A 57,671-nucleotide genomic window follows, 5' to 3' on the forward strand; every position below is an offset into this window, starting at 1 on the left:
GATAGTCAAATTCTTCATATGGCTCGTTATTTTAAAGAACAAGAAATTCAGCTTCGTTTCATTGAGTTTATGGATGTGGGCAGTACGAACGGATGGAATTTTGAACAAGTGATTACGAAGGAACAATTAATAGAGAAGATTAATCGCGTATATCCGATTGAACCTGTTACGTCTCGTTATTTTGGAGAAGTTGCGAAATTGTATCGATATGTAGGGAGCGATGCAGAAGTTGGATTTATTACTTCAGTATCTGAGTCATTTTGTTCTTCTTGTACGAGAGCTCGTATTTCGGCAGACGGCAAGTTTTTTACGTGTCTATTTGGAACGAAAGGAACGGATTTGCGAACGCTTCTTAGAGAAAATATTTCGGATGCCTCACTACTAAAAATTCTCCAACATACATGGCGATATAGAACAGATCGATATTCAGATGAAAGAACGGCGGAAAGTACAAATAAACGTCAAAAAGTTGAAATGTCTTACATTGGTGGATAGCGAAAGGAGGATTCCTTATGCAAGAGCGATATTCAAGGCAAGTGTTGTTTTCTAGAATTGGTGAAATGGGACAAAGGAAAATAAGAAAGAAACATGTGCTCTTAATTGGTGCAGGTGCACTAGGGGCTGCGAATGCAGAAGCACTCGCTAGGATGGGAATTGGGAAATTGACAATTGCCGATCGTGACTATGTCGAATGGAGTAATTTACAGCGGCAACAGTTATATACAGAAGAAGATGCAAAGCAATGCAAACCAAAAGCAATTGCAGCAGCAGGACATGTAAGAAAGATTAATTCTGAAGTGGAAATTGTACCAGTTGTAATGGATGTCACAATGCAAGAAATAGAAGAGTTAACAAAAGAAGTGGATCTCATTATAGATGCCACTGACAACTTCGATACGCGCCTACTTATAAATGATATTTCACAAAAAGAAAATATACCTTGGATATACGGTGGATGCGTTGGAAGTTACGGTGTAACGTATACAGTTCTGCCAGGAAAAACACCATGTTTTCGCTGTTTGATGGATCATCCTATGGGCGGTGCCACATGCGATACAGCCGGAATCATTCAGCCAACTGTACAGATGGTTGTTACGCATCAAGTTACAGAGGCGATGAAAATATTGGTGGATGATTATGAGTCGCTAAGAGGAACGATGTTATCATTTGATATTTGGAACAATCAATATCTCTCGTTAAAAGTAAATAGACAGAAGAAAAATACATGTCCATCGTGTGGAAATACTCGTACGTATCCAAGTTTAACATTTGAATCACAGGTGAAAACGGAGGTGCTATGCGGACGGAATACAGTTCAAATCCGTCCAGGAATAAAGAGAGTTCTAAATTTAAACGAAATCCAAAAAAGATTACAAAAAATTGTACATGTCCAAAAAACGCCGTACTTACTATCATTTCTAATTGATGAATATCGTTTCGTTTTATTTACAGACGGTAGGGCATTTATTCATGGGACAAATGATGTGAAAATAGCAAAACGATTATACGCAAAATATATAGGATGAACAGAGAGCGTTTCTCCTTATTAAAACGAGGTGAAAAAGAATGTTAGATAAACGTATACCAATTCCAGTAGCAGAAGCGGTTGAGCGTGTAATGAAATATGCCTACCAAGGTGAAATAGAAAAGGTTTCTCTTATAGAAAGCTACGGTAGAACGCTTGGAGAAGATGTTATTGCAGATCATGATGTTCCGCATTTTGATCGCTCTCCGTACGACGGATTTGCGATTCGAGCGGAAGACACAAAAGAAGCTAGTAACAGTAATCCCATTCAGTTTGAAGTGATTGGCGAAATTGGAGCAGGTTTTGTTTTTACAGAAGGAGTGGAACCATTTCAAGCTGTCCGTATTATGACAGGTGCGGCAATTCCTGCGGGGTGTAATGCAGTAGTCATGTTGGAGCTAACGGAAGAATTTGAAGAAAACGAAAAGACTTATATGAAATTGAAACGCTCCTTTGTTGCTGGGGATAACATTTCTTTTAAAGGAGAAGATGTAAAACAAAATAGCATTCTGGTGAAAAAAGGGACTGTTATGAATCCTGGAGTAGCAGCACTTCTTGCTACGTTTGGTTATAGTTCCGTACACGTTGTAAAACAGCCGGTTATTGGAATTGTAACGACGGGTAGCGAACTGCTTGAAGTACATGAAAAATTAAAGCCAGGGAAGATTCGAAATAGTAACTCCTATATGATAGCTGCTCAAATTGAACGAGCAGGCGGAGTTGTACAGTATTATGGACAATTCGCTGACAATTTTGAGACGTGCTATAACACTGTAAAAAAAGCGATAAAAGAAGTCGATATTTTAATTACAACTGGTGGCGTTTCGGTAGGAGACTATGACTATTTACCTGCTATTTATGAGAGATTACAAGCTAATGTACTTTTCAATAAAATTGCGATGCGACCAGGAAGTGTGACAACTGTAGCTGAGTTAGAGGGAAAACTATTATTTGGTTTATCTGGTAATCCTTCTGCTTGTTATGTCGGTTGTGAATTATATGTTAGGCCAGTCATTCGAACATACTTGCATAGAAAAGATTCGCACGTATTTCGTGCAGAGGCAATTTTACAAAAAGACTTTCCAAAAGCAAACCCATTCACTCGTTTTGTGAGAGGAAAAGTGGAAATTGTAAATGGAAAATTGCAAGCGACACCAGTTGGTTTAGATAAATCTAGTGCAATTTCTTCACTTGCAGAAGCGAATGCATTTATCGTTTTGCCAGGGGGAACGAGAGGATTTAAAGCTGGAATTACTGTTTCGGTACTGTTATTAGAATCAAGAGCCGGAAGTGAATGGCCATGGAAAGAATCGCTTCGTTCATACAAATAATAGAAAAATAGGTTGCTAATTTATACAAAGATAAGAGGTGCGAAATGCCACATACGTATTATGAAGTAATTGATACACCTATTTCAATTGAAGAAGTGACAAACAAAGTAATTCGTCGTGAGTGTGGTGCGGTTACTACTTTTATTGGTACTGTTAGAGAATTTACGAAAGGTCGACGTACGCTTTATTTAGAGTATGTAGCTTATATAACAATGGCGGAAAAACAGCTTGAGAGAATTGGCACTGAAGTAGGAGAGAAGTGGCCGGGGACATATGTCGCTATTACACATCGCATTGGTACATTACAAATTTCAGATCTTGCTGTTGTCGTTGCTGTTTCTACACCACACCGGAAAGCGGCCTATGAGGCGAATGAATATATTATGGAGCGTATAAAACAAATTGTTCCAATTTGGAAGAAAGAGTTTTGGGAAGATGGTGAGTCATGGATAGGTGATCAGTTAGAGCGGGTAACATATGCAAATGGTGAGCCTAGAAAGGAGATGAGAATATGATTGAAGTGCTATTATTTGCACATTTACAGGAAGAAGTAAGTAAGTCGTCATTGCACATAGATTGTGAAAATATTACAGTTGCGAAGCTGAAGGAAGTACTCATTAAGAAATACAACGTATTGATTTCAAGTGAGATCATGGTCGCTATAAATGAAGAGTATGCAAATGAGAATGACATCATTCAAACTGGCGATGTCGTAGCAATGATTCCGCCAGTAAGTGGTGGTTGATTCTTTTCATCCTAATCATGTAAGAACGTGATTAGGATGGAGGGAATGAATATAACTACGTATACATAGGAGGGAACAGGATGAAAAGTCCTAATTTTCAATTAAGTTTACAAACTTCTAATCTAATTATCGGTTTTATGGTATGGGTTATTTTATCATCATTAATGCCCTATATTAAAGTGGATATCCCATTAACTGCGGGACAAATTTCTATGGTAACAGCAGTACCCGTTATTTTAGGTTCTGTTCTTCGCATTCCAATTGGCTATTGGACAAATCGTTTCGGAGCAAGAAAATTATTCTTTATTAGTTTTATTCTATTATTATTTCCTGTTTTTTATATTAGTGTTGCCAATTCTATGATGGATTTAATTATTGGTGGATTATTTGTAGGAATCGGTGGTGCTGTATTCTCTGTAGGAGTAACTTCTTTACCAAAATACTTTCCAAAAGAGAGTCACGGTTTTGTAAATGGTATTTACGGTGTCGGTAACGCTGGAACAGCAATTACTTCATTTTTAGCGCCTGTTATCGCAACTTCAGTTGGCTGGAGAACGACAGTACAATGTTATTTAGTTTTACTTGCAACGTTTGCACTTATGAACTTTTTATTAGGCGATCGTAAGGAGAAAAAGGTGAATACACCATTAATGGAACAAATAAAAGGTGTATATAAAAATGAGAAACTTTGGTTTTTATGTATCTTTTACTTTTTAACTTTCGGATCATTCGTCGCATTTACAGTGTACTTACCAAACTTTTTAGTATCTCACTTCGGATTAGAAAAAGTGGATGCAGGTATGCGGACAGCTGGGTTTATTGTACTCGCAACAATTATGCGTCCGGTTGGCGGATGGCTCGGTGACAAATTTAATCCATTTAAAATATTAATCTTTGTATTTATCGGTTTAACACTTTCAGGTATTATTTTATCATTTATGCCTAGTATGAATGTGTATACATTTGGTTGCTTGTTAGTTGCATTTTGTGCGGGGATTGGTAATGGTACAATCTTCAAACTCGTTCCAATGTACTTCTCTGAACAAGCTGGTATTGTAAACGGACTCGTTTCAGCTTTAGGCGGACTAGGAGGGTTCTTCCCGCCATTAATTTTAACATTATTATTCCAACTAACAGGTCATTATGCAATAGGATTTATGGCGTTATCAGAAGTCGCACTTGCTTGTTTAATTATTACAGTATGGATGTATAGTCAAGAAAAGCTGTTAGTGATGTTAAAGAATCATTAATAAAGAAAAAGAACCATCCTAAAGTAATCTAGGATGGTTCTTTTAGTAATAGACTTCGACATGTTTTATTGCTATCTTTTTTAGGGCCAGATTTTTTGGTAAGGCTAATAGATATTGTAAAAAAGTACACTTAAAATAAAGAATACAGTTTAGGTCGATAAGATAAAATTATGAATTTGTATAAATAATCCATAATTTTCTTTATGAGTCATGTTTGATATGTTAAAGAAAAGAGAGGGGAGGGAAATGAAATGAGAATTTTTGATGCACATTTTCATATTATTGATTTTAATTTTCCGATCATTGAGAACCAAGGATATTTTCCACCCAACTTTGTTGTAGAAGATTATCAGAATGAAACTCCTAATTTGAATGTAATTGGTGGAGCGATCGTATCTGGTTCTTTCCAAGGGTTTGATCAAGACTATTTATTAAAGGCACTAAAACAGTTGGGTTCAACATTTTGTGGCGTAACACAATTACCTTTTACAGTGACGGATGAAGAAATACTAAATTTAAATGAAAATGGGATAAAAGCATTACGATTTAATATTAAAAGAGGTGGTTCAGAAGATTTATCGAAGCTGGATTACTTTGCTAGAAGAGTTCATGATTTAGTAGGATGGCATAGTGAGCTTTATATGGATGCAAAAGAGTTACCCGAAATTGCATCCACTATAGAAAAATTACCAGCTATATCAATTGACCATTTAGGGTTATCAGAAGAAGGTTTACCACATTTATTAAAACTAGTTGATAAAGGGGTACATGTGAAAGCTACTGGTTTTGGTCGTGTCGAATTAGATGTTGAGAATGCCTTAAAGTCGATTTATGAAGTTAACCCAGATGCACTTATGTTTGGAACAGATTTACCATCTACAAGAGCGAAAAGACCTTTTGAGTATGGAGATATCAAATTGATTCACCAGCTATTTGATGAACAAGCTACCGATAACATCTTGTATACGAATGCTTTTAAATGGTATTTTGGGTAGCATCAGGGTCTACATTTGAATTAAATGTGTCCATATGTAGTAAAGCGTTTAATCCAACTAAAATATATTTAGAATGAGGTTTTACATGTTTATTTTTATTATATTAGACGTAATATTACCGATATTAATATTGATGCTAATTGGTGCAATCTTACAAAGGAAGTCCCAATTTAACTTAAAGCAGCTATCTACACTTATTACTTATTGCTTGATGCCAGCGGCTGTATTTGTGAATATATATGATATTCGTATAGAAATAGATTTGTTGCTCCAGATAATATACTATTTAATGCTTTATAGTCTGAGTCTGATCATAGTAAGTCATCTCATTTCAAAAATATTAAAGTTAGAAAAAGGAGAAAGTGCAGCTCTGAAAAATAGCATTTCGTTAATGAATTCCGGTAATTATGGATTACCAGTAAGTCAATTGATTTTCAGTCACAATCCAGTGGGGGTTTCCATTCAGATTTTCATTGTGATTTTCCAAAACCTTTTAACTTATTCATATGGGATTTATAACTTACTATCAGCAACAAAAACAATTGGAGGTATTATTCAATCATTTATAAGACTGCCTGTATTTCATGCGCTCGTACTAGGGATTCTCTTTCAATCGTTTACAATTCAAATACCTAATTCTATCTTTCTACCTCTTAATCAGCTTGCGAATAGTTTTGTTGCCATAGCACTCATATTGCTAGGAGCACAATTAGCCAACATTAAGCTTAATTTTTTCCATAGAGTCATAACATGGTCTTTAATTGGAAGGTTACTGATGGGGCCATTATTAGCACTTTCCATGATCTACCTCTTAAACATTGATGGAATTGTTGCACAATCATTATTTATTGCAAGTTCTTTTCCTACTTCAAGAAATACATCAACTATTGCTATGGAGTATCAAATAGAGCCTGAACTACATGCACAAATCGTTTTATTTTCAACACTTTTCAGCATTATTACAGTAACTGTCGTTATTTATTTGTCATATATTTTGTTTTGAATATACGTTTAAAACCGAATGGATTTGAGGCGGTAAATGATGGATGGAAATCCCATTGATATGAGAGGAAAACAGTCTTTGATATATTAGGTGTCGTTTACAATTGTACTATGTCTGATAATCAAGTGGCTTAATTCAAAAAAGAAACCAAAATAAAAAGAACAAACGCTTCTAAAAAACGTTTGTCCAAAGGTAATTACTATTTTAGCTAAGAAATAGATTATAATTTGTGAGTAAGAGAAAGCTTTTTTATAAGTTTAGGAAATATAGATGTTAGTTCTTGCTTCAAACGCTTCGTAAACGATGGATCTTTACCTGAAGTTGAAATCGTTACAACATATTCATTATTTCGTATGACACCAGGTGTGTGAAACGATGATTCTGTACCATCACTTACAACGTTAACCCACTGGAAATTGTGGGCGGCCTGTTTAACCATCAGATTTACAGCATGTTGATTTGTAGCTGCATAAATAAGGTGAGCATCTTTAATATCATCATTACTAAAAGTTTTTTGCTTCCAAGTAATATAAGGGAGTTCCTTCATTTCCGCGCAAATTTCTGGGCTAATAACGGTGACAAAAGCTCCTGTATCTTTTAATCCAGACGCTTTTCGATATGCGATTTTACCTCCACCAATAATAACGACCACTTTTTTATTTAAATTAAGCATAAGAGGGTACATGTTATACATACACACATTCCTCCATTCGTTCTAACAATGTTAATTTCATATATGTATCAAACTGAAGACAGTTACAAGTCGTAATGTGATCATATTTTTTCGTATGCAACTTAATTTTTTGAAGCAACAACCCGGTAAAGAGAAGATATGGCATGACGTATACGTGAGGCGCAGACGATGTTATCTTCTTGAGCTCAGCAGTAAAAGAGGGCGTTCCTTTCGTTAAAAAGGAGCACGATACTGGCATACCAAGTTTTCGTTCGGCAGCTGCTCCGACTTGTTGTAACTCACGTATCGGTTGTGGGTCACTACTGCCTCGTCCTACGAGTAAAATACTACTACCTTGCATTGGCATCGTTTCATGTATTCTTTTTACTACAAGTTCCACCATATGTGGATGCGTACTAAAAGGAGGTACAACTGAAAATTTGATTTGTGGATATTTCTTTTGTAGTTGCTCTATTTCAAAAGGAATATCACGTTTATAGTGAGCTGCTGCAAATAATAAGACAGGTACAATCATTATTTCAGTTGCGCCCTCTAGTATCGTTTCTGTAACGGCATCCGAAATAGTAGGTGTTGTTAGTTCTAGAAAAGCTATTTTTTGAATCCTTTCGTTACGTTCTTTCATAACAGATTGGATAAAGTGAATGAATTGTTCATTACCTTCTTGCAGGCGACTCCCGTGTCCCACATATACAATTCCTTTCATCGCAGCACCAAGTCTTTCTTCATAATCATGTTTTGTAATTGCTCATCTACATGATGAAAACCGACTTTATTCGCATAGTGTAAAGTTGGAACGTCGGTATATGAGAAGGGGAGAGTAAGAATATCGATAAAGTCAAGTCGTTTTATTTCTGATAAAAATGAATCAATAGAGGCACGCCCTTCAAACACAATGCTATCCCATGAGAATTCAGAAAGCATACGAGTATGGACTTCATCGAAGCGATGATCAATAGTATACGCATGAGTCATCATATAAGAACCGGCACCAATTTTTTCTTGTATAAAAGCAATTCGGTTAATATTTCGTCCTAAATAAACTGTTGTATTGGAAGAGAACTCTGCTTGTTTACTTAGTAGCCCATACTGCATAAGTTTTTTTTGAGTGGCAACGTTCATGTGTTGCAGCTCTGCCTGTAAGGAACGAATATCTTTTTGGTATTTACTACATGATTGCATCAAAATTTCTACACTTTCAGCTGAACAAAAAACAAGGCGATCAACGTTAAAAATTCCATTGATTTGTTCAAGGGTTAATGTATATACTTCCTTTTTGAAAGTTGGAATTTGATATATTTCTGCACCAGCTTCTTGTAACCTTTGCTTCATTACACTTGTTTTATTTGTTGAGGATGTAAATAAAACTTTTTTACCATGTAATGGTTTACGTTCTTTCCAAGCGATTTGATCTCGTAAGGAAACGACATCACCAACAATTGTCATAGAAGGATTAGAAATATTTTCGTTTTTGACGATAGAGACAATGGTAGATAGTGTCCCTGTAACAACGCGCTGTTTACCAGTTGTACCCCATTCAATGACTGCTACTGGCGTATCTTCTTTTTTTCCTGCTTGTCGTAAGTTTTCACAAATTGTAGGTAAGTTTTTTATACCCATGTAGTAGGCAATCGTATCGCTATTGTGAGATGAATTATATTTTCCATGATCGGTTAAAGGACCTTTTGCATGTCCGGTTAGTAAAGTAATGCTATTACTGTAGTTACGGTGGGTAAGGGGGATACCTGCATAGCTACTAGCGGCGATGCTAGATGTAATGCCTGGTACAATTTCATATGGAATATTTGCTGCTGCTAAAGTTTCTGCTTCTTCACCAACACGGCCAAAAATAGATGGATCTCCGCCTTTTAATCGAATAACAATTTTTCCCTCTTTTGCAAATTGAAGAAGGTATGCGTTAATCATTTCTTGTCGCATAATATGATTCTTTGGCATTTTTCCGCAATACATAAGTTCACATGTTTCTTTTGTATAGCGAAGAAAGGTAGGGTTTAATAAACGGTCATATAAAACGATATCTGCACGCTTTAAACAATCTATCGCTTTCTTTGTAATAAGCCCTTCATCACCTGGTCCTGCACCAACTAAATATACATATCCGTTCATAATTGCACCTCATCTATTTTTATTTAAAAGGAAGCCAGAGGAGGCTTCCTTTCGTAAATTACATGTATAAATAAATGTCACCATCAATAACTTCTACTTCGTATGTTTGAATACAGCCGTCATCAGGTTTTTGAACTTCACCTGTTAGTAATGAGATTTTCCAATCATGCAGCGGACAAAAGACGAATTCGCCAGACACAATTCCTTCTGCTAACGGTCCATTTTTATGAGGACAACGATTTTCTACAGCTCGAATATCACCATTTGAAAGGCGGAATAGGGCGATAGACATACCTTTCATTTGCACTTCTTTACCGATTTGAATAGGAAGGTCTTCCGCACGCATAACTTTTATTTTTTCTTTCGTTTGTATCATATAGATCACAGCTCCTTATTTCACAGTTTCTACTTCATACATCGCTTTTAATGACTTCGTTTCTAGCGCTTGTCCCCATGCTTCCGTATATGTACTACGAGCTGTTTGGAAACGTTCATTTAACGTACTAACCATATTTGTATCTTGTAGTATTTCCTTTATATGATCGAAGCCTAAACGTTCTGTCCAGTAGGCAGTACGCTCTCCGTAAATACCAGTTTCACGATAATATTGCATGTAAGCTGTAGCGATGCGAAGGACATCATCTTCAGTAGGGACAATCATGACAAAATCAGCTTCGCGTACTTCCGTACCACCATTTCCGCCAATATAAAGTTGGTATCCATTTTCGACACAAACAACGCCAAAATCTTTCGTTAATACTTCCGCACAGTTACGTGGACAGCCCGTTACACCCATCTTCATTTTATGAGGTGTATCTACCATTTCTAATGATTGTTCTAGTAACATACCAAGTCCTAATGAATCTTTCGTACCAAAACGGCAGAAGCGAGAACCAACACATGATTTTACATTACGAAGCGATTTTGAATACGCATATCCTGAAGTCATATGTAAGTCAGCCCATACGTTAGGTAAATCTTGTTTCTTAACGCCATATAAGCCGATTCGGCTCGCACCTGTAATTTTCACAAGTGGAACATCATATTTCTTCGCAACTTCAGCAATTTTCATTAAATCATCTGCTGTTGTAACGCCTCCGTACATACGTGGAATAACAGAGAATGTACCATCGTGCTGGATGTTACCATTCATTCTTTCATTCACAAAACGGGAGGCTTTATCATCTTCATATTCTTCTGGAATCGCCATACGTAAATAGTAGTTCAAAGCAGGACGACATTTCGAACAGCCATCTTCATGTACAAAACCAAGAACATTTCGTACTTCTTTTGGTGATTTTAAGCCTTTTTCATGAATTGCCGCTACGACTTCATCACGTGATAAAGGTGTACATCCGCACATACCAGCAGACTGGGCTGAGGCATCAAAAGCATCTCCGAGTGTATGAGATAAAACTTGTTCTACAAGCGGACGACATTTCCCACAAGACCCTGCGGCTTTCGTACAGCCTTTAACTTCTTCAAAAGTCGTTAACTCTTGTTCTAAAATGGCATGAACGATTGTACCTTTCGTAACACCATTACATCCACAAATTGTGTCATCCGCACTCATTGTAGCAACATCAAGTTCACTTTCTTCACCAGCTTTGTGAAGAAGGGACGCGGCTGTATATTCTTGTATATCTTCTTCTTTCTTTAACATGCTAAAGAGGCGTGTACCATCAGCTGTGTCACCATATAAAACGATACCAACGACTTTATTGTCACGAATTAATACTTTTTTATAGGAACGTTTGCATTCATTAAAGATGGATATTGCTTTCGTTTGATCATCTTCATAAATTTGGCCTGCAGAGAATAAATCACAACCAGCAACTTTTAATTGCGTACCGACGATACTGCCCGAATATCCATCAGTTTGTAAATTCGTTATATGTTTGGCTAATATTGTGCCTTGTTCATAAAGAGGGGCAACAAGTCCATATGCGATACCGTCATGTTCTGCACATTCGCCAACTGCATAAATGGACTCATCATTTGTTAGCATATAGTCATTGACTACAATGCCGCGATTGACAATTAAACCAGCATCTTTTGCTATTTTCGTATTTGGTCGTATTCCGACAGCCATTACGATTAAATCACAATCTACAACTTCACCATCTTCAAATTGAATGCCCTCAACATGATCTGTACCAAGAATTTTTACAGTTTTCTTTTCCATGAGAAACTGCATGCCTTGCGCTTCTAAATCTTCACGCAGAAGAGAAGCTGCTTTCGTATCTAGTTGTTGTTCCATTAAGCTAGGCATTAAATGAACAACATGTACGTCCATTCCTAAATCAATTAGACCTCTTGCGGCTTCTAAACCAAGTAATCCACCACCAATGACTACGGCTTTTTTCTTTTCTTTCGCAGTATCAATCATAAATTGTGTATCTTCAATAGTTCGAAATCCTGTTACACCAGGAAGAGTAGAGCCTTCAACGGGTAAAATAAAAGCACTAGAACCTGTTGCGATAATGAGTTTGTCATATGTAACAGTACGATTCTTTTCTGTAATAATAATTTTTTCTTCTCGGTTAATACTTTGAACTCTTTCATTTGTATACAAAGTTATTTCGTTTTCTTCATACCAACTGTATTCATTCATAATGATATCTTGCATATTTGTTTTGCCTTGTAATACATGAGAGAGCATAATACGGTTGTAGTTCGGATGCGGTTCATCTCCCAAAATAGTAATCTCATATGAATCACAATCATGTTTTAATATTTCTTCCATACAACGTATGCCAGCCATACCATTTCCGATCATAACTAAACGTTTTTTCATTTTCGTTTCCCCTTTTTATGTGAAATATTGAACAAAGGATTATATTTTTATTATAGAAAATCAAGAAAGGGGGAGATGTGATATTTATCACATTTTTATAATGATTCACAAATTGTTAAAATTCGGATTTATGTGAGGGTGATGTGGATAGGCTTCGCAAAATGAAAAAGCAGGACATCAGTATGTATACTCATGTCCTGCACTTTATTTACGCTCTCGTAATGGCACGTGGAAATAAAATATTATTTTCTAAATGAATGTGCTCAAATAAATCAGACTCTAACGCTTCAAGGCGATTGTAAACAAGTCGATAAGTGCCGCAAGCTCCTTCTGGAGGAGTAAAGTCATGTGTAACTTTACGAAGTTCTTTAATAATATTGCCAGCGTGGTTATGTTCATTTTCTAGTTCATCTACTACTTTACGTAACTTTGCATAGTTTTCATCAGTTGGATTTTTTTCAAATTCTAAAATTAATGGGAAATCTTCGGTTTCTTCTTTAATTAAATGCTGTTCTAATTCCATTTTAAGTTCATGAAATAGCTTATGAATTTTAGCTAAATGCGGCTGATTTGCTCCATGAACACGTAATACTTTCGTCACATAAGGACTTAACTGTGGTAACTCTTCATTTAAATAACGATGATGCTTATGAATTACATAATCAATCAATTCACGATAAGAAGCATTTTTCCAATCAATTTCAGATTCATTTAATCGTTTCGTATTATGATAAAGCGTATTTAACTCTGTAATTACTTCAGTAGCTGATAAATTTCTTTCATGAATTGCATCAATAAGTGGCTTATTACCACCACAACAAAAATCTATTCTATATGATTTAAAAAGATCACTAGCTTTCGGAAATTGTGTAACAATCTCACCGACAATAGAAGTTTCAGTAAATGTATGTTCCATATGAATGCCTCCATAAAGTTTAAATGTAATATCTAAATTAAGAATAGCGATAAATGAAAAACAATGTGGTGATTGAAATCACTTATTATGTGTCTGATTTGAGAATAGTAGGATTATTCTTCAACAGAGGACATTTTAGAAAAGATGGCGAAGAATTTTTTAAGTAGGAAATTATCCATAGGGAATTATTATGATTTAGATGGTATACAAATGTATCCTTTTCGGCAAGAAGACTCCATCTGATTTGTGTTACGGGTGAAACCCAACAATTCAGGTGGAGATGAATTGCCGTCAGTCAATAAGGCTGAACTCTTTTGTTTCGCTTATAACAATTTTCACGGGGGGAATGTTTGTTTCTTTTTGTCTTAAGATATGTCGAAAATAAGGAGGGAATATATCTTAAGATAACGAAATTGGATAATCATAATCCTTTTGTTACTTGCACCAAAAGGAATTAATAAGTTAATTCTTTAAGAAAGGTGGTGAAAACAATGGCTAAAAAGAAAGCAGTGAAAGTATTACGGAAACAAAAGAAAAGAGAAACGCTGCGACGTTTCACACAGAAGCAAAATATCGGACGAGCTTGCCTGACTGCACAAGAATTTCGTTTACTGCAACGCATGTCACATAGTTCAAAAGCGTTGCGAAATGTTGGATTGTATACGATGAAACAAAGTTACCTGAATAATAACAAGATAGCTACTGTAAAAGAAGTGGACACTTCCATGCAAACCGATATGAATTACTCGGGCGTTCAATCAAACTCTGTTCAAGCGATTCGTAGAGCCTTGTTTACAGAAGTGAAGAGCTTTTTTAAAGCATTGGAACAGTGGAAGAAAAATCCTGAGAAGTTCACAGGTCGTCCGAAGTTTCCAAATTATTCTCATTCCACCGACAAACGAATTATTGAAATCTATCAAGTTCCAAAAGTGGATGAGAACGGGTTTTGGATGATTCCGATGAGTGTTGCGTTCAGAAAAAAATTCGGTTCCATTAAAATACGTATGCCGAAAAACTTAAGAAATAAAAAAATCTCCTACATTGAGATTGTACCGAAGCAAAAAGGTCGGTTCTTTGAGGTGCATTATACATATGAAATGCACGTTTCTCAAATGAAGAAACAATCCATGACTACGAGTAACGCTTTGAGTTGCGATTTAGGTGTAGATAGATTAGTAAGTTGCGTAACCAATACAGGTGATGCCTTCTTAATTGATGGAAAAAAACTAAAATCCATAAATCAATACTTCAACAAAATGATAGGTAATCTAGGGCGGAAAAATATGGACAATGGAATTTCAAAACGTATTGTAACGAATAAAATGGCCGCACTTTGGCATAAACGAGAAAGACAAATAAACGGTTACATTGCACAAACGGTAGGCCTATTGTTCAAAAACGTGAAAGAATTCGATATAGATACGATTATTGTAGGGTATAACGCTGGTTGGAAACAAAACTCTCATATGGGGAAAAAGAGTAATCAAAAGTTTGTTCAAATCCCGTTCCATAAACTGATTGCAGCAATTGAGAATAAATGTATAAAAGAAGGCATCCGATTTTTCAAACAAGAAGAAAGCTATACTTCAAAAGCTAGTTTTCTTGATAAGGATCCGGTTCCAGTTTGGTTTAAGGATGATAAGACGCAGTATCGCTTTAGCGGCAAACGAATGACTCGTGGTCTGTATCAAAGTAAAGCAGGAACATGTATCCATGCTGATATTAATGGTGCGCTGAATACATTGAAAAAATCAGGAGTTGTAGAATTGGATGACAATCTCAAAGTGAAAACGCCGATTCTATTAGAAGTGCAAAAACGTAAGGCTTCTGCTTCGCGCATAGCTTAGTGGGTGTGTCAACCATCCATGTGTACCCGACTTGTCGGGGCTTGTAGCACACGCCAGATTCATCTGAGTGGTGGCTTCTTTCATAAGGAAGAACTGCCCTTTTTCGAAAGGGTGGTGCAAGTGGGAAAACGATAGTTCGTTGCCAGTACCAACCAAAAACATACTTGGGGTGTTACCATAAGGTGGCATGAATGCTAGAGCGTCAAACTGTATAGCGATAGATGAAAAGACCTAGTGTTCTAACTCAAGCCCCCACTGAAATGTTTTATCTCAGTGGGGGTAGTTGACAAAATTCCTATTAGCGCACTGAATGGCCAATGTATGGCAATATACAAGTACTCAAAGCATAATTGGGGTGGACCAAATAGAGAATTAAAAGAATGTGAAATAGAACTCATTAACTTTAATGAATATAGAGAATTAAAGCAATTAAATATCTGCACAAAAGAATATTACAGAGAGGAATATGAAAAGGGTAGAAGATTTGGGATGTTTCATTTAATTCCACATGTTCTTGTCAAAGGGAAAGTGGAGGTGAAAAATATTGAAATCATTAATTGGAGTATTGCTCCAGTTAATGGTTAATAGTACAAGTGTTTAAAAAATAAGATGCCATTTTGAATTGATATAGGGCTTAAAAGAATGGAAGAGTAATTAGATCTTATACGTAATAATAAAAAAGAAGCTTACTAGAAGCTTCTTTTTTATTGCTATTTTTCACATGCGACTCCATCGCCATCACGATCAAGATGTGAGGCATAACCTGGTTGTCCTTTATATAGGGGAGCTTTCCCAGCAGCTCTAACTGCAGCACAATTTTTGTAATATGCACTACTAGTATTTCCTGAAGCAGGTTGTGTTTGAGTTTGCTGTGTTTTTTGCTCTTCTTGTTGTTTCCGAGCTTGTTCATCAGCCTGGCGTTTTTGCTCTTCTTGTTGTTTACGAGCTTGCTCATCAGCTTGGCGTTTTTGCTCTTCTTGTTGTTTACGAGCTTGTTCATCAGCTTGGCGTTTTTGTTCCTCTTGTTGTTTACGAGCTTGCTCATCAGCTTGGCGTTTTTGTTCCTCTTGTTGTTTACGAGTTTGTTCATCAGCAAGACGTTTTTGTTCTTCTTGTTGTTTACGAGCTTGTTCATCAGCCTGGCGTTTTTCATCCTCTTGCTTACGAGCTTGTTCCTCGGCTTGACGCTTCTCATCTTCTTGCTTTTGAGCTTTTTCGTCTGCTTCTTTTTTTTCTAGTTCTTTTTTGTCGCTATCTTTTTGTTCTGTAGTGTTAGAAGCAACTTTTTTACTAGTTGCTGTCGTTTTTTCAGAAGTAGGATTTGAAATACTTGATAACGCACCAAAAATAACAAATAAAATAGCAGTGATAATAAATTGTTTTTTTGCTACACCTGTCTTTTTAATTACAGATAAGATTGCTAGTACAAGGAAGAAAATAAATAAAATGAAACTTAAAATAGTAAAAAATTCGATGACTGGATGTTCTGAATTTGTTGAGCCAGTTACCATCAATATAATCGAAATCATAAAAAGAATAACAGTAGGACGACCATACTGTGTTGCTTTTCCATTTTTCTTGAAAAATGAAATAATACATAAGATTAAAAGAATAAAAGCAATTAAAAATAAAGCTGCACCAATATTACTCAAAATCGCCATTTTTATACCTCCATTTGTAAGATTTTCATTATTGATTATATAGGAACTTACTGGATATTACACGATTTATATAAATTTAGAAAATTAATATTTTTAATAGACTTATAAACATTTATTTTGTATATAAGGAAAAATAGATATACTTCCTATTACGTTTTTAAAGAGAATTCATAAAGTATAGTATATCGATTGAAAGGAGGAGATTTGAATGGAATTTCAATTGTTAGTGAATTGTGTGTTACAAGAAGGTAATGCTTACTTTCTAGTAACGAAGGTAGACGATGTAATTACTTTGAAAGTACCGATTACAGCGGGAGTAGCAGGTTTATTCTTAGCTTTCGGTGTACCAAGATGTTCGTAATTTAACTCTCTACAGTAGAAAGAGGAGGACAAGCCTCTTTCTACTGTTACATAATCATTTTATGTAAACTAAAATGTTATTTTAGTAATAGCACATTTAAAATGGACATGCATATACTATAATGTTTTTTAAGTTATGAAAATTAAAGAGGTGCTATTATATATGAAAAGAAGGACATTTGATATTCCAGTTACATTACGAAGAGAGTGGTTTTTAATTGAATTGGCCCATTTAACGAAAAAATATGGAATTGAAATTGCAACTAGCAAAATGGAAGCTGCACCGTTTTTAAGAGATCAAGTTACGGAATCAAAAATAGGGTCAGGGCTCCAATACGATAAATATGATGATGAGTATATCATTGAAAATTAAAGGATAAGAGCAAAACAAATTTCTTTATAACAAAATATAAAATAAAGCAGATTCTAAATATGGAATCTGCTTTATTATGAAATACTTCTAATCAACTATCCTCTTTCGAGTGTTTTTCCTACATATTTTACTTGCGTTATTCCAAAAGATTCACGAAGAATGCGAGCATAATCTTTTGATTCTATTGGTCGTTTGTTTTTGGTGCCTTTAAAGGTTTCTGTATAATTTTTATTTGTTAATGATACGTGACCATAATCAGTTAATTTACAAGTGATAGCCCCTTTATTAAAAGGAGATTCTTTATGTTCTACAATGACTTTCTGAATGTTATTCACCTTTTTCTCATCTATTGGATCTAAAGTGAAGGCATAGCCTATTTTCCATTCATCTGAAGGTTCAGATTGCAAGAAATTTGTAGATTCCCCTTTAGCTCCTTTTCTCATTTCTAAAATGTGTGTACCTTTTCGGGTAATTCGTTTGCGAATTCGATATTCACCCGTTTGAGAAGAGATGACTTCTCTGTTAAAAGGGACTGGATGTAAAGGTAGATGAGAGGCAAAACCGGCGTCTATAACATAATCTTTATTATTATGATGTAATATGATAATGACATGACCATCATCAGGTTTCCATTTATTTTCATAAAGGTCATAAACAGTACCAGCTACTTTATATACTTGAAATCCACAATCCATTAAAAAGTAATACAATAAGGAGTTTAATTCATAACAAAGACCGCCTCGTTTTTGAATAAGTAACTTTTCTATTAAGTTATTTTTTGAGATGTCTTTAATAGTACCAGCCATAATATCGAGATTTTCATAGGGGAGAATCAATCCCATTTTTAAGAGAATTTCATCTAAATCATCAAATGTTATTTCTTTTGCAGGAATTTTTAATCGTTTAAAAAACTCCTTTTGTAAATCGGTCATCATAAAGCATTCTCCTTTCTTTTTACAGAATTTTCTTCTGCTCACCGATAGGTTAGTACTTCTAAAAGTTTAATTCAAGTCTGCGAAAATTATCATAATATATGTTTCTGAAAACCTTATTATCTATTTAGAAATTTCAGTTTAATCTTTCGTCGTAGGAAAGCCTTACAGCATAAGCTTCTATTCGTTTGTTTTGTATTAAATTAAATAAAAGTACATATCTTCATTCCTCTTTTTTTATAACTAGGTAGTAATAAAGTGTTATTTTTCTAAAGTTTTTTCAAGATTTGTATACTTTATATAGACAATGATGATTAAGAGATATTTGGATTTAGTACGGTTAACAATTATTGAGAAACTTTTTTATAGTGTTCTCTCAAAAGGAAGAGATAGAAACAAAGAGAATAACGTGTGTTAAGGAAGAAGGGGTACTAGTAATCTCTTGAGAATAGGAACAAGATTTTGTTTAAGTAAAAAGATTATCTAGTATTAAGAAAGAAGATAAAAAATTACAAAGAGCACCTTCTTTCAAAAAAAGTGGGGGGAGTAACATGCGATTGATGAGAAGATGTGTTGCCTTACTAATTGTATTTTTTATCATGGTTCCAATGATTAGCACAAATGTGCGAGCAGAAGTTGTAAAAGAGCTTAAAACAGGCTTTCCAGATCAAGAAGTCTTTACACCTGGAGAATGGTTTTTAGGTCAAAAACCTGCTAATTATGATGAAAGCAAGCCTCCAATTCTCTTTGTGCAAGGAAGGAATGGGAATGCTGATAGTTGGTATGGAAAGACAGTGTATCACGATATAAATGATATGTATGACTATGCTTTGAAAGCAGGCTATCAAACAGTATTTATACAATTATATGATGCTGCTGGGAAAGGATCAGCTAGTCAGTGGGATAACGGAAAATTGTTAGCACAAAAATTAGAAGAAATATATAATCATTTCGGTAAAAAAGTTAATATTGTAGCACATAGTAAAGGTGGTATCGATACACAAGCTGCATTAGTAGAATATGGGGCAAATCGATTTGTCGGAAATGTTATTACACTTGCGACGCCACATCATGGATCAAACTTAGCGGATTTATCATATAGTTGGTGGGCAGGATGGCTTGCTTCTATATTAGGTCAAAAAGATGATGGTACGTACTCATTACAAATGGGCGAAATGGCAAAATTTCGTTCAACGATTGATAATAATCCAGCAGCTAAATTAAACCGTTATTATACAGTTACGGGAACTAGTTGGGGCCCTGTATTCTCGGCGTTATCCATGGGCGGATTATATTTGTCATCATACGGTTCAAATGATGGACTAGTAAATGAATGGAGTGCTAAGCTGCCGTATGGAACTCATTTATTTACAGATTCCAGATTTGATCATGATAATATACGAAAAGGGTCAGCTGTTTTCTCGCGAATTGAACCATATTTACGTACATCAAATGTAGCCGTACCAGCTTTAGCAGCATCCAGCACTAGTTCAAATGAAAATATAGAACAATTAAATACAACTTCAAATCAAAACATTTTAGGAGGAGAATTGCCACAAAATCAGTGGATAGAGCAAACTGTTGCGGTTGATAAAAAGGCAGAAGGAATTGTTTCAATATTAACTGCTTCGTCGGATGTAGAAGTACAAATGATATCACCAAAAGGAAAAGTGTATACAAATAAGGATAGTGTTATAACTACTGGTGAAGATGAATCTTTCTTTGGTGGCGCGACAATTAAAATATTTAAATTTGATAAAATGGATGTAGGAGAATGGAAAGTTAAAATGATGGCGAAGCAGTCGAAAGATGCATATTTAATTGTAAGCGATTACAATAATGGCGCACCATTTGTTCTTCAAATGCCTACAAAAGTTAAAGTAAATAAACCTGAGTATAAACTGAAAAAATCACCTGTAGCACCTGAAATGAAGGGGGATCTTTCCATAACAGTAAGAGTCGTGAATAAAGAAGGGAAACTAGTCTCTGAATATAATGAATTACAAAATGTTAATAACAATACGTTTACTGGTGCTTTGAAGGATATAAAGCAACCAGGAGTATATAACGTTACGATGGATATAAAAGGGATGAATAAAGAAGGACAACCTTATAGTCGTACAATTGTTAAGTCAGTTTATGTGGAGGAGTAAGAAAGAATGAGAAAAAAGTACCGAACTTTTGTAGTAGTAAAGTTCGGTACTTTTTCATGTTTATTAGATTAACAAAAAGGTACAATGAGAATTTTTGAAGGCACAAAGGTTAAGTATTTGGTAGAGAATTCTTGAAATGCAGCAGGGATGCTTTTCATATTGTAGTAACACCTGCAAAAATAAAACCATTATCTTCGGTTGCAATAATGTGATTGTTTAAGTGAATTTATGTCTTTTAAATATTTGTATATATAAGGTTTGGAGTCGTTGACCTTTATTTACGTAGCACAGCAGGAAGAAGACAAAAAGTATCGAATGAATGTACATATGTAGTATTGTTTGCTTTTGGTGTGAATAGTAGTTAAAGATACGTTGAAATATTTTATACGGTAACAAAAGAGTAATTAAATAATAGAGGGAGCAACTTACATGGAAAATATATTAAAGGTATCTTCAAAATCAAGCCCCAATTCAGTCGCAGGTGCAATAGCAGGTGTACTAAGAACAAGTGGAAATGTAGAAATTCAAGCGATTGGAGCGGGTTCATTAAACCAAGCAATTAAAGCAATTGCAATCGCAAGAGGATTTGTTGCTCCAGGTGGTATTGACTTAGCCTTTGTTCCAGCATTTCAAGAGGTTACTATTAATGATCAAGAAAGAACGGCGATTAAATTGATTATAGGTCCTAGGAAGAAACGTTCTTAAAAAGAGTATTGATAAGTGGGATTTGAAAAAACTGATAGATAAAGTAATAAAAAGACCACTCTCATTTTGAAGTGGTCTTTTGTATTTTCGTATTTCATATTGTGGATACACCCCACATACTGAATTCGTAGTGATATTCAGTGCGTTCAATAACAATCCCGAATTCTAAATCATCCCCAACTAATACAAAATCTGCATATCCAGTTAGAAATCTTGATATGGTTGATAACTCTTCTAAATTCTCAAATACTTCACCAATGTTCAGTTTAACTGCTTCAAATTTACCACCCTTAGAGAAAAAGAGTCTCCCTTGATCAACTGGAAATTTAATGGTTTTAGCTGTTTCTTTTAACAGTACTATTGATAGTCTTCTGTTTTCTTCATAATTAGTGCTACCAAAGTTTTTTATGTTTGAAGTTTGTGTTAGCGTATTAAATAAGTCTTTACAAAATAAATCATTAGATTCTGGCTCCATAAATGAGTCCATAGAAACTGTAACAATATTAGAAAGTTCGTCTATCAGTTCTTTTCTACTACCAGTTCTTTTTGCTTTCATTTTTAGAATTTCAATTCGGCTTTTATTCATATTACTCAAAAATTTTCACACCTTTACTTGCGTGGTGGGTGAATAAAACCACTTACTTCGACAAAGTAATTATAGCATATGGGAGTAATCTTGGTGGGAATTAGAAAAGAAAATCTTGTTGAAATGACAGCTAAAATCGATTTGGGTATAAATGGAATATATGTTGTTGAAAATGGTCAGGTTCAGCTAATAGAACCACCCAAAAGTGGATTTGGTGAACAATCATTTGTATATCAAAGTGGAAAAGTAATTCGGATGGAAAAGCGGAAGACGAGATTAATTTAATACTATTTTAGAAAAGAAGATTTGAGAAAAAATCGAGATTTAAAGGAGTCTTGGAGTGCTAATTTTATGAGTTTTTTATTTTCAAAAAAGTATGTTTTAATTTGCGAGGATGACAGGACTGTGAAAAGGTCTATACGAATTGATATGAGGTAGAGGGTTTAATCATTTATTTTGATTGTAAAGCAATTGAATTAATTGGGAGAGTATGAAACACAAGGCCCAGACAAAGTTTAACTATAATCTTTATCTGGGTTTTGTCTATGTATTTGATATTATAGAGGGTGAAAATGCTATTAGAGAAAAAAGTCAATTTGTAATGTTAATAACTTATACTACCAACTGTATAATCATTACTGTAATCTATACTTGCAGAAACCTTCTTCTGTTTGTCACCAGATATATAGCCAGATACCTCAAGCCTACTACGAGAGATATCTGTAGAAAATTCTACTTTTGTCACTGTAATATCCCAATTTTTCTCCTTTTTAAAATACTCGATAGCGGATTGTGATGCTTTTTCTTTCATTTCATTTTGTTCTTTTTCACTATAAGGGTGGGTAGCCTTATAAATTTGATATATAGTGTACGAACCTAAACCTAAAGTAACCAATAACGTTATTAAAAGGAGTTTTTTCATTTCTAACCACCTCTATTTTTCATTCGGTTTTGAAGCCTGGACATCCCTGTTTAGGTGGTTAACTGAAATCACATAGCTCTCTTTTTTATGGTGAGGAAAGTTCTCTTACTTCGTAATCATTGGTAGAAGATACTACAACTGAAAAAGTTTTATTTTTATCATTAGAAATATATCCGTTAACAAAAAGTTTTAATCCGCCCAATTCACTTGAAAATTCAGTATCTGTAATAGTAACATCAATATTTTTTTCTTTCTTAAAATATTCTATCGTAGCTTTGTTTGCTTTATTTTTAATTTCTTGCTTTTCTTGGGGAGTCATTGACATTAAAGGATTTGCTGTATGTATGAATTTTATAGCTGCGCAAGAAGCCATACCGACAAGAATTACGCTGACAATTATTGTGATTTTTAGTGATTTTTTGATTGCAATTCACTTCCCACTATAATTATACTTATATTACCAAATGAATGGGATTAAGGAAAGAGGGAGAAAGGTTGACTACTACTAATTGTTATTTTTTTCGGTTTTCAATTTTGTGTATTCATTTAACCAAATATCTATTAGATTTCTTAATGTAATAGTTTCTATTTCAAGAGGGATTTCGATTTCATCTTCATCATACTTATTAAATATAACAGTTTTATCTCTTCGAACATCTGCCCTAAAAATATTCGCACTTATTTTTTCATAATCACTTTTTTCATTTAAAACTTTATCTACAGTTTCTGCTATCCAATCACCGAATTCAGATACCTCTACATTTAAAAAAGCTTCTAGAATATTGAATTCCTTTGGTAGTCTAATAACTAAACTTCCTGTACTAAGTAACTCAAATTTGTAATCCATATTATTTTCTCCCTTAAAAATTAAATTATCGACCTTGTCTTGGAAATGCAGAAATAATTTTACCGTTACCATCTAAAAACAAACGAATAGGTAGGCCATTCTATCTTCATCTTTTCGTTAACAATTTATGTAATTGTAAATAAAGCCTATGTGTATGTGAAGTAATATGAACAAAAGACCGCCTATTACGGGTGGTCAATTTTTACTAATTATTTTTTAATGCTTGTTTTATCGTTTTAACTGTTTGTTCAAGCCATTCTAATGGTGTTACTTCTAACCCATCAAAATATATTCCATCTGCAGAATACCGTATGTATTCATTTTTTTCTGTATTACTATAATCGCTTTGAATAAATTCAGTTAGAAAAATAACAGCATCTTGCAAATACTCTTTTGATACCTCTTCTAGTAATTCTTGGAGCGCTTCTTCATAGGAAGTATCTTGGTGAAAAGTACCCGCTAGAAATTGAAATACCTCATCATCTTCGAGATTATCGAAATTGTCTTCTAATAACATAATCTTCCTCCTATTATCAAGATGGATATCCAGTTAAAATAAAACTTCCATTTATATCCTTCTTCAGTACAATTTTTGCATTTGACATATCTTCAACTGTTGTAGAACCTCTTATTACACCTCGTCCAATTATTTCAGTACCATGATAACGTAAAATTAATTTATTATCTCTTGGACTATTTAACCAACTTTGAATGCGTACTTGATTACGAGGGTTATTCAAGACGGTAGTCGCTATTTTTTCAGCTGATGCCCTATCAGTAAAAGTAGATGCACCTGTTATTCTAGGATCACTTTGCATTCTTTGCAATAGTTCTTCATCCGTTTTTCCTACATGTCGTTCAAGTAAATGTCCACCCCTAGCTTCATGTGCGGCTAGTCCACCTCCTGGAGTAAGCGAACTGATATCACCGGATTTCACAGTAGTGGTATTTTCTCCTGTAGCAAACTGATAGGTCGATAGCTTTTCCTCAGCTGCTCTAAAATCAGGTGTATTAAATACAGAGCGTATATTATTTCCACCAGCGAAAGCAAACTCATTGTAATTACGAATGCAGCGTCTTGCAAGCTTTGATTAGCAGTTCGTGAAATCTCAGCTGATTTTGTGCCAGGGTTCAACATTGCAATTTTATCCACGCCTTTTGTTCCTACGAATAGTTGTCCAACAGCCAATATAGTATGACCAGCCGCGCTTCCATACCATTCTGCACTACTATACGAGTCACCATTGGTAACATCACGATTCCAAGAATCAGAAATTGCTTGTTTTATCGCATTGAACGTCTCGACTGGGTGAGAAACGGCTTCAATCTTGTTATTAAATGTGTCAATTGGATGGATAACTGCATCTGCAAGTCCTAATAATTCATCACCTATAGCGTCGCCCACTCCCTTTTTAAAGTGATAGGAAGGTATATTTTCCGTACGCAAGTTCAACAATGGGAACGGTAATAGCTATTTATCAAAATGATTATAATTCAAGATTTATCGTAGAAATTTATGTTAAAAGAATCGTTTTAAATTAGAATTCAAGCTAATACAGTTTAATTAAAAGGTTATTATTTGCTCACGAATAATATAAAAACATGTGAAAAAATATGAAATACCCTTTTGAAGTAGAATACAATATAATAAATAAAAAGCGTCACAAATGCTTGTATAACAGGCACTTGTGACGCTTTTATAGTTTTTCAGAACATAAAATAAACAACTCTAAAACTGCTCATTCTTCTCCCAAGATTCTACAATATAATGTGCAATCGTCGGGTTGAATCCTTTCCCAACTAAAAACATAATGGCAGCAACTTCTGTTAAAGCGTGTTTGTGTGATGTATGTTTCGCTTCATTTAAACCATAATCTACCCAAGGTTTTACGAAATCTAGTACAGGTTTCTTTAAAGGTAAAAACTGTGTACCGACAACTTGTTGAATCTGTTGTTGCGTTGGTTCTGTAATTGGTCCAGGTGGTAAGATTTGAGGCTGTGTAATATCCAGTGTTGGTCCAGGCGGTAAAATTTGTGGTTGTGTAATATCTAATGTTGGCGGTTTAGGTGGTGAGACACGTGCGTCGTAGCTTGGTTGATACATTTGTTGTTGTACTTGAGTTTGTTGTGACTGAGTTGGATATGGGTTTTGTTGAAATTGTTGTTCTTGAGTTTGTGGTGTTACATATGGATTTTGTGGATATTGAAGTTCCTGATTTTGCGGTGCTGCATATGGATTTTGAGGATATTCATAATTTGGACGTGTGTCGTATGAGTTTTGTTGAAATTGTTGTTCTTGAGTTTTCGGCGCTGTATATGGATTTTGTGGATATTGAAGTTCCTGATTTTGCGGTGTTGCGTATGGATTTTGTTCATATTGTTGCTCTTGTTCTTCATATTGTTCTGTGTATCTTTGGTCCTGTTGCTGAGGGTAAAAAGGTTGTTGTGGATAAGGCGGTTGATTATTATAGAACATATTTATTCCTCCTTCATGATGATGCCTACCACCTAGTGTATGGGCGGACAAGAAAATATGTGATGAAAAAATGCGGGCGTGTTACAATAAGTAACTGGGTGAAGATAAAATGACAAAACTAGAAAAGATAGAAAAAACAATTACTTTTGTAAAACATATTTTAGAAAAAGATGCGAGTGGGCATGATTGGTATCATATTGAGCGCGTACATAAACTGGCGATTTCTTTATCCGAGCAAGAAGGAGGAAATCGTTTTATAATTGAAATGGCAGCATTACTTCACGATGTGGCAGATGAGAAGTTAAATGAAAGTGAAGAAGCAGGAATGAAAAAAGTTTCTGATTGGTTAGAAGAGTTACATGTTGAAGAAGAGGAAAGTAAGCATGTTCTTCATATTATCGCCAATATGTCTTATAAAGGTGGTCATGGCGGTAAAGTGGAGTCAATTGAAGGGAAGATTGTTCAAGATGCAGATCGCTTAGACGCTCTTGGTGCAATTGGAATAGCTCGCACATTTGCGTATGGCGGGGCGAAAGGGAGACTAATGTATGATCCAACTATTCCTCCTCGTGAAGTGATGACGAAAGATGAATATAGAAAAAATAATGACCCATCTTTAAATCATTTTTATGAAAAACTTTTAAAACTAAAAGACTTAATGAATACGAATGCAGCAAAACAAGAGGCTGAAGTTCGTCATCGTTATATGGAACAGTTTATTGAACAATTTATGAAAGAGTGGAATGCACAAATATGAAAATGTTAACTGTGGAAAACTTATCAAAATCATATGGAGAGAAACCGTTATTTGATGGATTATCATTTAGTATTGCAGAAGGACAACGTGCCGGAATTATCGGTGTAAACGGTACTGGTAAATCAACTTTATTAAAAATTATTGCAGGGGCAGAAATTCCTGACACAGGTGATATGACTCATTCACGTGGGTATACAATTAGTTATTTATCACAGCAACCAGAGTTTGATGAACAATTAACAGTATTAGAACAAGTCTTCCATGGTGATACACCTTTAATTCGTCTTCTTCGTGATTATGAAAAGGCGCTATTACATATCGAAAAAGATCCAAGTAATGAAAAGGTACAGGAACAATTATTTGCAGTGCAACAACGTATGGACGCAATGAGTGCGTGGGAAGCAAATGCGAATGCAAAATCGTTATTAACGAAACTAGGAATTACGGATTTCACAGCAACTGTTGGAAATTTATCTGGTGGGCAGAAAAAACGTATTGCGATGGCGCAGTGTTTTATTGAAACACCGGATCTATTAATTTTAGATGAGCCTACGAACCATCTTGACCATGAGACAGTTGAGTGGTTAGAGGAATATTTAGCAAGGTACACAGGTGCGGTATTACTTGTAACCCATGATCGTTATTTCTTAGATCGTGTGACGAATCGTATTTTCGAATTAGATAATGGAAAATTGTATAGTTATGAAGGGAATTACAGTACGTTTTTAGAAGCGAAAGCACTTCGTGAAGAACAAGAACTTGCACAAGAATCAAAACGTCAAAACTTATATCGCCGTGAACTAGCGTGGATTCGCCGTGGTGCAAAAGCTCGTTCGACAAAGCAAAAGGCACGTATTCAACGATTTGAAGAGTTAAAAGGTCAAGAAGGTCCAGCTGCAAAACAGTCAGTTGATATTGCGCTTAGCGGTAGTCGCCTTGGAAAAAAAGTACTTGAGTTAAAAGATGTAACGAAAAAATTTGGCGATAAAACAGTATTAAACAACTTCAATCATATCGTGAAACCAGGCGATCGTATCGGAATTATTGGAGCGAATGGAAGCGGGAAATCTTCGCTATTAAATATGCTTGCAGGTAAAATATCTCCTGATAGTGGTGAAATTGAAGTTGGGCAAACAGTAAAAATCGCTTACTATACGCAAGAAAATGAAGAGATGAATTTAAATCAACGTATGATTGAATACATTAAAGAAATCGCGGAAGTCATTCATACGACAGACGGAAAAGTAATTGGTGCGTCTCAAATGTTAGAACGTTTCTTATTCCCACCACATTCACATGGTACACCGCTTGGCAAATTATCTGGTGGCGAGAGAAGACGTTTATACTTATTACGTATATTAATGGGAGAACCGAACGTACTATTACTCGATGAGCCTACGAATGATCTAGATACACAAACATTAACTGTATTAGAAGATTATTTAGAAGATTTCCCGGGTGTCGTTTTAACTGTATCGCATGATCGTTACTTCTTAGATAAAGTAGTAGATGAATTGTTCATCTTTACGGGAGAAGGAGAAGTACGTGAATTTTTAGGTAGTTATACGGATTACTTAGAAATGGAAAAAACGAGAGAACTTATTGAGAAAGCGGAAGTGCAGAAAGAGAAAAAAGTAGTAGAAGAAGCACCGAAACAACAACGTAAGCGTAAACTTTCATATAACGAGCAGCGCGAATGGGAAACTATTGAAGATACAATTGCGGAACTTGAAGAAAAGCTAGAATCAATTGGAGAAGAGCTTGCGAATGTTGGTTCTGATTTTACGAAAGCGCAAGAATTGTCTGAAGCACAACAAAAAACAGAAGAAGAGCTAGAAAAAACGATGGAAAGATGGAGTGAACTATCGGACATTGTTGAAGGATTAAAATAAAAACAAGCTGCATATATTGAAAAGTAAAGAGAAAAACTTTACACTATTGGTAGAACCTATTTTAGGAGGGAAAAAATGAGAACATCTAATCCAATGTTGAAAAAAGAGGCATTCCGTAAAGAAGGAGCAAGTGCTTCTGCGATGACTATTGGCGGAACAGTAGGCAAAACGTTTATTATGCTTATCTTGCTACTTGCAACGTCTGTCTATTCATACATACAGATGCTAGAGGGTACGATGAAGATGCCAGTATTAATTGGCGCTTTAATCGTTGCGGCAATCATCGCATTTGCGTCTATGTTCTTCCCGCGTATTTCACCGTTTGGTGCACCAATCTATGCGGCGGTAGAAGGGGTTGTATTAGGTAGTATTTCAGCTGTTTATACAATGAAGTTTGGCGATTCTATCGTTTTAAATGCTGTATTACTAACAATCTCAATTCTATTTGCAATGTTAGTGTTATATGCAACACGTGTAGTAAAAGTAACGGATAAATTCCGTACAGGCGTGATGGCAGCAACACTTGGAATTATGGTTATGTACTTAGTCGTATTTCTACTAAACATGTTTGGTGTAACGGTTCCGTACATTCATCAAGGTGGTACAATCGGTATTATTATTAGTGCAGTTGTTATCGTAGTTGCTGCATTAAACTTATTACTAGATTTCGATTTAATCGAAAATGGTGTACGTAGTCAAGCTCCGAAATATATGGAGTGGTACACTGCAATGGGACTAATGCTTACATTAGTTTGGTTATACTTAGAAATTCTTCGTTTCGTTTCTTACTTTACGAAAAATGACTAATAAAAAATCCTGCATTTTTCATGCAGGATTTTTTGTTTTTCAAAGATAAATTGATGATGTGGTATAATATGGATGTTAGTAACTTTAAATTGAAGGGGATGGAATATGGTGAAAGAGAAGAAAGGGATTATGAAAAAACTATTTTCTAAAAGTTTTTTCATAGAACTAGATGATGCTTTAACGTATCCATCGGGAGAAGTTATTACTTCAGCTATTGAAAGTTATGCAGCTGAATGTAATGAACAACTGAAATTTGAGAGTAAAGTAAAACCGATAACTTTTTACTTAGAAGAAGTATTGTATCGTGCGGAAATAAAGATGGCCCGTGGAGGATATTACATTTCATGCAGTGAAGTATAAATTTTGAAACCTTACATGTTTAAAATATGTAAGGTTTCTTTTTTTCTTTTATAGCATAAAAAATAATCTTTTTTACTTTAAAATATATTATTTTACGCTTTTTACCCTTCAAACATTTTTCTTTACAATGAAGAAAAATATGTGAGGTGGTATAACTTATGATGAATCGAGTTGTATTAATCGGTAGATTGACAAAGGAGCCAGAATTATACTACACAAAGCAAGGTGTCGCTTATGCACGAGTATGTGTTGCGGTGAATAGAGGTTTTCGAAATAGCTTAGGTGAGCCACAAGTAGATTTTATTAATTGCGTCGTATGGAGAAGGTCAGCTGAGAATGTAACTGAATATTGTAAGAAAGGTTCACTTGTTGGAATTACTGGACGTATTCATACGAGGAATTACGAGGATAATCAAGGAAAGAGAATATATATAACGGAAGTTGTGATTGAGAGCATTACATTTTTGGAGAGAAGGAGGGAGGGCGCATCGTAAGAAGAGGGCTTAGTAATATAGCCCTCTATCACTTTTGATTGATCCCTTCCCAAACAACATCTAATTGTTGGTTGAGTGTATTTTTCACGTTTATTTCATTAGCATGTAATAGTGAATGGGACATTAATGTATAAAAATAAGTACTCATAATAGTAGAAGTGATAATATGTATATCCCATTGACTGTTTAATTTTCCTGCCTCTTTCGCTTCTGTAATAATTGAAGACAAACCCTCTTGTAGCTGTTGTATACTTTTTAATTCATTTTCTACTAAGTAGTTTGACTTTATAATCTCAAAGACGGCATGCTTCATTAAATCACCATGTCCAGTAAATCGATCCAGTAAATCGCCTAAAACAAGTTTGATTCTTTCTTTTGGATGTTCCACATTTTCGTAAGTTTTTAAACTTTCCTTCCATAGCTCAATTTGAGAATCACCTAAAAATAATAATATGTTCTCCTTTTTCGGAAAGTAGTTGAAGAAAGTGCCCTTCGCTATCCCACATGCAGTAGTAATATCTTGAACCGTTACATTTTCGTACCCGCGTTCTTGGAAGAGTTGTACTGCTTTTAGGAATATAAGTTCTTTTAATTCTTTTTTTCTCGTTTCTCTCAGCATATAATCTACTCCTAACACAAACAATTATATATGTTTAATAGATAATCTCAAATAAAATCTTACTTCATGATTAAGTTTAATGTAATTGAAAGAAGGATAGAGAATGCTGTTTCTTATTTTTATTATAAATGAAAGTTGTATAGTTCATGTGCTTGCCTTTCAGAAATCCATTTTGGAATACGTTTCATTACTTCATTTCTTACTATAGTTAAAGGTTTACTTTCTATTTGCGCCATTTTTCCAACTGTCCACGCAGTGTTTGAGATTTTTTCAATTCTATCTCGTCGTTTTTGTTCATATTCTAAAAATGCTTGACGATAATGGGCATTATTTTTGATGCATTCCGCCAAAATAATCGCATCTTCAATTGCTTGGCAAGCACCTTGGCCTAAATTCGGAGTAAGTGCATGGGCAGCATCCCCAATAAAAACGATGCGTTTTTCAAAAAATTGATTCATTGGCATAATGTCTACAATATCACGATGAATCATATGAACGTCCGATGCATTATGCAAAATAGATGGTATGGGATTGTGGTAAGATTTGAAATGATTATATAAATCTGCTGTTGTGTAAGCTTTGTATTTTGGATCTCTAGCTTTCGCGTTTATGAGCGCATACCAGTATACTTCGTTGTTGGGAAGAGGGACGATACCAAATCTACCGTTCGTTCCCCAAGTTTCAATAAAGTCATTTGTTAAAGAAAGATTATTAGTAGGAGTTATGCCACGCCAACACGTATATCCTGCATAACGATAATTATCCCTTTGTGTTACTTGTTTTCGAACGACAGAATGAATACCATCGGCAGCAATCAGTATATTGCCAAATGCTTCACTACCATCTTGAAATACTATTTTTAAGGCGTCTTCCTCATTTCGTTCTATTTTTACACATTCTTTTCCCCATTCGACAGTATCTTCTTGTAGTTCAGAAAGTAGCAATTGATGTAAATCTTTTCTATGAATAGAGTACATTTTAGGATAACAAGCTGGGATAATCAATTTATTGAAAATAGTTCCTTTTTCGGATACAAGTTTAAAGCCGTTACTTTCGTTGCCGAATTTTTTTATTCTCTCAGAAATTCTGTATGGCTCAAGTGCTTGCATTGCATTTGGAGCAATGATAATACCCGCACCAGCAACAGTAGGCTCATTGTTTTTATCATATACTTTTACTTCTATTCCTATTTTTTGTAAGGAAATTGCTGCGCAAAGTCCAGCAATACCGCCACCAATAATTATGACATTGTTCATTTGTTATCACTCCACCTTTGAATGACTTTGTTCATAAAATGACCTCGGTCATTTTATGAGTTAAGGTTAATCCCTTTTTATGTAATTGTCAATTATACTTTTAACTATAGTTATGGAATGATTAGGTGAAAATAGAATGAATGAAACTTTCCAGCAATGTAGAAAAGTAAATAGTAAAATTAAGCATCCGAGTAGGAGTATAGCGTGATAACATGTTACAATACAGCTAAGAACATGCAATAAAGGAGAGTTATTTACGTGAAGATTAAAGCAATTGAACCGACGCCAAGTCCAAATACAATGAAAGTTATTTTGAATGAAGTATTACCATCAGGAGCACGTAATAATTATACAAATGAAAATAAAGAACAAGCGCCAATGCAAGTGCAAGAAATTTTGAAAATTGAAGGCATTAAAGGTGTATATCATGTAGCTGACTTTTTAGCAGTGGAGCGAAATGCAAAGTATGACTGGAAAGTTTTATTACAGCAAGTTCGTGCTGTTTTTGGTGAAGAAGTAGTAGAAGAAAGTGAAGAACAACAACTTGCTCATTTTGGAGAAGTGAAAGTATTTGTTCAAATGTTCTTTACTATTCCAATGCAAGTAAAGTTAACAGATGGCACGACGGAAGAACGTGTTGGTTTACCTGACCGTTTTAAAGAATCAATTATGAAAGTGCAAATGTCTGCACCAAACGTTGTAAAAGAACGTAAATGGGTGGAACAAAGTACACGTTACGGTAATTTTGAAGAAATCGGGAAAGAAGTAGTAGAAGAGATTGTTGCTGCTTATCCGGAAGAACGTGTAAATGAAACGGTTAAAGAATTATTAAATCAAGCAGGTGCTGTTGAAGTAACGATTCAAAAGCGTGAGCCATATAAAGTAACAGAAGAGATGATGAAAGATGCTGACTGGAAAAAACGTTTTGCAGCTTTAGAACAAATGGATCCTACTGAAGAAGATATTCCAGTGTTGAAGATGGCGTTAGATGATGAAAAAGTTTCGATTCGCCGTTTAGCAACAGCATATTTAGGTATGGTAAAAGGTGATGAAGTATTACCGTTATTATATAAAGCCTTATTAGATCGCTCTGTAAGTGTTCGTCGTACTGCAGGAGATTGTTTATCAGATGTAGGTGATCCGGCGGCGATGTTCGTTATGATTAAATCTCTGAAAGATCCAAGTAAATTAGTACGCTGGCGTGCAGCGATGTTCTTATTTGAACTTGGAGATGAAAGTGCAATTCCAGCATTAAAAGCAGCGCAAGATGATCCAGAGTTTGAAGTAGCAATGCAAGCACGTCTAGCGTTAGAGCGTATTGAAGGCGGAGAGGAAGCAAAAGGTTCTGTATGGAAACAAATGACGGAGTCTCGTAAAGGGGAATAATGTATGATTGTTTTCTATGATAGTTGGTGTCCGATGTGTACGGCGGTTGCAGAACGTACGAAAAAATTAGATAAAAAGGGTAAGATGAAATTTGTTTCATTTCGAGATGAAGATGTAGTTGAGAAGTATGAACTTTCTCAAGAATTACAAAGTAAGATGGAACAAAGACTGTATATTTTAAAAAATAATAAGTGGTATGACGGCATTCATAGCATACATGTATTAGCAAAGGCCGTTCCATCTTATTGGTTTGCAGTTCCTTTTATAAAGCTATCTATCGTACTTGGTTTTGGAAGTAAAGTATACGATTATATCGCTAACAATAGAAAACTTGTCCCAGTTGGACATTGCCGCGAAGGGATTTGTGAAATCCCTACAAAAAAATAAAATCATCGTTATCTTTCTTTTGCACCTATTAATAGAGCGTGATATGATGAGTTTGGAATGAAAGTTGAAGGAGAGATTACAAGATGTCAAATGCTTATGAAGAATACATGCGCCAAATGGTAATCCCAATGCGTCAAGAATTAGTGCGCTCTGGGTTTGAAGAGTTAACTACAGAAGAAGCTGTAACAGAATTTATGGAAAACGTAACAGGTACAACTTTAGTAGTTGTAAATTCTGTTTGTGGTTGTGCAGCTGGTTTAGCACGTCCATCAGCAGGTCAAGCGGTTGTTCGTGCTGAAAAACAACCTGATCATCTTGTAACTGTATTTGCAGGTCAAGATAAAGATGCTACTGCAAAAATGCGTGAATACTTCGGAGAAATTCCTCCATCTTCACCATCTATGGCATTGTTAAAAGGAAAAGAAGTTGTTCACTTCATTCACCGTCATGAAATTGAAGGTGCAACTATGGACGAAATTATTACGAACTTAGAACAAGCTTTCGAAAAGAATTGCTAAAGAAGGGGGAGAGTAAATCTCCCTCTTTTCTTTATATAGAGGTGAAACAATGATAGTAACAACAGCAGGAAGAACGAACAAAGAAATGACAGATTATGCAAACCGGGTAGCAGCAGAATTAAATACTTCTTTCGTTAAACGTAATGACATACCAGTACATAAACTGCATGAGCAGTATGAACAAGATGTACTTGTTGTAGGAAAAAATCGATTAGCTATTTATCCGAAAGGTACGGAAGAGTCATTTTTCTTTCATCCAAACTCAGCGATGTTTCGTGTGAAAAGATTAATGCGCGGAGAACACGACCCGTTTGTACAAGCCACGCAATTAGAGAGTGGAATGACAGTGTTAGATTGTACGCTCGGTATGGCATCAGATAGTATTGTAGCGAGTTATATTGTTGGGGAAAGCGGAAAAGTAACCGGACTTGAAGGCAATGAGTATATGGCTTATATTATGGAAAATGGTTTGAAAACATGGTCTTCATCTGTTTCTGAAATTGATGAATCAATGCAACGAATCGATGTGAAGCAAACAGAGCATTACGCGTTTTTAAAACAATGTGAAGACAATTGTTATGATGTTGTGTACCTTGATCCGATGTTTGAAGAAACTGTTATAGAATCAGATGGAATAAAAGGATTAAAACACTTCGCTTTGTATCATGATATTACTGATGAAACAATTGCGGAAGCGAAGCGTGTGGCGAGAAAGCGTGTCGTTCTGAAAGACCATTTCCGTAGTTCTAGATTTGAAAAACATAATTTTTACGTATACAAAAGAAAAAGTGCTAAGTTTCACTTTGGTGTAATTGACCCTTGCTAATTGTTTGAAAAGATGTATAATAAGCAATAATTAATTAAATATACTGTCTGTGATGAAGAGAGTAGTCTTTTTTAGAAGGAAAGCGAGCTAGGGATGGTGTGAGCCTAGTGCGGAAGAAAAAGATGAAGCGCACTTCGGAGATGCTTCTTGAACGAATAGTAGAGTAAGCCGAGGCCCCCTGTCCTCGTTATAAACGGGAAAGTGGTTCGTAATGAACAACAAGGGTGGTACCACGGGTTCAAACTCGTCTCTTTTTTAGAGACGAGTTTTTTGTGTTTAAAAAAATAAGGAGGTTGTAGTATGGATTATAAAACACAGTTTGCGGAAAGTTTATCTAATATTTTTACGAATGAATTAACGCAAAAGCAAATTCTAGATTTAATTGAAACACCGAAACAAGATGAATTTGGAGATGCTGCATTTCCATGTTTTTCACTTGCGAAGCAATATAAAAAATCACCAGCTCTTATCGCAAAGGAAGTTGCGGAGAAATTAAGCGATCCATTTTTTACGAAAGTAGAGGCTGTTGGTCCTTATGTAAATGTATTTTTTAATCGTGAAACGGTAAGTGATGCAGTATTAAAAACGATTTTAGCGGAGAAAGGAGAGTACGGTCAAAATCACTTTGGATGTGAAAAGACTGTAGTTATCGATTATTCGTCTCCTAATATTGCGAAACCTTTTTCAATGGGGCATTTACGTTCTACAATGATTGGAAATTCACTGAAACATATCGCTGAAAAATGTGGTTATGAAGTTGTAGGGATTAATTATATTGGGGATTGGGGAACACAGTTTGGAAAGTTAATTACGGCTTATAAAAAATGGGGAAATGAAGCAGTAGTGAAAGAGGATCCAATACGTGAATTATTTAAGTTATATGTTCAATTTCATGAAGAGGTAAAAGACGACGAAGAATTAGAAGAAGAAGGACGCGCTTGGTTTAAGAAATTAGAAGAAGGTGATGAAGAAGCTGTTGAGCTTTGGAATTGGTTCCGCCACGAATCCTTAAAAGAATTTTCTCGTATTTATGAACTTCTCGGTGTGGAATTTACTAATTTTCAAGGAGAAGCTTTTTATAATAACTTAATGGAAGACTTTATTGGGATTTTAGAGGAACATGATTTACTTGAAGAGTCAGAAGGTGCATTAGTCGTTAATTTAGAAGAAGAGGGCATGCCACCTTGCTTAATTAGAAAATCAGATGGTGCGACGATTTACGCAACGCGTGACTTAACGGCAGCGTTATATCGTCAAAACACATATGCGTTTGATAAAGCGTTATACGTAGTTGGCCCAGAACAAAGTTTACACTTCAATCAATTTTTCACTGTATTAAAAAAGCTCGGCTACACTTGGGTTGATGGCATGGAACATGTACCGTTTGGGTTCATTTTAAAAGATGGTAAGAAAATGTCCACACGTAAAGGAAGAGTTATTTTACTCGAAGAAGTACTTGAGGAAGCAATAGACCTTGCAAAACAAAATATTGAAGAGAAAAATCCAAACTTAAAACAAAAAGAAGAAGTAGCAAAACAAGTCGGTGTCGGGGCAGTTATTTTCCATGATTTAAAAAATGAGCGTATGCATAATATTGAATTCTCATTAGAAAATATGCTGAAATTTGAAGGGGAAACAGGACCTTACGTACAGTACACACATGCACGTGCTTGCTCTATTTTAAGAAAAGAAAGCGTAGAATTTGAAACGTGTACGTTTGCATTAAAAGATGATCATAGTTGGAATATCGTAAAATTACTAAACAAATTCCCGGAAGTAATTGAAGCAGCATGTAACAAAAATGAGCCATCGGTTATTTCGAAATACGTATTAGATGTAGCGCAATCGTTTAATAAATATTACGGGAATGTGCGTATATTAGAAGAGAGTGAAGAGAAAGACAGTAGACTCGCATTAGTGTATGCTGTGACAGTTGTATTAAAAGAGGGATTACGTTTACTTGGGGTGGATGCTCTTGAGGAGATGTAAAATAAATAGGTATACGTATCATAATAGATATGTATGCCTATTTATTTTTATAGAAAATATGTAAGTAACAGTTATATTTTATAAAGTCTAAAATTTTTTGGAATTGTTTCAGGTGTAGGAATGTCCACATAAGATGGAGAATTGTAATGTCATATAAAGGAGGCGTTAAACTTGGAAACGTACGATTGGAACAGTAAACTAGCGTATTTAAAGAATACGAGAGATCTATATTACAACGACGATTATGTAAGCTTTTTAGTAAATACAGTTTGGAGAATCACTAAGCCAGTACATATCGTTGATTACGGTTGTGGATATGGTTATTTAGGCTTAATATTAATGCCATTACTTCCAAAAGGATCAAAGTATACAGGCATTGATAGCGGGGGAACATTACTTGCTGAAGCGAGAGAATTGTTTCGTTTACTTCCATATGAGACAGAATTTCTTGAGGGAGATGCTACAGAAATTGAATTGAACGATACATACGATATAGCAATCTGTCATGCCTTCTTATTACATATGAGTTTACCAAAAACAATGCTACAAAAAATGATACATTCAGTTAAAAGTGGAGGGAAAATAATTTGTTTTGAGCCACATTGGATATCAAATATGTCTTCATACTTTTTAGATGGAGAGAATCAATCTGAAATTATTAGGTTAGGCACTTTGCAGAAGTTATTTGAAAATGACACGCAGAGAAGCGGAAGAGATGGAAATATTGGTATGAAAATACCGGCGTATTTAAGTGAATTAGGCGTGAAAAATATTGAGTGTCGAGTGAGCGATAAAGTGAATTTTTTAGATTCTAATATGCACCATAATGGTAAAGCGAAGTTGTATCATTCATTAAAGGAAGAGGGGATTGCGGGGAATCCAGGTGATAAACAGCAATTTATAGGACGTTTAATAGACAGAGGATTAACATATGATGATGCGCTAGCTCAATATGAAGCTGAACTACGATTTTTTAAAGCATTTCATATACATTCTTCTTTAGTATATGCTCCGAATATGAAAATTACATTTGGTGAAATAGTATGTTAATAGGTAGTAATACGATGAAACATGTCGCTTAATGTCGATAAATCGATATTCGACATACAATCGCTGATATATTTTGAAAATCGCCGATAAAATGAAAGAATCGCTGATATATTTAAATTATCGCCGATATAATTTCATGTACTGATTTCAACTATATAAAGATAAGGTCCGCATGTAACGTTATTCCATTTAATCAAACAAAATATGGAGAAAAACAATCATTTTTACTATATTTTGTTATAAATCCAAATAATATTAAATAATACTATCCATTATAGGAGATTTTAGTTGAATACATACAATATGATGTGTAAAATCTAAGCAAGTAGCAGTATAAATAAATATTCGAGGTGAATACATGCTAGATTTTAAGCAGTTAGATGCTTGTTTGAAAGACAAGAGATTTATAGAGGGATTACAGGAAATAAATAATGAAATTTCATATATAAAAGAAAAGAATACTTTATCTTATGTAAAGAATTGGCTTGCTAATATTCCTTCATATAAGGAGTTTGATATATTAATTCGTCTTACTGATGAAGGGCTTATGCACCAATACAGTTCATTCCTCATTCGCTACGCTTATAAAAAATTCCCAAATATGAGAACGCTCTCTTTATATTGTGATGAGTTAATTGATGAGCGGAAAATTCTTGAAGCAGAACAGTTGCTAAAAGACGCTTTAGAAGAGAGCAATAAAGAAGAAATAGATGCCGATTTTTTAGCGAAAACATATTTTACGTTAGTAAGATGTCTTTTAGAAATGAAACGAAATGAAGAAGCGCTAATCTATATGCAAAAAGCAGAGGAGTACAGTGAACGTGCCGTATTTGATAAATGGGGTTACGTCTATATGCATACAGGTGAATGGGAGAAAGCAGAAGAACAATTTATAGCCGGCATGCAGCATAAAGATTGTGAAGAGTTATCTACTTATTTATTAGCACAGTTATATGCAAATAAAGGGGAACAAAAACGTGCATTACAGCTAATTGATGATGCAATTGTAAAGTTCCCGCAAGTACCATATTTTCATTTTGAAAAGGTGAAATATTTATTAGATTTAGGGAAGTATGAAGAAGTGTTAGACGTAATAAATAACATAAATAATCAGCTTCCTTATCATGCGTATAAAGCTTACTTTGTGCATTTACGTGCAGAAGCGCTTTACAAAATGAATAAACTTGTAGATTTACAACAATTATTAAAAGAAGAAAAAAGTTTAAAAGAGTCTTTATATCATAATTTAGAAAAAAATCCGGGTGGCAAAAAGGTTCACTTACCGATAGTTCCCATTGTACAAAAGGATAACTATTGTGTGCCGACAAGTTTAGAAATGATGTTGCACTTATGGGGAGAAAAACGTACACAAGATGAAATAGCAGAGTTTATTTTTGATATGACAGGATCCAAGTTTTCAGATACTGTTTCTTATTTAGAAGAATTAGGTTATGAATATCGTTATTTTAAAGGGAATGTAGAAAATTATAAGAGACTGTTAGATCAGGGGATTCCCGTTTTATTAAGTATAGATATTGAGCATGCTTCACATGTGCAAGTGCTAGCTGGATATGATGATACGTTACAAGCATTTTATGTTCAAGATCCGAACTTTATCGAACCAGTTATTGTGGAATATAGGAAGTTACAAGAAAAATATCGTTATACAGGCTGCTTAGCGATTACGTTTGTTCCGAAAGAAAAAAAGGAACTACTATCATTTTTAAATGAAGAAGAACATCATTATTTTAAATCTATTTTTTCTTTAACAGATCATTTGGATGAACAAGATAAAGAGGGGATTCATGACTTAGTACAGTTTTTAAAAGGGAAGAGTGATAATCCGAATACATGGTTATATACGGTTAAGCATTTAGATGTTGAAGTAGATAAAGAATTTATTTTATATTGTATAAAAAAGTTAATGGAGAAATTTCCTAACTCAGATTTTGTTAAATTACATGGTGCACAGTGCTTTATTCGCCTGGAAGAGTTAGAAAAAGCTGGGCAAATGCTTGCGAGTGTTGAGAAGAAAAATAGTCGTGCCTTATATCATTTCATAAACGGAAGGTATGCTTTTGAGCAGGAAAGTTATATAGAAGCGATTTCAAGTTTTCGTTCCTCGTTACAATTAGACGCAGATCAGCCGATTGCTTGGAGTTTTCTCGCTTTATCATATATGTATATCGACCAATCTGAAAAGGCGTTGCAGTTTTCTCAAGTAGCTTTAGAGCGTAGTCCTGAAAGATTTACTTTAACGAATCACGGGTTAATATTAATAGATTTAGAAAGATATGAAGAAGCGTATGAAATCTTTAATGATTTGTTAAAAGAATATAAAAATGAGGCACATGTATGGTATGAGCGAGCGAGATGTGCGCATCATTTAGGGAAAGTATATTTAGCGATAAAAGGGCTTAAAATAGCAATTCATTTGGATAGTAATGCACCATACATTTATACGAAACTTGCAGAAATATACGAATCTGATTTGAAGGATGAAGAAAGTACGAAAGAAGTTTTATTAAAAGGTATTGAGAATTGTGATGATAAGGCACCTCTATACGTAAAACTCGGTGACTACCATTTTCAAAAGGATAGTCTGGAAGAAGCAGAAACATTGTATACTCGTGCTTTGGAAGAAAATCATGATGATGTATACTCTCACTTCGGACTTACGCAAGTTTATATGGCAAGAGAACAATATAAGGAAGCGAAAGAATATATTCTCAGTATTGAAAAACAAATTGAAAAGAGTCAAGATTTCCTTATGAACGCAGGAATGGTTTTATGGGATGCTGAGATTGAACTTGGTGGAAGTGAAGAAGGATTTAAAGTAGCATTGTCTAAGTTAGAGAGTGGTATAAAGCAGAGCGAATATAATGTAGCAAGTGCGTTAGATGAATATGTGAATCGAATGAAAGGAACAGTATTTGTACAACGAGGAATAGCATTCTTAAGAACGTTGCAGAAAGAAAGAAATGAAGTAAGTGAATACGGTTGTTATACAGGTATTTTATATGAATCTATCGGACAGTATGGCCAAGCGATGAAAAGATATAAAAGGGCGATAGAACAAAAAGAAACGGCATTACCGTATTACCGAATTGGTGAAACACTTATGCTATTAGGGCAATTGACGGAAGCAAAACAAGCGTATGAAAGATGTTTAGAGATTGATGGGAATTTCGTAGGTGTACATTTACAGCTTGCAGAAATATACGAAAAAGAAGAAAATCGTTCTAAAGAACAAAGTCATATGGTTCAGGCGATGAAAGAAGAGCCGTTGCATATTAATATGGAATATTTGGCACAGCTTTCAGTAGAAATGAATCTACAGGAGGAATTGCTGACTGAACTAGAACAATTAGCAGACGAAGTGCCTGAAATATGGCGATTAGATGCGATTGCATATGTGTATGGAGCGATGGATGAAATAGATAAAGAACAAGCACAGATTGAAGAGGCACTACGATTAGATGGCGAGCATACAGAAGTTTTATACCATTATGCAAAAGTATTAGTGAAAAATAGAAATGCAAAAGCAATTGAAATTGCAATGAAGGTTATACAAAAAGATGTAAATAATGAACGTATATTTGATGTATATGTAAAAGCGATAGAACAACATAAGAAATGGTCTAACATACGAGATTTTCTTCATATATTAAAAGTGAAAAAGGCAGAAAGAAGTATGGCGTTTATGTATGCAGCATCTGCAGTTACAGAAAGGTGGATTGAACGTCAACAAAATGAACAGCCGAAGAAATCCATAATTACAAGAGCTTTTTATCGCATGAAAAACCGTGCGAAAGAAATTTCGATTATTACTACAATCATTGATTTATATGAAATCTCATTAAAGTTAAATCAAAAAAATAGTATGGCAGCGCAGCGATTTGCACTATTTTATGAGAATGTGGCGATGTATAAAGAGGCGATAGATGTATTGCAAACATCATTAGAAAGTAAATGGGATTACGATGTAGCGAAGCAACTTGTAAATCTTTTCATAGAGTGTGAGGAAGAAGATAGATTACGGGATGCTGCAGAATTAACGAAGCAAATGGTTCGAGAGTTACCAGATGATTATGATACGCTTCTTTTACAAGCACAAGTATTCTTTAAAATGGGAGAAGAAAGAAAAGCAGAAAAGATTACTTTACAATTAACGGAGCAAACACCGTTTGTAAGTAGAGCGTTTCTTGCTTTAGGAGAAATATATCAAAGTCAAGAACGGTTTGAAGAGGCAATTCACGTATTAGAAAATGCTTCTATACATCATCCGAATGAAACAGCAATTCTTCTTTCTTTAGCATCTTCTTATCATGGTGCCGGCCAAACACGAAAGGCAGAAGAAATAGCAAATGAAGCATTAAAAATTGATGCGAGTGATTTGTTAGCGAGATACGATCGTGCTTGTTATTTAGCGCAGTTAAACAGAAATGAAGAGGCGAAGGAAGAGTTTGAAATTGTACTTCGTGAGGATGAGTCGGGATTTTTCGCTGAACTTATCGAGGATGATGAAAATTTAGCAGCACTGCGAGAATTTGAAAAGTAATTGTATAAGAAGAACGAAAAAGGATATAAATAAAGTGAAACTTTAATCAGTGGGGGTCTTACTGCCCATTAAAGCGGGATAAAATATATTTTGAATTAGTTGACAATTCATCGCCTGATGGCATAAAATAGCTTTTAACAAAGTATACAAATCTGAAGACGAGAAAGAGTAAAATAGTGTACTGTTCCCCAGAGAGCCGGTATGTTGCTGAAAGCCGGTGTGCAGACGTTATTTGAAAATCATCTCCGAGGAGCCGAGGCTGAAAATGAGTAAGCTCGGACGGATGTCTACCGTTACAAAGAACACGTATGATAGTACGTTGCTAAGTGCTATTAGTGAAGAGCTAATAGAATTAGGGTGGTATCGCGGGTAAACCCGTCCCTATTTTATAGGGACGGGTTTTTTGTGTGCTTTAAAACATTCAAAAGGAGTGATTGTAGATGAAGAAAGTAGATGTAAAAGAGTCAGCTGTAGGGAGAGAAACACGTATTCGTAAACAGTGGAACGAGCAGAGCATTTTCGAACAATCAATTCAGAATCGAGAAGGCGCACAATCTTTTGTGTTTTATGAAGGACCACCAACGGCGAACGGACTACCGCATGTAGGTCATGCACTTGGACGAACAATTAAAGATGTAGTAGCAAGATATAAAACGATGGCTGGTTATAAAGTATTAAGAAAAGCGGGATGGGATACGCACGGCTTACCTGTAGAATTAGGTGTTGAGAAGCAACTTGGTATTTCTGGTAAACATGAAATCGAAGAGTATGGAATTGAACCATTTATTCAGAAGTGTAAAGAGAGTGTATTCACATATGAGAAACAGTGGCGTGAATTCACTGAAAGTATCGGTTATTGGGTAGATATGGATGATCCATACGTTACGTTAGAGAATCCATATATCGAAAGTGTATGGCATATTTTAGGGACGATTCATGAAAAAGGATTATTGTATAAGGGACATAGAGTTTCACCATATTGCCCAAGCTGTCAAACTTCACTAAGTTCACATGAGGTTGCCCAAGGGTATAAAACAGTAAAAGATTTAAGTGCAACAGTTAAGTTTAAAGTGAAAGATAGTGACAATGAATACTTCCTAGGTTGGACGACAACACCTTGGACACTTCCAGCAAATGTTGCACTCGCTGTACATCCAAATATGGAATACGTGAAAGCGAAACAAGAAGGTCATGTATACATTGTTGCGAAAGAACGTGTACGAGATGTATTAAAAGAAAACTATGAAGTATTATCTGTTCATAAAGGAGAAGAATTATTAAATACTTCTTATACAGCACCGTTTCCGATGAAAGAAGTTACAAATGGGTACCGCGTTATCGGAGCAGATTTTGTAACGGCAGATAGTGGTACAGGACTCGTTCATATCGCTCCAGCATACGGAGAGGACGATTATAGAGTCGTTCAAAGTGAAGGATTATCATTCTTACATGTTGTAGATGAAAAGGGTGAGTATACAGAAGTCGTACCATTTTTGAAAGGTAAATTTGTAAAAGATTGTGACGTAGATATCGTTCGTTATTTAGCGAAGGAAGGTTTACTATACCATAAAGAAAAGTATGAACACAGTTATCCGCATTGCTGGCGCTGTGATTCACCACTTCTTTATTATGCAGGAGAGAGTTGGTTAATCCGAACGACTGCAATTAAAGATACGTTTTTACAAAATAACGATACTGTTATTTGGTATCCAGATCATATGAAACATGGAAGATTTGGTAAGTTTTTAGAAAATATGGTGGACTGGAATATTAGCCGAAATAGATATTGGGGAACACCATTAAACGTATGGGAATGTGAACGTTGCGATCATCAATTTGCACCGAAAAGCATTGCGGATTTAAGAAAGCATAGTACGAAAGAAACACCGGAAGATTTAGAATTGCATAAGCCGTATGTAGATGAAGTACAAGTTTACTGCGAAAAATGCGGAAGTACAATGAATCGTACACCAGAAGTAATTGATGTTTGGTTTGATAGTGGTTCGATGCCATTTGCGCAATATCATTATCCGTTTGAAAATAAAGAGTTATTTGAAGAACAGTTTCCAGCAGATGTAATTGCAGAAGGAATTGATCAAACACGCGGCTGGTTTTATAGTTTATTAGCTGTATCAGCACTATATACTGGAAAAGTACCGTATAAACGAGTGCTATCACTAGGGCATGTTCTAGACGAGGAAGGACAGAAAATGTCTAAAAGTAAAGGGAATGCACTAGATCCAGTTGATTTAGTAGAGAAGTTTGGTGCTGATGCTTTAAGATGGGCTTTACTCGTTGACAGTGCTCCGTGGAATGCGAAGCGTTTTTCTGAAAGAACAGTATTAGAAGCAAAATCTAAATTTGTAGATACATTAGTCAATGTGTATAGCTTCTACGTTTTATATGCAAATTTAGATGAGTATAATCCGAACGAAACGTATGACGTAAAGCGGACGAAATTGGATGAATGGGTATTATCAAGATTGCATAGTACAACGAAAAAAGTGAGAACTGCACTTGATGATTATCAATTTACGAATGCAGCTCGTGAAATCGCGGCGCTTGTAGATGAAGTAAGTAATTGGTACGTAAGGCGATCACGTAATCGTTTCTGGGAATCTGGTATGAATGCTGAAAAAGCAGCTGCGTATGAGACACTTCATGAAGTGCTTGTAACAATTAGTAAACTAATTGCACCATTTACACCGTTTGTCGCTGAAGATATTCATTTGAATTTAACTGGAAGTAGCGTTCATTTAGCCGATTATCCAGTTGTAAATGAATCACTACTTCAGCCGAAATTAGAAGCGGAAATGGATGCAGTTTTACAAGTTGTTGAACTTGGAAGAAGTAATCGTAATCAACATTCTTTAAAAGTAAAACAGCCGTTAGCGGAACTTGTATTACTTGAGCATAATGAAAATGATATGGATTGGGAATCTTATCGTGATATCGTTATGGATGAGTTAAATGTGAAGGCGTTCCATGTTGAACTCGATGAAACGAAATACACATCCTATCAATTAAAGCTGAATTTTAAAACGGCTGGGCCGAAGTTCGGTAAAAATGTGAATGCAGTAAATGGCTGGCTAAAACAATTATCACAAGACGAGGTACAAAACTTTGTCTCTACAGAAAGAGCAGTTTACGAAGTAGCATCAGGAGAAGAAATAGTTGTAACGAATGAAGATGTATTAGTAGAGAAAGTTGCGAAATCTGGATTCTCTAATACAACTAACGGACAATATACAGTAATGTTAGATACGAATGTAACGGAAGAATTGCTACAAGAAGGGGTAGCACGTGAATTCATCCGCGCCGTTCAAGAATATCGTAAGCAGTTGAATTTACCTGTTAATTTACGAGTAGATGTAATTCTTGATACAGAGGAAGAACTACAGCAAACGTTAACGAATCATAAAGAGTTGTTGGAAGAAAACTTACTCGTTAAACAATTTACATTTGGTCACTTAACGAATAAAGACGATGAAATTTCTTTAGGTGAGACAAAATTCCGCATTAAATTAAGCTCAGCTAATTAAAGAAAAGGAAGTTGGAATGATTCCAACTTCCTTTTTGTATGATGGAAATTTATCCGGCTATTTTCCGCATAATACATTCGATAGGACCTCTAGAAAAATTCTTTCTCCATAACACGCTAATTAAAATGCTGTTTAAATTTATTTCTACAGTATTGTTTTCGCTTTACAAATAAATATTGAGAAAATTTCACTCCCCCTAAATGGAAAGGTAATAGAAATGTTCATAGAGAATTACTCGTAGATTCAATTTTTATCCCCCCATTTTGTGGGGAATGATTGCCTAGTGGTAATGGGATAAGGTTGAGCTACTTTATTAGGGGGAGTGGTTCTATGTTTAATAAAAAAATGGTGGCAATGGCAATGACTGTGCCGTTAGTAATGGGGACGATTACTACAGTTTCGGCATTGGAAAAACAACAGCAAGTAAAGCTAGAAGCTTATTCGCCGCAGAAAAAAGCAACAGAATATTTAAAAGAAAATGCTGCGCAGTATGGATTAAAAGCAGACCTTTCAGACTTACAATATATTTCTACAACAGAAACGTCAGTAGCTTCATATGTTAGGTTCCAACAAGTTGTGAATGGTGCACCTGTATTTTCAAAACAAATTACAGTTACTCTTAATGGAGAAGGAAAAGGAGTACTTGCTGTTTCTGATTATCAATCTGTTAAAGGTGTGAAGGAAGTTACAACAAAAATTAGTGAAAAAGATGCAATACAAAAATCAATGGCGTATGTTGGAGAAGTAAGTGAACAAAACTTATGGGCTCCTACAGAGAAAGAATTTGGATATATTGTTGAAGAAGGAATTGCTCGTCCAGTATATAAAGTTGTAGTCCATTCTAATAATCCATTTGGTGCATGGGAAACATTTATTGATGCAGAAAATGGAAAGTTAATTAAAAAAGTTGATATAAACCGTAAAGCAGAAGGATCAGGAAAAGTATTTTTACCTAATCCAGTCGTATCTAGCGGTAGTAAAGTAGGTTTAAAAGATAACAATGATGCAGATTCAACAGCATTAACGAACCAATTGAAGACTGTTACGTTAAAAGGTTTAGATGGAACAGGATTTTTAATTGGAGAATATGTAACGATTTCTTCAAAAGCGAAAACGAAATCTACGAATTTACAATTTAACTATACACGTGCAAATGATAGCTTTGAAGATGTGATGTCGTATTATCATATCGATACTTTACAACGTTACATTCAAAGTCTAGGTTTTAAAAATATTAATAATCGCTCTATTAAAGTGAATGTGAATGGAACGACGGCTGATAATTCATTTTATTCTCCGACAACGAAAGCTTTAACTTTCGGTACTGGCGGAGTAGATGATGCAGAAGATGCTGGTATTATCGAGCATGAGTATGGCCATTCGATTCAAGATAATCAAGTACCCGGTTTTGGTAGTTCAGCAGAAGGCGGAGCGATGGGAGAAGGATTTGGTGACTTCTTAGGTGCTACGTATGAAGATGCAGTATCGACAACTGGGTACGGAAAAGCATGTGTTGGAGAATGGGATGCGACTGCTTATTCTAGTTCAGATCCGACGTGCTTACGCCGATTAGATACGAATAAAGTGTATCCGAAAGATATTACAAATGAGGTACATGATGATGGAGAAATTTGGGCTCAAGGACAATATGAGATGGCGCAAGCATTTGGTCGTGATGTAGCAACGAAAATTATTTTACAATCGCACTGGTCGTTAACACCAAACTCTAAATTCAGTGATGGAGCGAAAGCGATTAAGCAAGCGGATGCTCTTTTATATGGCGGACAACATGCCGCTGATATCGATCGTATTTGGGCAGCGAGAGGAATTAGTACGAATTAATATAAAAAGTCGTGGCATGTATAAGCCACGACTTTTTAATTTGCTTTAGAACTGGTACTAGTAAAGTAAGCTATATAAATGATAATGTGAATTTATTCGTCTTCCATTTATTTTTTTTCATCCTTAAAAACAAAATGCTCTTTAAATTTTCTAGACTCCACTTTTTGACCATTTCGCATGGAGCGGAAAGGGTGTTCTTGCCAAGTAATCATTACATCAACTTCATCTGCTTTTGTAGCAACTGGAAAATTAGCATGTTCAAATCCAGTTTTTCCGCTTGCTAAACGGTTTTCCTTTAGGGAGAAGAGTTCATATTTCGTTTTTGTTTTTGGCTCGTTGCGGAATACTTCGACTTGTACATTATATACTTCACTGTTTCCAACATTTTTCACTGAAAATTGATATGTTTGAAATTCATCTTTTTTAGCTTGAAGCATATTCTTGTTTGTTTTTTTCGGTTTATCAATATTCACTTGCCATTGATCAGAGTTTTGAGAGATTGGTAAAGATTTTGGTGAATAGGCGTACGTTTCGTTTACTACAATTAGGCAAAACAATAGGAGAAAGAAACTAATCGCTTTTTGCATATACACACCTCGCTATAAAATTTTTATTAATATGTGTAAATAAAACAGTAAATATGTAATTTAATGGAAAAAGGTGATACTTTGATTCAAATGAATTTGAAAAAACTTGAAGAAGTAGTAAATGGAGAAGGATTACAAGAATCGTTTCATCTTATAGAGATACATGGTGTCTGCATAGATTCCAAAAACATGAAAGAAGGAAATTTATTTGTTCCAATCATTAGGATGAAAAATGGGCATGAGTATGTGAAAGAAGCAATGGATAATGGAGCTGTCGCTTCCTTATGGAAAAAGTCTTACGGTACTCCGCCAAAAGGGATTCCAATTATATTTGTAGATGACACTTTGTTTGCTTTGCAACAATTGGCACAATTTTATCGAAGAGAGATAAATGTAAAAGTAATAGGAATTACAGGTAGTAATGGCAAGACTACGGTAAAAGGTATAATAGGAAGCATTTTAAGTTCAACTTATAGAGTGCATAAAACAAAAGGTAATTTTAATAGTCAAATCGGTTTACCGTTAACAATTTTAGAAATGGAACGAGATACTGAGTTTTTGATACTTGAAATGGGAATGAGTGAAAAAGGACAAATTCGAAATTTATCACGAATCGCACAGCCAGATGTAGCGGTTATTACAATGATTGGACAGTCACATCTAGAGACGCTTGGATCAAGAGAAGAGATTGCGAAGGCTAAATTTGAAATTATAGACGGATTAAATGACGATGGACTGTTCCTATATAATGGCGACGAGCCATTACTTTCTCAAAATATTAATATGCTAAGTATAGAAAGTAAGTCATTTGGTGGAAAGTATACAAATGATTTGTTTCCAACGAACGTACAATTAGATGAATATGGTGTTCATTTTAAATTAAATCATACAAAAATACAGTACGATATTCCCTTACATGGAAAACATAATATTTTAAATGCGATTGTCGGAATCGCTGTAGGGCAATTTTACAAAGTCTCTACAGAAAAAATACAAGAAGCATTGCAACAAATAAATATTACACAAATGCGCTTTCAGTTTTTAACCGCTAAAACAGGTTTTACAATTATTAACGATGCATGGAATGCCAGTCCTTCCTCCATGAAGGCTGCAATTGAAACGTTACAGAAGTTAAATGCCTATAAGAAAAAAATGATAGTGATTGGGGATATGTTGGAGTTAGGGAAGAAAGGTGAAACATATCATAGAGAAATTGGTAAAATGTTAAATGAGGAGAGCATTCAATATGTATTTACGTATGGAGAGTTAGCCAAAATTGTAGCGGAAGAAGCAAGAAAGAACTATGATGCAGGAAAAGTACAATCATTTGATAATAAAGCCGAGATAGCAGAGGAAGTATTAAAAATTATAACGCAAAATGATGTTGTATTATTAAAAGGCTCACGTGGAATGGCTTTAGAGGAGATTGTACAAAAGTGGATTTGAAAAATCAAAATATATTTAAAAATTACTTGCAATTTATAAAATGAAGAGATAGAATACTCTGTAAATATAAAAAGTGATGATCAGGAAAAGTACATGATGCAAAGGTCTACAGAGAGCAATTGGTTGCTGAGAAGATTGCGATACCGCATGATGGAAAGACACCTGTGAGTGTTGCTTTGAACGTGATAATTAGTAAAAGCAAACGGTACCTACCGTTATCAGGGCTAAGATGGTCATTATGACAATTTGGGTGGTACCGCGGAAAAATCCGTCCCTATTTATAGGGGCGGATTTTTGTATTCTTTGAAGGGAGGTGAGTGACCGTGGATGATGACGATGATAACAATAACGTAAATAAATATAAATTTACTGGAGGGAAATGTAATGAAGCGTTCACTCACAAAAGAATGTACAAAGCAAAGCGGAAAAGTTGTATTACTTCAAGGATGGGTAAAAAAGATTCGTCATCTAGGTAATGTTAGTTTTTTATTAATAAGGGATCGATCAGGGGTTATGCAATGCGTATTAGAAAACGAGCTAGCTGGATTTAAAGTAGATGTGGAGAGTGTTGTTCAAGTCGTAGGCCAAATAGTAGAGACTTCGAAAACAGAATTAGGGATTGAAGTGCTTGCTCACGAAGTGAAAATATTAAATGGCGCAGAACCACTTCCATTTGAAATAAATAAAAAGAAGTTACAAGTTGGCTTAGATCAACTACTGAATGAACGGGTATTATCATTAAGACATGAGCGAACCGCGGCTATATTTAAAGTGAAATCTACGCTCGTCCAGAGCTTTAGTAAATTCCTTATAGAGAACGATTTCACACGTATATTTACTCCAAAAATTGTTTCGCAAGGGGCAGAAGGAGGAGCAAATGTTTTTAAGTTGCCATACTTCCAAAAAGAAGCGTATTTAGCTCAATCACCACAGTTTTATAAGCAAATGATGGTAGCGGGAGGATTAGAACGTGCGTTTGAAATTGCACCTGTATATAGAGCGGAACATCACAATTCTTCCCGTCATTTGAATGAATATATATCGTTAGACGTAGAGATTGGCTTTATAAATGATTTTCATGAAGTGATGCAATTAGAAACGGATGTATTACGATATATGTTTCAACAAGTAGCAAAAAACTGTGAGAAAGAACTACAACTATTACAAATAGAAGTACCTGTTATTACAGAAATACCGAAAATTACATTGTTACAAGCACAAGAAATCTTAAAAAGTAAGTATTGGAAAGAATCGCCAATTGGTGATTTAGATACAGAAGGTGAGAAGTTACTAGGGAAATATGTGAAGGAAACATATAAGAGTGAGTTTGTTTTCATTACACATTATCCGAAAGAAGCGAGACCGATGTATACGATGCCGAATAAAGAGAATCCAGCTATAACTGATTCGTTCGACTTACTATATAAAGGATTAGAAATAACATCAGGAGCACAGCGAATTCATAATTATGAAATGTTACTCGCTTCGTTTAACGAAAAAGGATTACATCCCGATAAGTTTCAATCGTATTTAAATACATTTCGATACGGTTGTCCCCCGCACGGTGGTTTTGGAATTGGGTTAGAGAGAGTTGTATATAAACTATTAGAATTAACAAATGTACGAGAAGCGAGTGCTTTTCCGAGAGATTGTACTCGTCTTATACCATAATATTAAACCCCTTCTATATTACAGAAGGGGTTTATGTATTTCAACATATGTTAAAGGGAATAATAGTTTTTTTGTGTGAAAATATGTAAATTATATTAAGAACATTTTATAATGAATTGAGAAAAAGAAAATTCATAAGTTATAATGAAATATGAATATAAAAAAAGTTCATATAATAATGTATGGAAGGGTATGAAACATGTTATATCAAACTCAAGCAACACAACAAACACCAGCTTATATAATTTATCTTCTTGATGTAAGCGCATCAATGAACCAAATGATGGATGCAGGCGGAGAAGAAAAAAGAAGAATTGATATTGTAACGGATGCTCTTTCTTTAGCGATTCGCCAAATGGTATTTCGTTCAACAAAAGGTAGTCGCCTGCTTCCGAGATATAAGTTATCTATTTTAGCCTATAGCGATCATGTTTTTGATTTATTGGGTGGTGTGAAAACAATAGATGAGGTAGCAAGACTGCGCCCATTAGAAAAAATTCAAACGCATCGTTTAACTGATACAGCAAAAGCTTTCTCTGTAGTGGAGAAGTTATTGCAAAAGGAATTACCAAATTTACAAGATGGACCAGCCCCTGTTGTTTGTCATATGACAGATGGGGCTTCAACTGGTGAAGATCCAGAATTAATTGTACGAAGAATTATGAATATGTCTGTACCTGATGGAAACGTACTAATTGAAAATATTTTTATTTCAGATGAAATTATGCAAGAGCAAATTTCTAATATAAAGAAGTGGGAAGGGATTATGCCAAATACAGAGATTACAGATGAATATGGTGCAAAGTTGCAAAGACTTTCATCGCCTATACCTCAAAGCTATCGTGAGATGATGACGGAGCATGGGTTTCATATTGCAGATGGTGCTGTGATGATGTTTCCAGGGACAAATGCGGACTTAGTATCACTTGGATTTCAAATGTCTGCCGCAACGCCGGTTCGATAGGAGGGGAGTATGTTGAAATATATCCTCTCGCAAAAGAAAGAAACGATATTGCAAGAAAAGAAAATGAAACATTTTACATATCGATATAGCTATGTAAGAGCAAAGGAAACGCAGGATTTAAATGAGGGTGGACAAGACTTCCTAGCATTTCAAGATAATGGAACTCGTTTCATATTTGCGTTATGTGATGGTGTAGGGCTGTCTTTTCATGGTGAAATTGCTGCAGAATTTCTTGGTATGAAGTTAGTAAACTTGTTTGATACATGTCAAGGAAGTGGACTGGATATTGCTACATTATTAAATGAACAGTTAAATAATTGGATAGAAGAAGCTTCAGAGGAAGTGAATGCATTTCGATTGCCAGAACAAACACCGTGGTTACTTCGCGATGTCTTGGAGGAAAAGCGAAAACAAGGTAGTGAAGCTATGTTTATTGGTGGGAAAATAGAACTTATTCCAAATCAAGATAAAGTACAAATAACGATAGTTACACATGGCGATTCATTTGTACAATTGTTTCAAGATAAAGAGAATTGTTCGAATGTAATGAAGTTTGAGAGAAATATAGAGAAAAGATGGTCTACACGGCGAGGCATTATTGGTGGGGAATTGGCGGTTTTTTCAAAGACATTATCTAGACAAGAAGCGAATCGGATAGTTATTCACTCAGACGGACTTACGCTGCTTAAGCAGTATAACGTTGAGGAAGTGTTAAAAGAAATTGAGAGGGCACAGAACTCTCCGACAAGCGATGATATTTCATTTTTAGATGTTTCTTGGTAATAAACACGATGGAAAAAAGGTGAATAAACGTGGAAGAGATTATTGTGACATACATAAAACAGTCAAATGAAGAAATTGATATTGCAATTCCAAATGACGTAAAAGCGGTACAAATTATTGAAGCAATTTTACATCATGAAAAAATAGATGAAACATTGAGCGGTATGTATGAAATTAGAGTGACAAAAGATAAAGAAGAATGGCATTCTATTCGAAATGATGAAACGTTGCGCGATAATGATGTGTGGGATGGACAATATGTAATGCTACATAAAAAAGGAGCAATTATCCCTTCTTTTGAAATGATGCCAGCAGAAGAAGTTTATAATGAACCCGTTAAACAAGATATGTCTTCTAGTGAAGAAGATTATGTATGGAAAATCATTGAGTAATAGTTTTTGGATGGGGAAGGAGAAATGTTTTGTGCAAAAGTCACCGTATTTTCAACGCTCTCCGCGTGTGAAAGTAGATATACCAACAGGGGATGTTATTATTCATGATCCACCGAATATACCGGAGGAGCCTAAGTTTTCAATTGAAACAATGTTAATGCCTGCAATGATGACGGTTTTAACATTAGTATTATATTTTGTAATGATGAAATTTATGAAGATGAATGCAAGTTATATGCCATTAATGATGGTTTCAAGTATTCCGATGTTGGGATCATATATAATTACAACGATGGGACATTTCCGTAAAAAGAAAGAACATCGTCAAATGGTTGAACAATTACAAACAAGATATTTAGAGCAAATTCAAAAGCATCGAGTGGAATTAGATACGTTAAAGGTTGAACAAGCAAAATATTTAATTACACAAAATCCAAGCCCATTAAAAAGTGTACAAAGAATTGAAAATCGGGAAAGTAATTTATGGGAGAGAACACCTGAAAGTCCGGACTTTTTAGATATTCGTATTGGAACTGGAGAAAGACCATTCCTTGTAGAATTGAAGGTGCCTGAGCAGAAAGGTTATGAAGAAGACCCATTAGTTACAGAAGCACAAAATGTGAAAAGGGATTTCAATACGATACCGAATGGCCATATTTCAATTTCTTTGAAAAAAAATGATGTAATTGGTGTAGTCGGAAATAAAGAAGATAGACTAAACTTTATTCGAATTGTAACGACGCAAATTATGACGCATCATGCACCAAATGAAGTGAAAATAGCAGCATTTTATCATGAGAAGGAGAAAAAGCAGTGGGATTGGATGAGGTGGCTTCCTCACGTATGGGATGAACAGAGAAGTATGCGCTTTTTATCTGAAAATCAACAAGATGCACAGAAACTAGCTGAAGTACTATTTACCCCACTTAATATGCGTAGAATCTATAATTCTTCTGCGCAAGCAGATGCAAAAGTTCCTTTAATTCCGATGTATGTATTTTTCTTATCAGCGAGAGAATTTTTAGAAGATGATCCTTTAACTCCAATGTTACTTAGAGAAGGTGAAAGTGTAGGAGCTTCTACATTTATTTTTGCGGAACAAAAGGAACGCTTACCGATGGAATGTGATCTTGTAATAAGCTTAAATGGAGAAAATGGTGAGTTAGTAGAAACGTTTTCAAGCTCAGCTGAAAATAGTGGAACAACGCGTGCTAGTTTTAAAGTGGATCGACTTTCATTCGAGCGATGTGAACTAGGAGCGCGAAGCATTGCTCCAATTCGAATGAAAAGTTCTACAGCAGCCAACATTCCGAAAGTATTAACATTTTTAGACTTGTTTCAAGCTAAAAATATGGAAGAGTTACAAGTGCTAGAGAGATGGAAAGAAAATCGATATCCGACTTCATTACCGGTTCCAATTGGTGTAAGAGAAGGAAGTAAACCTGTTTTTCTAAATATTCACGATAAAATAGAGAAAAAAGGGCATGGTCCACATGGTCTAATGGCTGGTACAACAGGATCAGGAAAAAGTGAAGTAATTCAGTCTATAATAGCAGCGTTAGCAGCAACCTATCACCCTCATGAGATGGCATTTATGCTTATCGATTATAAAGGTGGTGGGATGTCAAACACATTTGCGGGATTACCGCATATTATTGCATCTATTACGAACTTAGAGGACCCGAACTTAATTGAGCGTGCCAGAATTTCATTAAAGGCAGAACTAGAACGGAGACAAAAATTATTCATTCAAGCTGGAAATGTTCAGCATCTAGATGAATATTATGAAACAAGCTGGCGTGAAAAAGAACCTTTACCACATTTATTTATTGTTATTGATGAGTTTGCTCAAATGAAAAAGGAACAACCAGAATTTATGGACGAGCTAATTAGTGTCGCTGCAATAGGAAGGACATTAGGAGTTCACTTATTATTAGCAACTCAAAAACCTTCAGGGGTTGTAAATGATAAGATTTGGAGTAACTCGCGTTTTCGAATTTGTTTACGTGTCCAAGATGATGCGGATAGTCGTGAAATGTTAAAGATTCCAGATGCATCTAAAATCAATGTACCAGGACGAGGATATCTCCAAGTTGGTAGCAATGAAGTGTTGGAATTATTCCAATCTGCATGGAGCGGAGCACCTTATAACCCAGATGAAGAGAAAGTTCTTGATATTGTTGACTTTACAGAAGTGAAGCTTTCCGGTGAAAGAATAAAAGTGAAAAAGCGTCCAAAACCAATGACAAATAGTCCAAAGCAATTACAAGCTTTTATTCAATATGTACAGAGCGTATCAGAAAAAGAAAATATTAAAGCATTACCAGGACCATGGCTGGATCCATTACCGGAAAAATTATTGTTAAAAGAATTTTATGCTATGGAAAATTGGACAATTGGTGAGTGGAATAAACCGAAAGAATATTTACAAGTAACAATAGGATTAATTGATGATGTTGCAAATCAAGCGCAATTTCCGTTGAAGTTAGATTTACAAGAAGGACATTTAAATATTTATGGTATGCCAGGAACAGGAAAAACAACGATGTTACAAACAATTATTATGTCCTTAGCAGTATCTCATACACCAGAAGAAGTGAATTTTTATATTATTGATTTTGGTCGTATGTTCTTAGATTTTAGAGATTTACCTCATGTAGGCGGGGTTGTACAAGAGGACGAAAATGAAAAAATGAAACGTCTATTCGGATTTTTAAAGAAGGAAATCACGCATAGAAAAGAGAGTTTTTCTAATATAGGTGCAAAGTCATTCTCTATGTATAATCGAATGGTTGGAAAGAAAATTCCTGCTATCGTTGTAATGGTAGATGGTTATATAAGATTTAAAAATGAATTTGAAAAAGAGAATGAAGTATTAGAAATGTTATTACGCGAATCAAGCACATATGGCGTGTACTTCTATTTCTCACTTAATCAAACAATTGATATGTTTGATCGTGTTCGTAATAATATACCGATGGCAATTACATTTGAATTGCAAGATAGAGCTGAATATCCTAGTTTAGTTGGTAGACCAAATTTTCCGTTAATTGAAGTTCCTACTGGCCGTGGGTTAATGAAAGGTCAACCACCTGAATTGTTCCAAGCAGCACTACCGTTTATAGGTGAAAGTGAATTAGAATACTCACAGCAATTAAAAACGATTATTCAAAAAATGGGCAGTGAATGGAATGGTGAAAAAGCAAAAGAGATTCCAATGGTTCCTAAAGAAATATTTGTAGAAGATTTAGTTGAGCAATTAGAACCAACTCAAATTTCTGCAGGAGTTGAAACAGATGA

At 35.1% G+C, this 57,671-nt stretch carries 51 protein-coding genes, 2 pseudogenes and 3 other annotated features (2 of these 56 only partly in view); of the genes and pseudogenes, 35 read left to right on the forward strand and 18 right to left on the reverse strand.

All coding sequences use genetic code 11. From position 1 onward, the window contains the following. From moaA to MR070_RS12960, 8 genes are all read left to right on the forward strand, one after another. Window positions 1–495, forward strand: the 3' portion of a protein-coding gene (gene moaA / locus MR070_RS12925) for a GTP 3',8-cyclase MoaA (protein WP_044792592.1). It extends 519 nt beyond the left edge of the window; only the last 495 of its 1,014 coding nucleotides appear in the window; its start codon lies off the left edge, out of view; its stop codon occupies window positions 493–495. Between the two features lie 17 nt (window positions 496–512). Further along, a complete protein-coding gene (locus MR070_RS12930) occupies window positions 513–1,526 on the forward strand; it encodes a molybdopterin-synthase adenylyltransferase MoeB (RefSeq protein ID WP_044792591.1) in 1,014 nt (337 codons plus the stop codon). A 40-nt stretch (window positions 1,527–1,566) separates the two neighbouring features. Further along, on the forward strand, window positions 1,567–2,856 hold the full coding sequence (locus MR070_RS12935) for a molybdopterin molybdotransferase MoeA (RefSeq protein ID WP_242261437.1): 1,290 nt from the start codon (window positions 1,567–1,569) through the stop codon (window positions 2,854–2,856). Between the two features lie 44 nt (window positions 2,857–2,900). Continuing rightward, window positions 2,901–3,371: a molybdopterin synthase catalytic subunit MoaE gene (moaE, locus tag MR070_RS12940; RefSeq protein ID WP_070805878.1), complete on the forward strand. Its 471-nt coding sequence runs from the start codon at window positions 2,901–2,903 to the stop codon at window positions 3,369–3,371. Beyond that, entirely contained in the window at window positions 3,368–3,601 is a 234-nt protein-coding gene (gene moaD / locus MR070_RS12945) for a molybdopterin converting factor subunit 1 (protein WP_070805879.1), read from the forward strand. Before moaE ends, moaD begins: the two co-directional genes overlap by 4 nt. A gap of 80 nt (window positions 3,602–3,681) precedes the next feature. Beyond that, window positions 3,682–4,851 (forward strand): nitrate transporter NarK, encoded by a 1,170-nt coding sequence (gene narK, locus MR070_RS12950; protein ID WP_000841853.1) that lies wholly within the window; start codon window positions 3,682–3,684, stop codon window positions 4,849–4,851. Window positions 4,852–5,102: 251 nt separating this feature from the next. Then, window positions 5,103–5,846: an amidohydrolase family protein gene (locus MR070_RS12955; RefSeq protein ID WP_001217840.1), complete on the forward strand. Its 744-nt coding sequence runs from the start codon at window positions 5,103–5,105 to the stop codon at window positions 5,844–5,846. A gap of 85 nt (window positions 5,847–5,931) precedes the next feature. Further along, window positions 5,932–6,849, forward strand: a complete 918-nt coding sequence (locus tag MR070_RS12960) for an AEC family transporter (RefSeq protein WP_242261438.1) — start codon at window positions 5,932–5,934, stop codon at window positions 6,847–6,849. A 220-nt stretch (window positions 6,850–7,069) separates the two neighbouring features. Here MR070_RS12960 and MR070_RS12965 read toward each other — a convergent pair whose 3' ends face one another. The 6 genes from MR070_RS12965 to ric form a co-directional block, all read right to left on the reverse strand. Further along, window positions 7,070–7,543, reverse strand: a complete 474-nt coding sequence (locus MR070_RS12965) for a precorrin-2 dehydrogenase (protein WP_044792584.1) — start codon at window positions 7,541–7,543, stop codon at window positions 7,070–7,072. Next, the gene (locus tag MR070_RS12970) at window positions 7,536–8,246 is read right to left on the reverse strand and encodes a sirohydrochlorin chelatase (protein ID WP_000676456.1); all 711 of its coding nucleotides are present in this window, start codon (window positions 8,244–8,246) and stop codon (window positions 7,536–7,538) included. The genes MR070_RS12965 and MR070_RS12970 overlap by 8 nt, the downstream gene beginning before the upstream one ends. Further along, window positions 8,243–9,667 (reverse strand): uroporphyrin-III C-methyltransferase, encoded by a 1,425-nt coding sequence (locus MR070_RS12975; protein ID WP_242261439.1) that lies wholly within the window; start codon window positions 9,665–9,667, stop codon window positions 8,243–8,245. The genes MR070_RS12970 and MR070_RS12975 overlap by 4 nt, the downstream gene beginning before the upstream one ends. A gap of 58 nt (window positions 9,668–9,725) precedes the next feature. Beyond that, a complete protein-coding gene (gene nirD / locus MR070_RS12980; RefSeq protein ID WP_000616693.1) occupies window positions 9,726–10,043 on the reverse strand; it encodes a nitrite reductase small subunit NirD in 318 nt (105 codons plus the stop codon). A 15-nt stretch (window positions 10,044–10,058) separates the two neighbouring features. Continuing rightward, window positions 10,059–12,464, reverse strand: a complete 2,406-nt coding sequence (gene nirB / locus MR070_RS12985; RefSeq protein ID WP_242261440.1) for an NADPH-nitrite reductase large subunit — start codon at window positions 12,462–12,464, stop codon at window positions 10,059–10,061. 208 nt (window positions 12,465–12,672) lie between these two features. Beyond that, window positions 12,673–13,380 carry an iron-sulfur cluster repair di-iron protein gene (gene ric, locus MR070_RS12990; protein ID WP_074541289.1) on the reverse strand — a complete coding sequence of 236 codons (708 nt, stop codon included), beginning with the start codon at window positions 13,378–13,380 and terminating at the stop codon, window positions 12,673–12,675. A 491-nt stretch (window positions 13,381–13,871) separates the two neighbouring features. On the opposite strand from ric, the gene MR070_RS12995 reads away from it, so the two are divergent. Both MR070_RS12995 and MR070_RS13000 read left to right on the forward strand, forming a co-directional pair. Beyond that, window positions 13,872–15,227: an RNA-guided endonuclease TnpB family protein gene (locus MR070_RS12995; RefSeq protein WP_242261441.1), complete on the forward strand. Its 1,356-nt coding sequence runs from the start codon at window positions 13,872–13,874 to the stop codon at window positions 15,225–15,227. Between the two features lie 288 nt (window positions 15,228–15,515). Next, window positions 15,516–15,812, forward strand: a pseudogene (locus MR070_RS13000) (group-specific protein); the annotation flags it as partial. A gap of 125 nt (window positions 15,813–15,937) precedes the next feature. Here the strand turns inward: MR070_RS13000 and MR070_RS13005 are convergent. After that, the gene (locus MR070_RS13005; RefSeq protein WP_242261442.1) at window positions 15,938–16,888 is read right to left on the reverse strand and encodes an excalibur calcium-binding domain-containing protein; all 951 of its coding nucleotides are present in this window, start codon (window positions 16,886–16,888) and stop codon (window positions 15,938–15,940) included. A 208-nt stretch (window positions 16,889–17,096) separates the two neighbouring features. Between MR070_RS13005 and exsG the strand changes: the two genes are divergently transcribed. Both exsG and MR070_RS13015 read left to right on the forward strand, forming a co-directional pair. Then, complete coding sequence (exsG, locus tag MR070_RS13010; protein WP_000395675.1) at window positions 17,097–17,249, forward strand: exosporium protein ExsG; 153 nt, start codon at window positions 17,097–17,099, stop codon at window positions 17,247–17,249. Window positions 17,250–17,411: 162 nt separating this feature from the next. After that, entirely contained in the window at window positions 17,412–17,621 is a 210-nt protein-coding gene (locus tag MR070_RS13015) for a hypothetical protein (RefSeq protein WP_000830253.1), read from the forward strand. Between the two features lie 95 nt (window positions 17,622–17,716). On the opposite strand, the gene MR070_RS13020 is transcribed toward MR070_RS13015, so the two are convergent. Continuing rightward, on the reverse strand, window positions 17,717–18,556 hold the full coding sequence (locus tag MR070_RS13020; protein WP_242261443.1) for an arylamine N-acetyltransferase family protein: 840 nt from the start codon (window positions 18,554–18,556) through the stop codon (window positions 17,717–17,719). 548 nt (window positions 18,557–19,104) lie between these two features. On the opposite strand from MR070_RS13020, the gene MR070_RS13025 reads away from it, so the two are divergent. Together MR070_RS13025 and spoVS are read left to right on the forward strand one after the other, a co-directional pair. Next, window positions 19,105–20,706 carry an esterase/lipase family protein gene (locus tag MR070_RS13025; protein WP_242261444.1) on the forward strand — a complete coding sequence of 534 codons (1,602 nt, stop codon included), beginning with the start codon at window positions 19,105–19,107 and terminating at the stop codon, window positions 20,704–20,706. 429 nt (window positions 20,707–21,135) lie between these two features. Continuing rightward, a complete protein-coding gene (gene spoVS / locus MR070_RS13030) occupies window positions 21,136–21,411 on the forward strand; it encodes a stage V sporulation protein SpoVS (protein WP_000427804.1) in 276 nt (91 codons plus the stop codon). Window positions 21,412–21,505: 94 nt separating this feature from the next. Here spoVS and MR070_RS13035 read toward each other — a convergent pair whose 3' ends face one another. Further along, complete coding sequence (locus MR070_RS13035; RefSeq protein WP_000069073.1) at window positions 21,506–22,006, reverse strand: YxiF family protein; 501 nt, start codon at window positions 22,004–22,006, stop codon at window positions 21,506–21,508. An 84-nt stretch (window positions 22,007–22,090) separates the two neighbouring features. On the opposite strand from MR070_RS13035, the gene MR070_RS13040 reads away from it, so the two are divergent. Continuing rightward, entirely contained in the window at window positions 22,091–22,282 is a 192-nt protein-coding gene (locus tag MR070_RS13040) for a DUF3954 domain-containing protein (RefSeq protein ID WP_000512861.1), read from the forward strand. A 319-nt stretch (window positions 22,283–22,601) separates the two neighbouring features. Here the strand turns inward: MR070_RS13040 and MR070_RS13045 are convergent, their stop codons facing one another. From MR070_RS13045 to MR070_RS13070, 6 genes and pseudogenes are all read right to left on the reverse strand, one after another. Next, on the reverse strand, window positions 22,602–22,919 hold the full coding sequence (locus tag MR070_RS13045; protein ID WP_000734956.1) for a hypothetical protein: 318 nt from the start codon (window positions 22,917–22,919) through the stop codon (window positions 22,602–22,604). A gap of 85 nt (window positions 22,920–23,004) precedes the next feature. Then, window positions 23,005–23,292, reverse strand: coding sequence for a hypothetical protein (locus MR070_RS13050; protein WP_014481644.1), 288 nt, complete (start codon window positions 23,290–23,292; stop codon window positions 23,005–23,007). Between the two features lie 132 nt (window positions 23,293–23,424). Further along, window positions 23,425–23,766 (reverse strand): hypothetical protein, encoded by a 342-nt coding sequence (locus tag MR070_RS13055; RefSeq protein ID WP_242261445.1) that lies wholly within the window; start codon window positions 23,764–23,766, stop codon window positions 23,425–23,427. Window positions 23,767–23,971: 205 nt separating this feature from the next. Next, the gene (locus tag MR070_RS13060) at window positions 23,972–24,283 is read right to left on the reverse strand and encodes a contact-dependent growth inhibition system immunity protein (protein WP_000923400.1); all 312 of its coding nucleotides are present in this window, start codon (window positions 24,281–24,283) and stop codon (window positions 23,972–23,974) included. A gap of 16 nt (window positions 24,284–24,299) precedes the next feature. Then, window positions 24,300–25,189, reverse strand: a pseudogene (locus tag MR070_RS13065) (RNase A-like domain-containing protein); the annotation flags it as partial. Window positions 25,190–25,495: 306 nt separating this feature from the next. Continuing rightward, window positions 25,496–26,242: a hypothetical protein gene (locus MR070_RS13070; RefSeq protein ID WP_000499672.1), complete on the reverse strand. Its 747-nt coding sequence runs from the start codon at window positions 26,240–26,242 to the stop codon at window positions 25,496–25,498. Between the two features lie 109 nt (window positions 26,243–26,351). Here MR070_RS13070 and MR070_RS13075 point away from each other — a divergent pair, with 109 nt between their 5' ends. From MR070_RS13075 to MR070_RS13095, 5 genes are all read left to right on the forward strand, one after another. Further along, window positions 26,352–26,999 (forward strand): HD domain-containing protein, encoded by a 648-nt coding sequence (locus MR070_RS13075; protein ID WP_000163595.1) that lies wholly within the window; start codon window positions 26,352–26,354, stop codon window positions 26,997–26,999. Next, window positions 26,996–28,891: an ABC-F family ATP-binding cassette domain-containing protein gene (locus tag MR070_RS13080; RefSeq protein WP_000783207.1), complete on the forward strand. Its 1,896-nt coding sequence runs from the start codon at window positions 26,996–26,998 to the stop codon at window positions 28,889–28,891. Before MR070_RS13075 ends, MR070_RS13080 begins: the two co-directional genes overlap by 4 nt. Window positions 28,892–28,966: 75 nt before the next feature. Beyond that, complete coding sequence (locus tag MR070_RS13085; protein ID WP_001260643.1) at window positions 28,967–29,698, forward strand: Bax inhibitor-1/YccA family protein; 732 nt, start codon at window positions 28,967–28,969, stop codon at window positions 29,696–29,698. 105 nt (window positions 29,699–29,803) lie between these two features. Next, entirely contained in the window at window positions 29,804–30,058 is a 255-nt protein-coding gene (locus tag MR070_RS13090; RefSeq protein ID WP_138322091.1) for a DUF4318 domain-containing protein, read from the forward strand. 158 nt (window positions 30,059–30,216) lie between these two features. Next, window positions 30,217–30,552: a single-stranded DNA-binding protein gene (locus tag MR070_RS13095; protein WP_000982023.1), complete on the forward strand. Its 336-nt coding sequence runs from the start codon at window positions 30,217–30,219 to the stop codon at window positions 30,550–30,552. Window positions 30,553–30,580: 28 nt separating this feature from the next. Here MR070_RS13095 and MR070_RS13100 read toward each other — a convergent pair whose 3' ends face one another. Together MR070_RS13100 and MR070_RS13105 are read right to left on the reverse strand one after the other, a co-directional pair. Next, window positions 30,581–31,171 carry a TetR/AcrR family transcriptional regulator gene (locus MR070_RS13100; protein ID WP_138322089.1) on the reverse strand — a complete coding sequence of 197 codons (591 nt, stop codon included), beginning with the start codon at window positions 31,169–31,171 and terminating at the stop codon, window positions 30,581–30,583. Window positions 31,172–31,293: 122 nt separating this feature from the next. Then, on the reverse strand, window positions 31,294–32,427 hold the full coding sequence (locus MR070_RS13105) for an FAD-dependent oxidoreductase (protein ID WP_242261446.1): 1,134 nt from the start codon (window positions 32,425–32,427) through the stop codon (window positions 31,294–31,296). A 258-nt stretch (window positions 32,428–32,685) separates the two neighbouring features. On the opposite strand from MR070_RS13105, the gene MR070_RS13110 reads away from it, so the two are divergent. The 9 genes from MR070_RS13110 to MR070_RS13150 all read left to right on the forward strand — a co-directional run bounded on the left by MR070_RS13110 (window position 32,686) and on the right by MR070_RS13150 (window position 48,528). Then, the gene (locus MR070_RS13110; protein WP_000692572.1) at window positions 32,686–33,813 is read left to right on the forward strand and encodes a conserved virulence factor C family protein; all 1,128 of its coding nucleotides are present in this window, start codon (window positions 32,686–32,688) and stop codon (window positions 33,811–33,813) included. 3 nt (window positions 33,814–33,816) lie between these two features. Then, window positions 33,817–34,200, forward strand: a complete 384-nt coding sequence (locus MR070_RS13115; RefSeq protein ID WP_000634875.1) for a thiol-disulfide oxidoreductase DCC family protein — start codon at window positions 33,817–33,819, stop codon at window positions 34,198–34,200. Window positions 34,201–34,283: 83 nt separating this feature from the next. After that, the gene (locus tag MR070_RS13120) at window positions 34,284–34,718 is read left to right on the forward strand and encodes a BrxA/BrxB family bacilliredoxin (RefSeq protein ID WP_000063713.1); all 435 of its coding nucleotides are present in this window, start codon (window positions 34,284–34,286) and stop codon (window positions 34,716–34,718) included. Window positions 34,719–34,767: 49 nt separating this feature from the next. Next, a complete protein-coding gene (locus MR070_RS13125) occupies window positions 34,768–35,544 on the forward strand; it encodes a class I SAM-dependent methyltransferase (RefSeq protein ID WP_044792572.1) in 777 nt (258 codons plus the stop codon). Between the two features lie 40 nt (window positions 35,545–35,584). Then, window positions 35,585–35,799, forward strand: a binding site (T-box leader). A gap of 45 nt (window positions 35,800–35,844) precedes the next feature. Further along, window positions 35,845–37,533: an arginine--tRNA ligase gene (gene argS, locus MR070_RS13130; RefSeq protein WP_242261447.1), complete on the forward strand. Its 1,689-nt coding sequence runs from the start codon at window positions 35,845–35,847 to the stop codon at window positions 37,531–37,533. 171 nt (window positions 37,534–37,704) lie between these two features. Next, complete coding sequence (locus MR070_RS13135) at window positions 37,705–38,583, forward strand: class I SAM-dependent methyltransferase (RefSeq protein WP_242261448.1); 879 nt, start codon at window positions 37,705–37,707, stop codon at window positions 38,581–38,583. Window positions 38,584–38,941: 358 nt separating this feature from the next. Continuing rightward, window positions 38,942–43,144: a bacteriocin-processing peptidase family protein gene (locus MR070_RS13140; RefSeq protein ID WP_242261449.1), complete on the forward strand. Its 4,203-nt coding sequence runs from the start codon at window positions 38,942–38,944 to the stop codon at window positions 43,142–43,144. A 146-nt stretch (window positions 43,145–43,290) separates the two neighbouring features. After that, window positions 43,291–43,530 (forward strand) — a binding site (T-box leader). A 54-nt stretch (window positions 43,531–43,584) separates the two neighbouring features. After that, complete coding sequence (gene ileS, locus MR070_RS13145; RefSeq protein WP_242261450.1) at window positions 43,585–46,686, forward strand: isoleucine--tRNA ligase; 3,102 nt, start codon at window positions 43,585–43,587, stop codon at window positions 46,684–46,686. 330 nt (window positions 46,687–47,016) lie between these two features. Then, window positions 47,017–48,528 (forward strand): M36 family metallopeptidase, encoded by a 1,512-nt coding sequence (locus MR070_RS13150; RefSeq protein WP_242261451.1) that lies wholly within the window; start codon window positions 47,017–47,019, stop codon window positions 48,526–48,528. Window positions 48,529–48,635: 107 nt separating this feature from the next. Here the strand turns inward: MR070_RS13150 and MR070_RS13155 are convergent, their stop codons facing one another. After that, on the reverse strand, window positions 48,636–49,115 hold the full coding sequence (locus MR070_RS13155) for a hypothetical protein (RefSeq protein ID WP_001167915.1): 480 nt from the start codon (window positions 49,113–49,115) through the stop codon (window positions 48,636–48,638). 63 nt (window positions 49,116–49,178) lie between these two features. Between MR070_RS13155 and MR070_RS13160 the strand changes: the two genes are divergently transcribed. The 6 genes from MR070_RS13160 to essC form a co-directional block, all read left to right on the forward strand. After that, a complete protein-coding gene (locus MR070_RS13160; RefSeq protein WP_242261452.1) occupies window positions 49,179–50,561 on the forward strand; it encodes a UDP-N-acetylmuramoyl-tripeptide--D-alanyl-D-alanine ligase in 1,383 nt (460 codons plus the stop codon). 67 nt (window positions 50,562–50,628) lie between these two features. Continuing rightward, window positions 50,629–50,840, forward strand: a binding site (T-box leader). Window positions 50,841–50,945: 105 nt separating this feature from the next. Then, window positions 50,946–52,232, forward strand: a complete 1,287-nt coding sequence (gene aspS / locus MR070_RS13165; protein ID WP_242261453.1) for an aspartate--tRNA(Asn) ligase — start codon at window positions 50,946–50,948, stop codon at window positions 52,230–52,232. Between the two features lie 199 nt (window positions 52,233–52,431). Continuing rightward, complete coding sequence (locus tag MR070_RS13170; protein WP_044792564.1) at window positions 52,432–53,196, forward strand: vWA domain-containing protein; 765 nt, start codon at window positions 52,432–52,434, stop codon at window positions 53,194–53,196. A gap of 9 nt (window positions 53,197–53,205) precedes the next feature. Beyond that, window positions 53,206–53,979: a PP2C family serine/threonine-protein phosphatase gene (locus MR070_RS13175; protein WP_044792562.1), complete on the forward strand. Its 774-nt coding sequence runs from the start codon at window positions 53,206–53,208 to the stop codon at window positions 53,977–53,979. A gap of 29 nt (window positions 53,980–54,008) precedes the next feature. Further along, complete coding sequence (locus MR070_RS13180; protein WP_000391133.1) at window positions 54,009–54,371, forward strand: ubiquitin family protein; 363 nt, start codon at window positions 54,009–54,011, stop codon at window positions 54,369–54,371. 31 nt (window positions 54,372–54,402) lie between these two features. Beyond that, on the forward strand, window positions 54,403–57,671 hold the 5' portion of the coding sequence (gene essC, locus MR070_RS13185; protein ID WP_044792561.1) for a type VII secretion protein EssC. 739 nt of this gene lie beyond the right edge of the window; only the first 3,269 of its 4,008 coding nucleotides appear in the window; its start codon is at window positions 54,403–54,405; the stop codon falls past the right edge of the window.

Origin of the sequence: Bacillus cereus group sp. BfR-BA-01453 (assembly GCF_022662915.1) — a bacterium.
Lineage (GTDB): Bacteria > Bacillota > Bacilli > Bacillales > Bacillaceae_G > Bacillus_A > Bacillus_A paranthracis.

What these genes read in the sequence shown, in the direction of transcription:
- MR070_RS12935 (WP_242261437.1), top strand. Translation starts at nt 1,567, where the DNA reads ATGTTAGATAAACGTATACCAATTCCAGTAGCAGAAGCGGTTGAGCGT.
- MR070_RS13060 (WP_000923400.1), bottom strand. Translation starts at nt 24,283, where the DNA reads ATGTTATTAGAAGACAATTTCGATAATCTCGAAGATGATGAGGTATTT.
- MR070_RS13155 (WP_001167915.1), bottom strand. Translation starts at nt 49,115, where the DNA reads ATGCAAAAAGCGATTAGTTTCTTTCTCCTATTGTTTTGCCTAATTGTA.
- MR070_RS13125 (WP_044792572.1), top strand. Translation starts at nt 34,768, where the DNA reads ATGATAGTAACAACAGCAGGAAGAACGAACAAAGAAATGACAGATTAT.
- MR070_RS12965 (WP_044792584.1), bottom strand. Translation starts at nt 7,543, where the DNA reads ATGTATAACATGTACCCTCTTATGCTTAATTTAAATAAAAAAGTGGTC.
- aspS (WP_242261453.1), top strand. Translation starts at nt 50,946, where the DNA reads ATGAAGCGTTCACTCACAAAAGAATGTACAAAGCAAAGCGGAAAAGTT.
- MR070_RS13085 (WP_001260643.1), top strand. Translation starts at nt 28,967, where the DNA reads ATGAGAACATCTAATCCAATGTTGAAAAAAGAGGCATTCCGTAAAGAA.
- MR070_RS13170 (WP_044792564.1), top strand. Translation starts at nt 52,432, where the DNA reads ATGTTATATCAAACTCAAGCAACACAACAAACACCAGCTTATATAATT.
- exsG (WP_000395675.1), top strand. Translation starts at nt 17,097, where the DNA reads ATGGAATTTCAATTGTTAGTGAATTGTGTGTTACAAGAAGGTAATGCT.
- MR070_RS13005 (WP_242261442.1), bottom strand. Translation starts at nt 16,888, where the DNA reads ATGGCGATTTTGAGTAATATTGGTGCAGCTTTATTTTTAATTGCTTTT.
- MR070_RS13075 (WP_000163595.1), top strand. Translation starts at nt 26,352, where the DNA reads ATGACAAAACTAGAAAAGATAGAAAAAACAATTACTTTTGTAAAACAT.
- nirB (WP_242261440.1), bottom strand. Translation starts at nt 12,464, where the DNA reads ATGAAAAAACGTTTAGTTATGATCGGAAATGGTATGGCTGGCATACGT.
- MR070_RS12955 (WP_001217840.1), top strand. Translation starts at nt 5,103, where the DNA reads ATGAGAATTTTTGATGCACATTTTCATATTATTGATTTTAATTTTCCG.
- MR070_RS12975 (WP_242261439.1), bottom strand. Translation starts at nt 9,667, where the DNA reads ATGAACGGATATGTATATTTAGTTGGTGCAGGACCAGGTGATGAAGGG.
- MR070_RS13160 (WP_242261452.1), top strand. Translation starts at nt 49,179, where the DNA reads ATGGAAAAAGGTGATACTTTGATTCAAATGAATTTGAAAAAACTTGAA.
- MR070_RS13025 (WP_242261444.1), top strand. Translation starts at nt 19,105, where the DNA reads ATGCGATTGATGAGAAGATGTGTTGCCTTACTAATTGTATTTTTTATC.
- moaD (WP_070805879.1), top strand. Translation starts at nt 3,368, where the DNA reads ATGATTGAAGTGCTATTATTTGCACATTTACAGGAAGAAGTAAGTAAG.
- MR070_RS13175 (WP_044792562.1), top strand. Translation starts at nt 53,206, where the DNA reads ATGTTGAAATATATCCTCTCGCAAAAGAAAGAAACGATATTGCAAGAA.
- MR070_RS13095 (WP_000982023.1), top strand. Translation starts at nt 30,217, where the DNA reads ATGATGAATCGAGTTGTATTAATCGGTAGATTGACAAAGGAGCCAGAA.
- MR070_RS13020 (WP_242261443.1), bottom strand. Translation starts at nt 18,556, where the DNA reads ATGATGACCGATTTACAAAAGGAGTTTTTTAAACGATTAAAAATTCCT.
- spoVS (WP_000427804.1), top strand. Translation starts at nt 21,136, where the DNA reads ATGGAAAATATATTAAAGGTATCTTCAAAATCAAGCCCCAATTCAGTC.
- MR070_RS13090 (WP_138322091.1), top strand. Translation starts at nt 29,804, where the DNA reads ATGGTGAAAGAGAAGAAAGGGATTATGAAAAAACTATTTTCTAAAAGT.
- MR070_RS13050 (WP_014481644.1), bottom strand. Translation starts at nt 23,292, where the DNA reads ATGGCTTCTTGCGCAGCTATAAAATTCATACATACAGCAAATCCTTTA.
- MR070_RS13045 (WP_000734956.1), bottom strand. Translation starts at nt 22,919, where the DNA reads ATGAAAAAACTCCTTTTAATAACGTTATTGGTTACTTTAGGTTTAGGT.
- MR070_RS13055 (WP_242261445.1), bottom strand. Translation starts at nt 23,766, where the DNA reads ATGGATTACAAATTTGAGTTACTTAGTACAGGAAGTTTAGTTATTAGA.
- moaE (WP_070805878.1), top strand. Translation starts at nt 2,901, where the DNA reads ATGCCACATACGTATTATGAAGTAATTGATACACCTATTTCAATTGAA.
- MR070_RS13080 (WP_000783207.1), top strand. Translation starts at nt 26,996, where the DNA reads ATGAAAATGTTAACTGTGGAAAACTTATCAAAATCATATGGAGAGAAA.
- MR070_RS12995 (WP_242261441.1), top strand. Translation starts at nt 13,872, where the DNA reads ATGGCTAAAAAGAAAGCAGTGAAAGTATTACGGAAACAAAAGAAAAGA.
- MR070_RS13120 (WP_000063713.1), top strand. Translation starts at nt 34,284, where the DNA reads ATGTCAAATGCTTATGAAGAATACATGCGCCAAATGGTAATCCCAATG.
- MR070_RS13015 (WP_000830253.1), top strand. Translation starts at nt 17,412, where the DNA reads ATGAAAAGAAGGACATTTGATATTCCAGTTACATTACGAAGAGAGTGG.
- narK (WP_000841853.1), top strand. Translation starts at nt 3,682, where the DNA reads ATGAAAAGTCCTAATTTTCAATTAAGTTTACAAACTTCTAATCTAATT.
- argS (WP_242261447.1), top strand. Translation starts at nt 35,845, where the DNA reads ATGGATTATAAAACACAGTTTGCGGAAAGTTTATCTAATATTTTTACG.
- ileS (WP_242261450.1), top strand. Translation starts at nt 43,585, where the DNA reads ATGAAGAAAGTAGATGTAAAAGAGTCAGCTGTAGGGAGAGAAACACGT.
- MR070_RS13150 (WP_242261451.1), top strand. Translation starts at nt 47,017, where the DNA reads ATGTTTAATAAAAAAATGGTGGCAATGGCAATGACTGTGCCGTTAGTA.
- MR070_RS13105 (WP_242261446.1), bottom strand. Translation starts at nt 32,427, where the DNA reads ATGAACAATGTCATAATTATTGGTGGCGGTATTGCTGGACTTTGCGCA.
- MR070_RS12960 (WP_242261438.1), top strand. Translation starts at nt 5,932, where the DNA reads ATGTTTATTTTTATTATATTAGACGTAATATTACCGATATTAATATTG.
- MR070_RS13100 (WP_138322089.1), bottom strand. Translation starts at nt 31,171, where the DNA reads ATGCTGAGAGAAACGAGAAAAAAAGAATTAAAAGAACTTATATTCCTA.
- nirD (WP_000616693.1), bottom strand. Translation starts at nt 10,043, where the DNA reads ATGATACAAACGAAAGAAAAAATAAAAGTTATGCGTGCGGAAGACCTT.
- MR070_RS12930 (WP_044792591.1), top strand. Translation starts at nt 513, where the DNA reads ATGCAAGAGCGATATTCAAGGCAAGTGTTGTTTTCTAGAATTGGTGAA.
- MR070_RS13070 (WP_000499672.1), bottom strand. Translation starts at nt 26,242, where the DNA reads ATGTTCTATAATAATCAACCGCCTTATCCACAACAACCTTTTTACCCT.
- ric (WP_074541289.1), bottom strand. Translation starts at nt 13,380, where the DNA reads ATGGAACATACATTTACTGAAACTTCTATTGTCGGTGAGATTGTTACA.
- MR070_RS13140 (WP_242261449.1), top strand. Translation starts at nt 38,942, where the DNA reads ATGCTAGATTTTAAGCAGTTAGATGCTTGTTTGAAAGACAAGAGATTT.
- MR070_RS13115 (WP_000634875.1), top strand. Translation starts at nt 33,817, where the DNA reads ATGATTGTTTTCTATGATAGTTGGTGTCCGATGTGTACGGCGGTTGCA.
- MR070_RS12970 (WP_000676456.1), bottom strand. Translation starts at nt 8,246, where the DNA reads ATGAAAGGAATTGTATATGTGGGACACGGGAGTCGCCTGCAAGAAGGT.